Source organism: Cupriavidus sp. GW822-FHT03E04, from assembly GCF_058801495.1.
In genome coordinates, this window is record NZ_JBXANI010000009.1 from 1 (window position 1) to 55,113 (window position 55,113).

Sequence of the window (55,113 nt, forward strand, 5' to 3'; positions counted from 1 at the left end):
ATCCGGCGCGCCTTCTTTGCCTACTTTCTTGGCAAGACAAGAAAGTAGGTCGCCGCGCCGCAGGCGTGGTGAAACTGCCTTTGACTTTAAGCTCTTGACGTTGAAGTTAAGCAGCTGCAGCTGGGACCATCAACCCACCTCCAACCTCAAATCACCAACTCAATAACAAACGGCCCCCGCCGAGCATTAGCCATACCAAACAACTCAGCAAACCGCTCCATATCCTCAGCCCGCGCAGCCTCCACCCCCATCCCATTGGCCAACTGCACCCAGTTGAGATCCGGATTGCCGATATCCAGCATATCAAGCGCAGTCTTGCCCGGATTGGCCCCAACCCCAGCCAGCTCACCCAGCAAAATCGCGTACTTGCGATTGGCCAGAATCACCACGGTAACGTCGAGCTTCTCGCGCGCCATCGTCCACAGCGATTGCAGCGTGTACATCCCCGAGCCATCGGCCTGCAACGCGACCACCCGGCGCCCCGGCGCGGCGACCGCGGCGCCAGTCGCCAGCGGCAGCCCATCGCCGATAGCGCCACCAGTCAGTTGCAGCCAGTCATGCGGCGCGGCATGCACGGTCCCCGGATAAAACGCACGCCCAAAGCTCACGCTCTCTTCCACCACGATGGCCTGCTCCGGCAGCAGTGCGGTCAGCGTTTGCGCGACCGCCTCGGAGGTTACCGCGCCCTTGGCGATCCCACGCGGCGCGACCGAAGCCGGCACCGACACCGAGGGGGCGCCAAGCTCGTCGGCAAGACGCGCCAGGGCTTCGGCCAGATCTTGTTCCGGACGTGCCAGCACATGGATCTCAGCGTCTTCCGGATATGGGCGCGGCGACTTGCCCGGATAGGCGAAGAACGTCACCGGCGGCGGCGCGCCCACCAGGATGACGTTGCGGATGCCCGCCAGCTTGTCACGCGCCACGTCGCCGGAATAGGGCACCCGATCCACGTTGAAACGGCCACGGCCGCGCGACACGCGGGCGTTGGACATCGGCGTGATCAGGCGCGCATCGGTGGCAGCGGCGATGCGGTGCGCATCGGCCAGCGGCGCCTCGCGCAGCGCGGTGCCGGCCAGCACGATCAGCGTGGGCAGGCCCGAGCGCAGCAGGCGTGCAGCTTGCTGGACGGCGTCGGGCGAGACCTTGGGCACCGGCAGCGGCGCCAGCGGCGCGCCTACCTTGCCGCCGGCATCCCAGCAGACATCCGAGGGCAGGATCAGGCTGGCGACCCCACCGGGGGCGGCGCACGCGGCCTGCACGGCCGTGGCGGCATCGGCGCCGACCGATGCGGCATCCGTGGCGGTGCGGGTCCAGACCGAGACGGGACGCGCCCAGCCTTCGGTATCGGCCGTCAGCGGTGCGTCGAACGGACGGTGATAGGTAGCCTGGTCGCCCACGATGTTGATCACCGGCGTCTGCGCGCGGCGCGCGTTATGCAGGTTGGCCAGGCCGTTGGCCAGGCCCGGGCCGCAGTGCAGCAGCGTGGCTGCCGGCTTGTCAGCCATGCGCGCGTAGCCATCGGCCGCGCCGGTCACCACGCCCTCAAACAGGCCGAGCACGCAACGCATGCCGGGAATGCGGTCGAGCGCGGCCACGAAGTGCATCTCGCTGGTGCCGGGGTTGGCAAAGCAGGTGTCCACGCCGCAAGCCAGCAGCGTCTTGACCAGGCTCTCGGCGCCGTTCATCTCGCCCCGCCCGTTGTCTCCATGGCTGGCGGGGGTTCCTGGGTTGCGATCGGTATTCGGCATCTTGTTCTTTTCCATTTGGCGCGTTGGGGGATGAGTTCGGGGATGGGTTCGGGGATAGGCTAGTCAGGACTGCGTGAGCGGCGTGCCGGCGTGGCGCCCGCGCCGTGCGCGAGCAGGTCGAAATCCAGGCAGACGAACTCGCTCGGGAATTCGATGCGCGCGTAATAGACGATCACGCCGTCTACGCACGCATAGCGCCGCAACTCGGCCACCGGCGCGCCAACGGGCAAGGCCAGCCGGGCGGCCGATTCCGCGCCCGCCGCAATGATCGACAGGCGCTGCCTGGCAGCGGTGACCTTCAGCTGGGGGAAACGGTCGAGCACCGGCACCGAAGCCCCGTGGCGGAACGCTTCCGGCTCCCGGGCAAACACGCTGGCCTCGATAAAGACCTCGCCCAGCGCGAACGGGCGCTGCTCGATCGTGTGCAGACGGCGCAGGAAGTGATAGCCCGGCGCGCGCGCGGCGGCGCAAGGCATGCCCAGTTCGTCCGGCAAGGTGACGGTGCCGTCGGACTCGGACAGCGCCTCGGTGTCGAGCTGCTCGCCGACGGCCACCACCTGGTCCCAGCTCACCGGCAGCCTCATGGCGCGGCGCTCGCGGCAGCTTGCCTTGACGAACGTGCCGCGCCCGCGCTCGCGGGTCAGCAGGCCTTCTTCGTCAAGCAGGGAGAGCGCGTGATGCATGGTCATGCGCGCCACGCCGAACTCGCGGCAAAGCTGCTCGAGCGACGGAATGCGCTCGCCTTGGCGCCACTCGCCACTCTCGATATGGCGGCGGAAGATCGTGGCGAGCTGGAGGTAGACCGGCTGGCGGCTGCGGGACAAGAGGTCGCTGGAAGCGGGCAAGGCGGTGAAAGCTGGATTCGACATCGATGGCGGAAGCAACGCAGCAACTGCGAAAGCCGGGGGCGCCAGCGTGTTATCGCCGGCTGGAAGTGGCTTACGGAAGTGGCTTACAGAAGTGGCTTACAGAAGTGGCCTACTTTAATAAGGTCTATAAACCTAGACTACTAGGGTTTACTGCAGCCCCGTCACTGGCGCAAAAAAAAAAGCGCAGGCCGAAGCCCGCGCTTTTCTTTGTGTGTCCGTCGCGGCTTGTCGCCGCCCTGCCTCACGCTGCAAGCGGCTCCGCGCTGCCCGGCGCAATGACCTGCGTCAGGGTGGGCGCCGGGGTGGTTGCCTGCGGCACGGCGGGCGCCGCGAACCAGCCGTGCACGGCCGCGTGGATGGCCTCTACCTGGGCCAGCTTGCGCCGGTACGCGGAGCGCTTCTTGGACGGCAGCGCCATCACATCGCGGCGCGGCTGGTTGACCGGCACCTCGACATTGCCGCAAGGCATTGGCTGGCCCGCGGACTCCATCCAGAAGCCCTCGTAGTCGCAGCGGATCTCGCGCGGGGTATGGCGTTGGCGGCCCACGTGATTTTTCTTGCTGACGCCTACGATGCGTTGCACCCCAAGTAAGGCGGCAAAGCCGAGCAGCGCTTCCATGACCGCGTCCTTGGGACGCAGGCCTTCGCATGCCTTGGTGGCTTCGCGGATCAGGTCGCGGCTGCTCTCGCCCATGGGGCCTTGCAGGCCCCCGACGAAGATCTCCGTGCCGCCCTTGCGTTGCGCCAAGTAGAAGCTGAGCTGGCTCAGGCACACGCCGCTGGCCGTGTCCAGCCAATAAAAGGCCAGTTCGCCTTCCTTGGGATTCGGCCCCGAATCCGCCAGGCGCAGCCTATAGCGGCCATCGCCCGTCGCCCATTCGAGCCCGCCGCCCACGTAGACGCGTTCGCTCAGCGCCAGCGGCACCAGCGTGCTCATCGCACGGTAGTGATCCAGCACCGTACGCATGCGCTCGCGAAAGCTCAGCCCAAATGCGCCAAGCGGGCGATACGGGCGTTCGAGCAGCGAAGGCTTGGCCATGGCCACGCACCGCATCAGCGCGCAGGAGTCGACCGCCTGCAACCAGCTGCGCACCGCGGCAAAGCGGAATGCGGACCGGCAGATCAGCTTGAAACGCTTGAAAACCCACTTCTTGCCGCCCGGCGGGTGGCAAAACGCCGACAACGCAGTGAGCGCCGCCAGATAGCGAAAATAGAAAAAAGGCCCGAGATCGTGAAAAAATCCCCTGGCATTCAGCCCCGACAGCCATTGAAGGCTCGAGATTGGTCCTTGCACCACTTGACGCTCCCCTGTTCCCAATGCAGCAAAGCCGGTATCCGGTCTTGTGGTGCTGCGCTTACGATTCAAAATCGCCGCGCCCGCCACGACGGCGACGGGGCAGGCGGCCAGGCGTAGCCTGGATCACGGGGCAAGGCTGGCAGCGTGGGGGGCCACCGGGCCAAGTGTTTCAGCCCCGTAATATTTCGTAACGAATAGTAATACGTCCGGTTGACAGGAAATGCAGTCATTTCCCTTGGACCGAAAAAAAATTTCGGCGGGGCGCCCGGGAACATCGATAGATCAGGTCGCTGCCTGGATCAAGCGCGCAGGACGCGCGCCTTGGCCCCGGCGATCCGGGATCAGCGCGGCGGCGCGCTTGCGAGTCGTGGCTCCGTCGCGAAGTACAGGCCCGCCATGGCCGGCAGGCCGAAGCCGATCCAGCTGGTGAGCGTCCAGCCGCCTTGGGCAAAGGCCCATGCCCCGACGGCCGATGCCACGGCGCCGCCGGTGAAGAAAATCGCCATGAAGAGCCCGTTCAGGCGGCTGCGATAGGCAGCGCCCAGCGCAAAGATGGCGCGCTGGCCGACGACCAGGCTGGCCGCCACGCCAAAATCCAGCACGATGGCGGCAATCGTCAGCGCCGCCAGGGCCAAGGGCGAGCCGGGCATGCCAGCCTGGCCCAGCACAAAGGCGCCGGCCGCGAGCAACATGGCGAGCAGGGTCATGCCCCGGCCACGGCCGCGATCGGCCTGGCGCCCTGCGATGGGCGCGGCCACCGCTCCCGCCACGCCAGCCAGCGCGAACAGGGCGATGCCCTTCTGGCTCAGGCCGAACTCGGGGCCGGCGAGCCACAGGGGCACGGTAGTCCAGAACAGGCTGAACGCCCCAAACATGCATGCCTGGTAGACCGCACGCCGGCGCAGTACGGGCTGCGAGCGCAGCAACTGCCACATGGACACCAGCAACACGCCATATCGCACCGCGGGCGCCGGGCGGCGATCCGGGAGCAGCCGCATGAGCACAGCGGCGAGCAAGGCCATGCCCACGGCCGAGCCCGCGAAGATGGCATGCCAGCCCCACAGGTCGGTGACCAGGCTGGCGGCCGGGCGGGCCAGCATGATGCCCAGCATCAGGCCACTCATGACATTGCCGACGACACGGCCGCGCGCGTGCTCAGGCGCCAGGTGCGCGGCAAACGGCACCAGGACCTGCGCCGCCACGGAGCTCAGCCCGATGCAGACGGCCGCCAGCAGAAACACCCCGGCATGGCCGGCCAGCGCCGCGCCGGCCAGTGCCAGGGCGCTCGCGGCCAGCAGGCTGCAGATCAGCCGGCGGTTCTCGATGATGTCGCCCAGCGGCACGATCAGCAGCAGGCCCGCGCCGTAACCGGCCTGGATCAGGGTCACGATCAGGCCCGCCGCCTGCGGCGACAGCCCCAGCGCGTGGCCGATCGGGCCGATCAACGGCTGCGCGTAATACAGGTTGGCCACGATCAGGCCGCAGGCGGTGGCCAGCAGCAGGGTCATCCAGCTTGCGCCGCCCACGGGGCCGGCTTGCGCTTGCGGCGCGCAGTGCGCTCTTGTCGTCATGGTTGCCTTCTACAGTGGAGCTCGGCTTACCCGCATGCCAGCCCACCCGGGGCTGGGGTTAACCAGAAGTCGAAGGCCGAGATCATGCCTCAGTTAGCGCAAGCTTGCTGACAGCGCGCTCAAGGCAGGTAGCCCAGCAAACGCCACCAGAAGTAATCCAGCGGCAGCAGCACCAGCAAGGTCAGCGCGGCCAGCGCCAGGCACATGCGGGTTCCGTCGCGCAGCCCCACGCCACCGAGCTGCATGGCGATCACGATGGGTGGCGACTGGTAAGGGAAGAACACCGTGGAGAACACGGGAACCTGCAGCATCAGCACGGCTTCCAGCGACAAACCCGTGGCCTGCGCCAGCTGTTTGGCCAGCGGCGTCAGCACGGCCGGCAGTCCGGGCAGCGTCGTCATGAGCCCCAGGCTCGCCCCGACCGCGCCAAGCGCGGCCACATTGGCGGCGGTGTGCCCCGGCGAAAGGGGCAGCCAGCGCAGCAGTGCCGTGGTGATGGCGGTCCCCAGCCCGGTGGATTCCACCACGGCGCCCAGGCCGAGAAAGCCGGCCACATAGATCAGGGGCGTGAGGTGCACCTGCTCGGCCAGCATGCGCGAGGAAACCAGGCCCACGCCCGGCAGCAGGCAGACGATGCATGCCGCCAGCGAGATCCAGGCCGGCGAGATGCCGTGCAGCGCGTCGGTGGCAAAACCGGCCACGGCCAGCACCAGGATCACCGCCAGCAACTTCTCCTGCCGGCTCGGCGCGCTCGCTTGCTCGCGCGGGAGTGCCGCGATCGGCCCGCGCTCGGGGAACAGCCGGCATACCAGCCAGACCAGCGTCACGGTCTTGAGCAGGCCGAGGATGGGGAAATGCAGCAGGAGATAGCTGCCATAGCTCAGGTTGACGCCGTACAGGGAGCTAGCCGCGCCGAGCAACACGCTGTTGGGGATATTGGCTGGCAGGATGGTGGTGGGCGGCATGTAGCTGGCGGCGGCCACCGTCAGCACCATGCCGATGCGGCCGTTGGAGCCCGGCGCGAAACCTAGCCGGTCGGCCAGCGCCAGCACGATCGGCATCAGCAGCAGCACGCGCCCGGTGGTCGACGGCATCAGGAACGCCAGCCCCACGGCGCTCACCGCCACGGTGCCGATCACCTGGCGGTAGCTGCCCACCCGGCCACGGAAGATGATGGCCGCCAGGCGCTGCGCCAGCCCGGTCTGGCGCAAGGCCACGCCGGTTACCGCGCCGCCGAACATGAGCCACCACGCGGTAGAGGCAAAGCCCGAGAACACCACGGGGGCCGGCGCCACGTGCAGCACGACGGCGCACAGGAAGAACAGCAACGTCGTAGCCGGCTCGGGCAGCACGCCCAGCGCCCAGCAGCACACGGTGGACGCCACCAGCGCCCCCGCCAGCACCAGGCCGCCGGGTGCGCCGGTGGCGCGCCCCACCAGCCATACCGCCGCCACGCACAGGGCGATGACGATGGCGGCACGCGCGCTGTCCGACAGCTTGCCCGCGGGCGCGGGGCCTGCGGCGGGTGGCGCCTTGGAAGCGGCGGGATTGCCGGGAAGGCTGGCCGGGGGCGGCAAGCCGGGCTGACTGGTATTGCTCATGCGAGGGAACTCCGTGGTGCCATGCGATGAGCGCCATCGTAGGACGCGCCAATCTGGCCGGGTTACACTTCTCGGGCAATTTCTTACGAATGCCAGCCACACCCAAAAACCTGCGCCAAAGCCGCGCCGAGCCAGATGCCACGCACCACCTACCAGCCCGTCCCGCTGACCCAGCCCACCGCCGAGCAACCGGTCATCGTGCATCTGCGCCTGCCGCCGCCCAACGCCATCATTCGCCGCCACCGGCATGCTTGGGGGCAGATCTCGTGCCCCCTGCGCGGCAGCATGCGGGTGACCGCGGCAGGCACCACCTGGGTGGTGCCGACCATGCGCGCGGTGTGGATTCCGCCGGATGTGGAACACGAGGTGGTCACGCTGGGCGACGCAGCGCTGCACGCCTGCTATGTGCTGCCGCAAGCGGCACCGCTGTCGCTCACCGCCTGCGCGGTCGTGGAAGTGTCGGCGTTGATGCGCAACCTGATGGTGGCGCTGACCGACGCCGCCAGCCTGTCCGCGCCACGGCGCCAGCTAAGCGCGGCCCTGCTGCTCGAGGAGTTGCGCACCGCGCCCACGCTTTGGCCTGGGCTGGCCTTGCCCACCGACCGCCGCCTTAAAGCGTTGTGCAACGCCTTGATGGAGCAGCCAGGGTCGGCGCTGAGCCTGGCGCAATGGGCCGAGCTGACGGGCGCCAGTGAGCGCACCCTGGCGCGGCTGTTCCGCACCGAGCTGCGCACCAGCTTTGCCGCCTGGCGCCAGCAATTGCGGCTGGCGCACGCCGTGGACCTGATGAGCCGCGGCAAGCCGCTCGCGCACGTGGCGGCCGAAACCGGCTATGCCAATGCCGGCGCCTTCTCCACCATGTTCCGGCGCGCGCTGGGACAGGCGCCGCGCGATTTTCTGGCGGCGGAGTCCCGCAATCACGGGAGGGGACATTGAGCGCAAAGACCCATCTTGCCAAAGCCATCCACTGGCCCGCCGGCGCGCAGGTGCATCCTCGCGAGATGCTCGCGGCAGCCCTGGGCATGGGCATGCCGCTGCTGCTTGCCGGCGCCACGGGGCAGATCGCACTTGGCCAGGCCGCCGCGCTAGGCAGCCTGGCGATCGGCGCCGGGGCGGTCGCCGGTTCGGGCATCGACGCGCGCGACCCATCCCGCATCGGGCCGCTGGCGGCCCTGCTTGCACCGGTTGCGGCTGCCGTGGCCATCGCGGCAGCCCTGGCGGGCCACGGCGCCCTGACCGATGTCATCGTCCTCTTGCTGGCCGGTGCGGCGGCCTGCATCGGCGGCTACAGCCGCCCGCTCGCGATCGCGGCCACGCGCTTCATCCTGTTCCTGATCATTGCCACAGGTGCGGCAAGCGCTGCGCCGCATCGGGCAGCCTTTCTCCTGCTCACGCTGGCCGGCGCGCTCTGGACCTGCCTGCTGTGCCTGTGCCTCGCGCCGAGGGCCCGAGCGCTGCCGCAACCCGGCGCGCCCTTGCCGTTGCCCACCACGGCGCAGCGCCTGCGGCGATGGCGGCGCACGCTGTCGCAGCGGGCCGGATGGCAGTACACGCTGCGGCTGGTGCTCGGCCTGGGCTGCGCCTGTAGCCTGCGCTGGCTGCTCCCGGGCCATCACTTCGAATGGATCACGCTGACCGTGGCGATCCTGCTGCAGCGGCAGCCAGAGGGCTTCGCCGTCAAGGCCACGCAGCGGGTGGCCGGCACCCTCGTCGGCGTGCTTGGCGCGAGCTTGCTGCTGGGCCACCAGCTCCCGTACTGGCTGGTGGCATTCAACGCAGGATGGCTGGCCGGCACCCGGCCACTGCTGCGCCTGCGCAACTACCTGGCCTACTCGGCGATCATGACCCCGCTGATGGTGATGATCATGGGCGCCAGCCGGCCGGCCGACGGCGGCATGCTGATGGACCGCGCGGCGGCGACGGTGATCGGGGCCGTCATCGTGTTGCTGGTCGACGGGATTGCCTTGAAGGCAGCTGGCGGCGCGCTTGCCAACTAGTTAGGCGGCATATAATATGGCGCCACTATGCAAGCACTCGAACAGAAGTACCTCGCCCTGCTCAACGAAGCCGAACGACGCCAGCTGCCCGACCTGGACAGCATCCAGCTGTGCTTCCGGGCACTGTCGCTGGCGTCCGCAATCGACCGCGACTGCGGTGCGCTGCTGGCTCCGCATGGCCTGTCCGAAGGCCGTTTCGTGCTGTTGTTCCTGCTGAACGCGGCCAAGGACGGGCTGGCGCCCAATACGCTCGCGGAGCAAGCCGGCGTCACGCGCGCCACCATCACCGGCCTGCTGGACGGGCTGGAGCGCGAGGCGCTGATCGAGCGCCATGCCGACACCACAGACCGGCGTGCCCTGACCATCCGGCTCACCCGCAAGGGCAAGCAGGTCGCCAAAAAGGTGTTTGACGAGCATGGCCGCTGGATCGCAAGCCTGTTCCGTGACTTATCCGCACAGGAGCGCGCCTTGCTCGACGGCCTGCTAAGCAAGGTTTCCGCGGGCATGGCCAAGCGCAATGGCGTGCCGGGGGATTCGGCATGAACCAGTCAGCGGCCCAGCCGGCAACACGCAAAGGCGCGAGCCGGGCGGCGGACATTCCCGCCGACATCCTCGCCGCGCTGGAGCGTGGCGAGCTGCAAAGCGCCACGCTCACCGAATGCCTGGCGTTGAACCAAGTCACGCTGCTGCGCGCCGTGTTTCCCAAACTCCCGCCAGCCGCCATGCAGCAAGCCGAAGCCGCCAGCCAGCTTGGCATCCTCAAGCGCATGGCCAGCATCGGCGCCATCCTCATCGAGCATCTTGGCGCCGCGGGCATCGCACGTTGCCAGGCGCATCCATCGGATACCGTGCGCGGCTGGGCCTGCTTCACGGTCGGCATGCGGCCGGGCCTGGACCTGAGCCAGCGCCTCGCGGCCATCCGGGCGCTGGCCGACGACCCGCATTTCGGCGTGCGCGAATGGGCCTGGATGGCAGTGCGGCCGCATCTCGCGGCGGACCTGGACACCTGCATCGCGCTGCTTGCCGCCTGGACGGCGTCGCCATCCGAGCGGCTGCGCCGCTTTGCCACCGAGGCACTGCGCCCGCGTGGAGTATGGTGCGCGCATATCGCCGCGCTGAAGAAGCAGCCCGCGCAAGCCCTGCCGCTGCTGGACGCGCTGAAGGCCGACCCCTCGGCCTATGTGCAGGACTCGGTGGCCAACTGGCTCAACGATGCGGCCAAGGACAGTCCCGACTGGGTGCGCAGCCTGTGCGAACGCTGGCAGCGAGGCGACCCGCCCGCCGCCACCCGCCGCATCTGCGCCCGTGCGCTGCGCAACCTCCGATGAAAAAAAGCCCGCCACCAAGGTGACGGGCTTTCGAGGCAGGCGACTACGGGAAGATCAGGCCGGCAGCGAATCCGACAAGCGGTTCTCCTTGCCATTGCCGTTGCCGTTGCCGTTCTCTTCGTCCGGCCAGTTGCGGCCGACCATCCACTCATACAGCGTGGGCAGCACGATCAGCGTGAGCATGGTGGCGGTGATCAGGCCGCCGATGATAACGATGGCCAGCGGACGCTGCGTCTCCGAGCCGATGGCGCGCGAGATGGCCATCGGGAACAGGCCCAGCATGGCCAGCAGCGCGGTCATCAGCACCGTGCGCAGGCGGTCCATCGAGCCGGTCAGCACGGCCTGGCGCACCGGCATGCCTTCGTCGCGCAGCTGGTTGAAGTAGGTCACCATCACCACGCCGTTGAGCACGGCCTGGCCGAACAGCGCGATAAAGCCGATCGCAGCCGACACCGACAGCGGAATGCCGGTGATGAACAGCGCGAACACGCCGCCGATCAGCGCGAACGGAATGTTCGAGATGATCAGGGTCGCGCTCTTGAACGACTTGAAGGCATTGAACAGCAGCAGGAAGATCACCAGCACCGACAGCGGCACCACGATCGACAGCCGCGCCATGGCGCGCTCCTGGTTCTCGAACTCGCCCGACCAGCTGATCTTGACGTCATCGGCCTTGACGTTCTTGGCGACCAGTTCCTGCATGTCCTTCACCACGCTGCCCATGTCGCGGTCATGGATGAAGATGCCGATGGACGTGGTGCGCTGGCCGTTCTCGCGGCTGATGTTCATCGCGCCGGAAGCCGCGCGGAAGTGCACCAGTTGCGACAGCGGCACCTGCGCGCCGTCCGCCGTTTGCAGGAAGATATTCGGCAGGTTTGGCAGCTGGCGCTCGTTAGGCTTGAGGCGCACCGCCACGCTGAAGTGCTTCTCGCCCTCCCACAGCTCGGTGGCTGCCTTGCCGGCAAGCGCGGTCTCCATCAGGTCCTGCACGTCTCCCACGTTGATGCCGTAGCGGGCGGCCTGGGCGCGGTCGAAGTCCAGCACGTACTGCGGCAGCTCGCCGTCGCGGTCGATAAAGGCGCGCATCACGCCCTGTACCGATTGCACGTTGGCGAGGATCTGGTCGGCCACGCGCTTGTTCTGCTGCAAGCTGTCGCTCTGCACCTTGATCACGATCTGGCCCTTGATCTGGGAGATGCTCTCAAGAATGTTGTCGCGCACCGGCTGCGAGAAATTCGGCTCGATGCCGGGTAGCTGGCGCAGGTTGGCGTTGATCTCGTTGATGATCTTGCGCTTGTCGTAGCCCGCGCGCCATTGCTTGTCGTTCTTCAGGTCGACCAGGATTTCGACGGTGTTGATCAGCTTTGGATCGGTGCCGTCGTCCGGGCGGCCCACCTTGGAGATGGTGGTATTGACCTCGGGCGTCTTGCGAATCACGCCACGCAGGCGGCGGGCCTGGTCGCGCGCTTCGTCGATGGACACCGACGCCGGCAGGTCGAAGCTGACCCACATCGAGCCTTCATCCAGCTCCGGCAGGAACTCGCTGCCGAGGAATTTGCCCACGCCAACCGTTGCCACCAGCAGGCCAACGGCGATGCCCACCACGGTGCGCTTGTGGTCCAGCGCCCAGGCCAGCATCGGCTCGTAGAGGCGCTTGCTATGGCGCACCATGAAGTTGTCTTCATGCGCGATGTTCTTGGTCAGCAGCAGGTGGCACAGCAGCGGCACCAGCGTCAGCGAGATGATCAGCGAGCCGACCAGCGCACCCGTCACGGTGTAGGCCATGGGCGCGAAGATCTTGCCCTCGTGGCGCTGCAGCGTAAAGATCGGGATGTGCGCGGCGATGATGATGATCATCGAGAACACGGTCGGGCGGCCCACTTCGGTGGTGGCCTGCAGGATGGCGTGCATGCGCGCGCGGCTGTCCTTGATCTGGGCTTCCTTCAGCTCGCCCAGCCGCTTGAAGATGTTCTCCACCACGATCACCGCGCCGTCCACGATGATGCCGAAGTCCATCGCGCCCAGCGACAGCAGGTTGGCGGGAATGCCCACCCAGGTCAGGCCGATGAACGTGGACAGCAGCGCCAGCGGAATCACGATTGCCACGATGGCCGCGGCCCGCACATTGGCCAGGAACAGGTACAGTACGGCCATCACCAGCAGCGCGCCCTCGACCAGGTTGCCGAACACCGTGTGCAGGGTCTTGTCGATCAGCGTGGAGCGGTCGTAGTAGGGCACGATCTTCACGCCCTTGGGCAGGATCGAGTTGTCCAGCAGGTCGATCCTCTTCTTGAGCGCTTCGAGCACCAGCGAGGGGTTCTCGCCCTTGCGCATCACCACGATGCCCGAGACGATATCGTCCTCGTCGTCCTGGCCCATCAGGCCCTGGGGCGGCGCGGAACCGGTCCTGATCTCGGCGATGTCCTTGACCAGGATTGGCGTGCCATTGACTTCCGACACCACCACATCGGCGATATCGGCCGAGGTACGGAAGCTGCCCAGCGAGCGCAGCAGGAATTGCTGGCGCCCGTTGGCCACGGCGCCGCCGCCGGCGTTGGAGTTGGCGCGTTGCAGGGCGGTAAAGAGTTGCGAGAGCGAGATCTTGGCGTCGCGCATCTTCGCCAGGTTGGGGTTCACCTCGTACTGCTTGATGGTGCCGCCAATGGTGACAAGGTCGGCCACGCCCGGGACCTGGCGCAGGTTCTTCTCCACCACCCAGTCCTGCAGCGTGCGCAGTTCCTGCGCGCTGTAGCCCTTGCCGGTCAGGCGAAAGCGGAAGATCTCGCCGATGGCGGTGGACAGCGGCGCCAGCTCCGGCTGCACGCCGTCGGGCAGGTCCACCCCGCGCAGGCGCTCGATCACCTGCTGGCGGGCCACCACGTCGGTGGCCTTGTCATTGAAGGTGACCATCAGGAAGGACAGGCCGAACTGGGTGTGCGAGAACACCCGCACGGAGTTCGGCGTGCCGGCCAGCGCGGTTTCGATCGGGATCGTGACCTGGCGCTCGACTTCCTCGGCGGCGCGGCCCGGGTACAGCGTAATGACGTTGACCTGGATGTCGGAGACATCCGGGAAGGCTTCGATCGGCAGGTTCTTGAAGGCCGCAAGGCCACCCCCGATGAAGATGGCAAGGCCGAGCCAGACGAACAGCTTCTGGTGCAGGGCAAAATGGACGATGCGCGAAATCATGTGGCGGTCTTCCTCACTGCTTCGCGCTGGCGCTGCTGGCTTCGCTGGCGCGCGCCGCGTTGACCGCGGTGGCGTCTCGCAGGATGTCCTGCAGGTACAGGTTGCCGTCGGTCACCACCACGTCGCCATCCTTGAGCCCTTCGACCGCCTCGGTCATGCCGGGCAACGACACGCCCAGCTTGATCTGCTTGCGCTCAAAGCGGTTCTGGGCCGTGCGCACAAACACAAAGTGGTGGTTCTCGGCCAGGAACACCGCCTTGGACGGCACCGCGATCCCCTGGAAGGAGGCGGCCTGCAGCTTGGCGGTGACGAACATCTCGGCCTTCAGGCGACGGTCCGGGTTGGGCACCGACAAGCGCACCTTGATGCTGCGCGCCGCAGGATCCACGTAATCGGCCACCTTGACCACCTTGCCGGCGAAGGTCTCGCCGGGATAGGCGGCCGACACCAGTTGCACGGTCACGCCGGGCTTGAACAGGGCGATATCGGCCTCGGCCGCGTCGACCTGCGCCCACAGTTCGCCGGGATCGGTCACCAGGAACAGCGGCGCGGTGGGCGGCTGGTCGGGGCGCAGTTCCATGCCGTTATTGATATTGCGCTCCACCACCAGGCCATCGATCGGCGTACGCAAGGCAAAGCGGTTGCTCGCGCCCTCGCCCTGCGCGCCGGCGCCGTACTGGCGCAAGGCAGCCTGGGTGCGCTGCAGGTCGGCATTGGCCCGGGCGGCATCGGCCTGGGTCTGCTCCAGGTCCTTTTGCGCCACGACGCCAGCACCGTACAACTCGCGCTGGCGGGCCAGCGCCTTGCCGGCATAGGCGGCGTCGGCCGCGGCCTTGCGGGCGTCGGCCTGGGCCACGCCGAAATCGGTCGAGGTCAGCATGGCCAGCGCCTGCCCCGCCTTGACGTTGGTCCCCGGCTGCACCAACACCTCGGTCACGCGCCCGGCAAACGGCGTCGTCACGCGCACGGTACGGTCTTCATTCCAGACCAGGCGGCCTGGCAGGCTCAGCATGCGCTCGCCGCCGCTCTTGACGGTCTCGCCCACGATGCCAGGCAGCGTCCTGACCGTGGCCGGAAACTCAACGGTGTTACCGCTGACCTTGGGTTCGTCGCTGGGGGGCGGGGCTTCCTTCTTGCCGCAGGCGGCGAGCGCCAGCGCGACCAGCGAAAACGCGACCAGCCGGGCGGCGACGCCATGGCGGGCCGCGGCACGTACGGGGGACATCGAAGCAGGCTTAGCAGTCATCGGGACGGACATCGGAGCAGACACGGAATTAAGGACGCGGTACATCGGGGCGAGCCTGGGAATTGGGTGAGGACTGCAGGGCGGCGCGGTAAGCCGACAGGGATTTGGCGAAATCGCCTTGCGCGTTGACAGCGTCCAGGCGCGTCTGGCGCAAGGCCCGGCGCGCATCGAGCAGGTCCAGCACGCTGCTGGCGCCCTTGGCATAGGCAAACTCGGCGCTGCCGGCGACGCTCTCGGCGGTCGGCACCACGCCTTCGACCATCTGCTTGAGCGACAGGCGCGCGGCTTCAAGCTGGTTGCGCGAGCGCTCCAGCTCGTTCTGCGCCTCGAGCAGCACGCGGTTGCGATCATCCAGCGCGGCGTAGTAATCCACCTCGGCGCGGCGGGCTTCGCCGCCAAAGCTGTGGCGCACGTAGAGCGGGATCGACACGAACACGCCGAAGCTGTTGCCGCTGCCGGTCTGGTTGGCGGCCGAGACAGGGTAGTGCTCCGCCTGCGCGCCCACGGTGACATCCGGAACGCGCCCCGCGCGGGCCAGGTCGCGCGCGCTGGCGGCCGCAGCCAGGCGGGCTTGCGCCGCCGCCACGTCCGCGCGGCGCTGCACGGTGTCGGCGTCGGGCTGGGGCACCGGCACGTCCAGGGCGGGCCAGTCGGGCGTCAGGCGATTGTCGGCCAGCGTGCCGGGCACGCCGATGGCTTGCGCCAGCGCGGCCTTGTCGCTGGCATGGTCGGCCATGGCGCTGCGCAGGTCGGCTTGCGCGCGCAGCACATCGAGCTGCAGCTTGGCCACATCGGCGCGCGACACATCGCCAGCCTTCAGGCGAGCCTCGTTGGCCTGCTGGGTGCGACCGTAGAGCGCCAGCGTCTCGTTGAGCACGGCAACCCGCTCCTGACTCACGAGTGCCTCATAGAACGCCTGGTCCACCAGGCTCGCCTGCTGGGTAATCACCGCCTGCAGCACTTCGCCGGCGGCGCGGCTGGAGGCTTGCGCGGTATCCACCCGCAAGCCTGCCTTGTTGGCGGTCTCGATCACCTGGTCCACACGCAGGGTGGAATCCACCGTCTTGCTGCGCGGGCCGCCCGAGTTGAAGCCGGCATGCGGGTTGATATTGGCCACGCCCAGGCTGAGCACGGGGTTGGGCCGTTGCGACGCAATCTGGATATCGGCCTGGCTGGCCTCCACATTGCGCCGCGCCGCGATGATGTCACGGTTGCAGCGCACGGCATCGACGCGCACCTGGGCGAGGGTCAGGGTAGCCTTGGACGGCGGCGCCACACAGGGGCCATCCATCGGCAAGGGTGCGCTTTGCGGCACATTCGAGCCGGCCGCGGCAGCGCCCGCAACGGCGCCGAGAAGGCTTAGCAGCAGGAAACGAGGAATGGAAAAAGACACGATCAATCTGGCTCGGTTCGACTTAAGTGTGCGGTAAACGACCATACCCGCCCATCGGTGCACCGAGTTAGCGAATATTCACGCATCTCCGTGGAACCCGACGTGTTCTTGCCGGTATCCGGCAACGGCGAACGATCTCCCGAGCGCATTCAAACCGAACTGCATTACAAACGCCTTTCACACTGCCAACAAATGTGGGAAATACCCCTCGAACACCCCAGTTTCGAGGGAAAACCCTGACAAATACGCTGCTTTCATGACAAAACGAAGTGGCCAGCAGGCGGGTCGCCAAAGCCGCGTATCATTACGCGCTTCGCGCCTTTTGCCCCCTCCGGAACGCCGGCCCGGGGCGTTATCACTCACCTCGCAGTGCACGTTGTTGCCACGCCATCGCCACGCTGTTGCCGTTAGAGCCGCCTCCCGTATTCCATGCTTGACCATTCCCTGCTGCCGTCCTTGCTGTCCGCCCTGTTGATCTTTGGCCTGGGCAGCGCGCTGGGCGCCGTGGGCGGGCTGTTCGGCATCGGCGGCGGGCTGATTGCCATTCCCGCGCTGGGCCTGCTCTATGGCATGGACCAGCAACTGGCGCAGGGCACCGCGCTGGTGATGATTGCGCCCAATGTGCTGATCGGCTTCTGGCAATACCGCCGGCGCGCCGACATCGCGCTGCGCACGGCGGTCGTGCTCGGGCTGTCAGCGGTGCTGGCGACTTATGCCTCGGCACGCCTCGCCACCGCCATCGACGCCGTGTTGCTGCGCCGCATCTTTGCCTGCTTCATGATCGGCCTGGCGCTCTATTTCCTCTGGCGGCTGCTGCCAGGGCGCGCCGCCACGGCGCAGCAGGCGCGCCTGTCATCGCGCTGGATTCCGGCGCTGGGCGTGGTCGGCGGCGCGTTCTCGGGCTTTTTCAGCGTAGGCGGCGGCGTGGTGGCGGCGCCGGCCTTGGTCGGGCTGTTCGGGTTCCGGCAGGCGGCGGCGCAAGGCCTGGCGCTGGCGCTGGTCACGCCCGGCGCGGTGGTGGCGCTGGCCACCTATGCCCATGCCGGCCATGTCGACTGGGCCAGCGGCATCCCGCTGTCACTCGGCGGCATGCTGACCATCTCGTGGGGCGTGGCGCTCGCCCACCGCATGCCGGAGCGGCGGCTGCGCGCCGCGTTTGCCCTGTGCCTGATCGCCACCGCGGGGATCATGCTGGCGCGCGGCTAACCTTGCAGGCCGCGGCGCCTGTGCCACTCGGCAAGCGACTCGGAGGGCCAGGTGCCGCAGTGCACATGGCCCCGCCCCTTGGGCACATCAACCCAGAGCGCGGCGAAATCCAGCGCGGCCTCCACCACCTCCGGCGGCTTGGGCAGCGGCGTATCGATCGCGGACGCCTGCGGATGCACCAACTCCGGCCAGCGCGGATCCCAGAGCCATAACGCGCTGCCGCATTTCAGGCAGAAATGCCGCTCCGCCGGCGAGCGGCCCGCGCGCTTGCCCGGCTCCCGCATCACCGCGTGATAGATGCCGACATGCCTTTTGCCGCGAACCTTCAGCGTGGCGGCGTCACCGCCGAGGTTGATGGCATAGCCACCGCCGCCTGCCGTCTTGCGGCAGATCGAGCAGTAGCAATGCATGAACGGATAAGGCGAGCCGGACTCCAGGCTGAAGCTGACCGCGCCGCAATGGCAGGAACCTTCGAGATGCATGGGATCTCCCTTGAGGACGGGACTCTAGTGTCCCGTTCCGCTGATTCGTTCGCAAAGTCTGTTGTGCTTGGAGAAGGAATTGTAGGTCGGCGTAAAGTGCATATGCCAGCGCGGACGGGCCGTGCGGGGTTGGGTATGTATGCACGTGTGCGATTTGTGTTGCTTGTAGCCCGCTGACGCGGGGGGCTCTCGTGGGCGGGATTTTCATGCTTCTAGCTGCTGGCGCGGCTGTGCGGTGTTGGCCGTTTTGGAACGTGTGAGATGTCACTTCTCTTTACTCGTAAAGAAAAGTAACACCTCCATGTGCGTAAACGGCCAACCCCGTACAGCCGCGCCAGCAGCTAGCAGCATAAAAACCCCACATCAAAACGCACCCCCCGCGTCAGCGCAGCCATCGTTGGCGCCTGTTATGCGCTAGCCGCTGGCTCCTCCCAATCAAAACGCCAGATCGCCAGCAGCGCGAACAGCGCGGCAAAGGCGAGCAACACACCGATCGGCGCCAGCGCGGCCTGCAGCGGCAGCCCGCGCCAGGTCATCGCGTCCAGCCCGTCCACGGCCCAGCGCGTGGGCAACGCCAGCGACACCGATTGCAGCCAGGACGGGAACAGGAAGGCCGGCACCCAGGCGCCGCCCAGCATCACCATCAGCAAGGTGGCGAAGATCGCCAGCCCGCGCGTGGCCGCCGGCGTGCGCCCGAGCGCTGCCACCAGCAGGCCGAAGCTGGCCGTGGTCAGGGCAAATGCCATCACCACCCCGGCAAAGCCGGCCACGCTGCCGTCGATGCGCACACCAAAGAACGCAATGGCGGCGCTGAAGATCAACGCCATCAGGATCACGGCCGTGAGCGCGCCGCTGACGATGCGGCTGCCCAGCAGCGCAGCACGCGACACCGGCGCGGCACGCAGGCGCTGCCACAGGCCAAGGCGGCGCATCAGCAGCAGCCCCACGCCAAACTCGATGCCCATGAAGAGGATGAACTGCACGCCCATGCCGGCGAAGGCATGCGCGTAGCTGTTGTAGGGACGGCCGCCCTGCGCGCTGGCCGGCTGCTCGCGCGCCTCGAACGGCAGCCCCATCCGCATGCTGGGCATGGCTGCCGCATCCGGCCCACTCGCGGCGCGCGCCGCCTGCGCCCGCTGCACGCGCTCGATGCTATCGGCCATCGCCAGCACATCCTGGCGGTACGCGGCCGGGAGATCCGGATTCGCTGCCATTGCGCCACGCAGCGCGCCGAGCGGCCGGGCCGCATCCGGCCCGCCGCCCATGGCTGCCTGCGATACGCTTTCCATCACGTGCTGGGTCAGCACGCCACGCACCACTGCCAGCGCAAGCGCCTGCGAGGGGTCGTAGCGCAACGTCAGCACCGGCTTTGGCCGCGCGCCGAACAGCGCGCGCGGCGCCGCCTCGCCGAAGCCTCCCGGCAAGGTCACAGCCACCTGCACCTTGCCTTGCCGCACCGCATCGTCGGCGGCCTGGGCCGGCAGCTCGCGCAACTGCAATGCGGGATCCTGCCGCAGCGCCGCGACGATCTTCTGCGACAAGGGACTGTCATCGAGGTCGCTGAGCGCCACCGGGATGCGCGATGGCTTCTGCGTGGCGGGGTTGAACAGGTAGCCGAAGAACGCCGCGATGGCAATCGGCGCGGCCACGCCCATGACGAGCGCCCTGCGATCCGAGAAATACAGCCGCAAGTCCGCGCGAACCAGTGCGAACAAGGCACGCAGTGCATTCAACGCGCTCATGCTCCGTCCCTCAGTTGCCGCCCGGTCAGGGCCAGGAACACATCCTCCAGCGTGGCCCGGCCCGACGCCAGGTGATGCACCGCGTGGCCATGGGCAGCCAGCCAGGCCATCACCGCGGGCACGGCGCGCGCGAGATCGTCTACGCCAATGGTCAGCACGTCTGCGCTTTGCTGCGCGTGACGAACGTGGTGCGCGGCGCAGTCATGCGCCAGTTGCGCGGCATCGACCACGCCGTCGACCGTGACCTGCAGCGTCTCGGCCACCGGCAACCGGCCGTAGAGCCCGGCCAGCGTACCGCTGGCCACCACCTGCCCGTGGTCCATGATCACGATGCGGTCGCACAGGCGCTCGGCCTCTTCCATGTAGTGCGTGGTGTAGAGCAGCGCCTTGCCGCGCTCGCGCAGCGCTTCGAGGCTGTCGAAGATGGCGTTGCGGCTTTGCGGGTCGACCCCGGTGGTGGGTTCGTCGAAGATCAGGATGTCGGGATCGTGGACCAGCGCGCAGGCAATGTTCAGGCGGCGCTTCATGCCGCCGCTGAAATGCGCAGGCTTGTCCCGCGCGCGCGCGCACAAACCCACCAGCGCAAGTGCCTGGGCCGTGCGCTCACGCAGCAAGGCACCCGACAAGCCATAGAGCGCGCCGAACAATTCCAGGTTGGCGCGCGCCGGCAGTTCCTCGTAGAGCGACAGCTCCTGGGGCACCAGCCCGATGCGGCGCTTGAGCAGGCCCACCGCGCGCGCGTCGGCATCCTGCAGCGCGCTGCCACCGATAAGGACGCGCCCGGCATCGGGGGCCACCAGGCCGCACAGCATCGCTACCGTGGTGCTCTTGCCGGCCCCGTTGGGCCCCAGCAGGCCCGTGATCTCGCCGCCAGCGACGGTGAAGGCAACGTCCTTCACCACCGCCCGCGTGCCATACGATTTGCCCAGGCCGATGGCTTCGAGCATGTGGCGCCCCCTCTCGTGAAGACACACGATTCTAGCCGAGGTGCCCGGCCAGGATGCCCCCCCTCGCGTCCGCCCGCGAGGGGGCTGGCTGGACAATCCCTGCCCGATATGGCATAAGGGTATGTGCTGCCTTAAAAAACGGCAGCATTAAAAAACGGCAGCACGCTTGCCAGGATTTTCCACCTTTCATTCGAGACCCCATGCTCCTCGCCTCGCACCGCAACGCAGTCCGCCGCCATGCCATGCATGCGGTGGCAACGCGTGCGTGCGCGGCCAAGGGCGGCGTGCGCTCGCTCCGCGCCACAACGGCCGCGGTCAACACCTATGGTTTCGCCGCCGTGCTTTTCCAGGCCGTGCGGGGAAACCAGGACACACCAGCCAGGTCCTGACTTTCCCCGCACGGCACTTTGCCTGAGGGCGCGCATCGCGCCCCTTGTCCAATGTGCAACCTGGGAGAAAAGCCATGTCTTCGTCTTCGATCTATCACAAGACCCTCTGTGCGATCGGCACCGTCGCCGTCGTCTACTTTCTCATCAATCTCTGATTGAGCACGGGGCCACGGCTTAGCCGTCGCCCCGTCATGGCCCTGCACGCCTTTTTCCTGCCGCGGCGCGTTCGCGGCATTCACTTCGCACGCCTTCATCGCCATGGAGCTCACCAAGAATTTTGTCAAAGCCAAGCGCCCCTGCGCCGATGGCTACCGCTGGTTCGTCCGCAATCGCCAGGGCGGCAGCGACTACCAGCACCTGCTCGACGCCCTCGTCGATGACGGCCGCGTTGACGACGCCTGCTGGCTGCTCACACAGTTCGGCCCCACCGATGCCGTACTCGCCGTGGACAGCATCGACGCCGATGCCGTGGTCTTTGCCGGCTCGCTGGTGGTGCGCGGCTGCATCGACGTCGGGACCACGCTGCGCGCCGGGGGCAGCATCCAGGCCGGCGGCGGCATACGCGCGGGCCGGGCCATCGTGGCCGGTGACAGTCTCGCGGCGGCCGGCGGCATCCATAGTGGCGGCGTGCTCGAAGCGGGCGGCGATATCAAGGCCGCATGGGGCATCGACGTGCAGGACGCGATCACCGGCGGCGGCAACCTCAAGGCCGGCTGGGATGTGCTGTGCGGCGGCAAGATCGCGCTCGCCGGCAGCGCGGTGGCCGGGCAGGACCTGATCGGGCAAGCGGCCATTCACTGCGGCAAGAGCATCCGCGCCGGCGGTGTCATCGATGCGCGCCACACCGTGCGCGCCGGCCACGGCATCGAGTGCGGCGCTTCCATTCGCTGCGGCATGCATCTGGAGGCCGGCTGGGGCATCAAGGCGCTCGAGGCCATCGTTGCCGAATGCGCCATCAAGGCGGGCGAAGGCTTGCAGGCGGGCGACGAGATCCGCGCGGGCATTGGCTATGGCGTGTACGCCGGCCTGGATGTCAGGGTCGATGCGTGGCCGGCTTGCGCGAAGGTGCTGGCGGTGCGCAAGCCCGAAGGCCTGGTGAGCGGGTGGTGGGAGGAACCTGCCATGTGCTGATATGCCACCGCACGCCTTGCCCTTGTTCCTTCACCGTTCTCGCGTTCTCATCATTCTCACCCTTCACTTGGGAGATAAGCAATGTTCTACAAAGTCTTGCTGGTCCTGGCCTTCTTCATGGTCGTGGTGTTTGCCCTGGCACGGGGCTTCCAGCACATGCCGGTCTAACCGCCGCGCCTCCAGGAGAAAGAACGACATGTCCATCATGGCGCCGGCCATGGCGCTTCCGTGGTTTGCGCGCAGGCTAGAGCTGCGCATCGATGTCAGCCACCGCCCCGCCGAGCTCGACCAGGAGTTCGGTTCCATCTACGGCCGCCTGCACCGGCCGGGCGACCGCCTCCACGGCATCCCGGCAATCGCCACCGACGCGCCGGAGCTGGTGATCCGCTACCGCGAGGCGGATGGCGAGTACTACGTCTATGTGGAGGACGTGGCGCGCAAGCGCCTGGCGGGCTACACGGTCTTCAACCGCTTGATCGAGGTGGGGCGGCGCGCCGACCTCTACCTGCGCGCGCCGCACTCCAAGTACGAGACGACCTACCAGCGCCGCGGGCTGGCCACTGCGATCTACCGCTGGGGCCTGGACGCCGGCCTGTGCCTGATAACGGGCGCGCGGCAGTCCGCCGGCGCCAATGCCTTGTGGCACTCGCTGTCGAAGGACCATGTGCTGGGTTATGTGGACCTGCGCTACAAGACGCTGACCTATCTCGGGCAGGAAGTCAGCCGCGAAGTGCATGACGACCTGCACACGCGCATGATCCTGCTGGGCAAAGGCTGGAGCATCGAGCGGCTGGCAGCCGTCACCGGTATGCTGTAGAGCCGCGCTGGCGCCGCTTGTCGGGTTGATGAAAACCGGAATCGCCCGGGCTAATTGTTTCGCGCCGAAACAACTAGCCCGGGCGAATCGCTGATTTTTACGAAGTCGCATCTCAAGTTACAAATATGTTGCAACTTAAGCACTTCTCGCCTCTCCAGATTTCCCCGGATGCGTCGTAATCTTCAAACGTGCCAACCGGCGCTGCAACCCAATAGGAAATCATGTCCGAACGCCTCATCATGCTTGACGTCCCCGGTGTCCTCTATTCGAGCCGCTCCGAGGCTCGGCTGGGCGGAATCCCCGATACCGGCACCTTGCGCGACGTCCGCTTCTTCGATCCCGTCGCGCTCGGATTCGTGCGGCGCCTGTTCGGCCTGGCCGGTGCGCGCGTGGTGGTATCCGAGGCATGGCGCCGCGGCGTGCCCGCCGCCATCCTGCAGCAGCTCGACCTGCAGGTCGAAGGCATGACCCCCGACATACCCGGCGGCCACGCAGCCCGTATCGCGGCCTATTTTGCGCACCGCCCGGCACCGCAGGCCTTTGCCATCCTGACCTGCGACACGGCATCGATGCAAGACCCGCAATACGCGCACCTGCTGCCGCACGTGGTCAGTGTGAATCCGGCCGAGGGCCTGACGCCCGCCAACTTCAAGCAAGCGCTGGATATGCTTGGCGTGGCGTGCCCGTCTACCCTGTGCCTCGACACGCAGCCCGACGCGCGCGTGGAAGCCCGGCTGGAGCGGCTGCGCCGCCTGGCCAAGGAAGCGCCCGCGCGTTTCGAGGTGGGCACCGTTGCCGCGCCCTTGCTGCAAGCCGTGCCAACGCTTGCGCTGCCGGCGCGGCGCACGGAAAAGCTGCTCGCACACGCCTGATACGCTGCACGCCGATGCAAGCCGGCCCCGGCCGCGGCGCGCCTCTTCGGCGCGTAGCGACCGGGGCCGGCTTGGCTATCAGGCGACCGGGCTACCCCGGGCTGTCCGCCTTCTGGCTGAACACCAGCACCAACCCAAGCACGATCGCCACCATGCCTGCCAAGCTCAGCGCGGCAAGGCGATTGCCCAGGAAGAGGTAATCCATCAGCGCGGTCACGGCCGGCACCAGGTAGAACAGGCTGGTGACGTTGACCAGGTTGCCCGCCTGGATCAGCCGGTAGAGCAGCAACGTGGCGCCCACCGAAATCACCAGCGCGAGCCAACCAAGCGACAGCGCGAAGCCCGCCGAGGGCACCACCGCCATCGGCTGGAACGGCACGAACAACAGGCACAGCGCCAGGCCCGCGCCGTATTGCAAGGGCATCACGTCGAGCGGTGCTTGCCGGATGCGCTTTTGCAGGATGGCGCCGATCGTCATGCACGCCAGCGCGCAGAGCGCAAAGCCCATGCCCGGCAGCGAGATCCGCGCCACCGCTATCCCCTGGTAGACCACCAGCACCAGCCCACCCAACGCCACCGCCAGGCCTGCCAGCCGGCGCGAGGAAAAGCGCCGCTCCACCAGCAGCAAGGTCAGGATCGGCTGCACGCCCAGCAGCGTGGCCAGCACGCCCGGCGTCATGCCGCGCGCCAGCGCCAGCAGGTAAAAGATCGAATACGCGCCGGTCAGCAGCAGCCCGGAGCAGACCACCTGCACGCGCGTGCCTGGCTGCGGCAACCAGCGCCGCCGCCAGGCCGCGAGCACCAGCAGCACGGCCAGCGCCAGCGCAAAGCGCGCGGCCAGCAAGGCAAAGGCAGAAGCGTATTCAAGCCCGAGGCGCGCAAAGATGGCGCCGCTGCTCCATAGCAGCACGAAGAGCGTGGTCGAGCCATGCGCGCTCAGTGCGTGTTTGTTCGAATCCATGGGTTTCACCTGTCACGGTAATCCGTAAAACTCCGGCGCGCCCCGGCACACTGACGCCGCGCGGACGCGAACGCGCCCTGGCGTCAGGCGGGAACCAGCCGAAGAAGGAAGAAGCCGAAAAAAGACGGGCTGACGATCAGCCCAGCACGGCTGGGGGCGGCGGCGCAAGGCCGGCCCGCGTGCGCGGCGCAGAAGTGACAGGTGGTGCGAGCGGTACGAACGGTACAAAGGCGGCGCACGGCCGCGCCGCGCCCGGACGGGTCGCGATGGCGGCAAAAGCGTTGTGCACAGCGTGATGCATGGGAATCCGCAAGTAGGCTGGGGCGGAGAAACAAACAAGCGCCCGGGTCCCGGAGGACCGCATAACGTTACACCACGTCAATTCGCATGGCAATGCTGTCCGGTCCGCGGGCGGTCTTGCAGGCCTAGGTGAGCGGCTCGCGATCCACCGCTAGCCGGCTAGCCACGGCAAACAGCCACATCGCCAGCAAGGCCAGCCCCCACAGCACCAGCACCCGGCCCGCCGCCAGTTGCTCGTCGACCAGGTAGGTGCTGCACAGTTGCGACTCCGCCTCCTGGTACAGCAACCCGGCGCTCAGCATCATCCAGGCGCCGTTGATGACAAAAAAGCCCTGCACCACGGGGCCGGCGGCCTGCCACGAGGCGCGCGCCAGCAGCCCCGCCAGCACCATGCTCGCCACCTTGGCCATGCCCATGGGGCTCGCCAGCGTGGCTTCGTCCAGCGCCACCGGCAGCATCCAGTAGCTGACGATGCACCACGCTGCCAGCAGGCCCGGCAGCCCCGCCGCGTTCCATGGCGCCAGCCAGGCCGCCAGCCGCGGCCCGGCACAGCGCGCCGCCCACCAGCCGGCAAGTGCCAGCAGCGGCAGTTCCAGGCCCATATGCCTGGCCATGGTCGCCTCCAGCCATGGGCGCAACAACGCGGCCACGGCCAGCATCAAGCCGGGCAAGCAGGCTTGCCAGCCAGGTGCAAGCAGCACCTTCACAGCCGGCTGCGCAGCACGTCGGCCAGCGCCAGGTCCGGCCGCTCCACGTCATAGGCGGCAGCCAGCCGGCCTTGCGCGTTGACCAGGAACAGCGCGGCATTATGCGAGTAGCCGCCCAGCCCATCGGGCAGCACGACGATGCCGAAGGCGTCGAGCAGGCCGCGCAAGCGCGCGGGCTCGGCCACCGTGGCGAAGGTCCAGATGGCAGGATCGGCGCGCAGCGTGCGTGCATAGGCCCGCAGCACGGCAGGCGTATCGCGTGCCGGGTCGAAGGAGAGCGTCAGCAGGCGCACGCGGTCCTGCAGGCCGCGCTCGCGCAATTGCTGCTGCAGCCAGGCCTGCCCCGACGCGCTGGTGCGGCAGATTGCCAGGCATCGGGTATAGACGAAAGTCACCAGCGTGACGGGCCTGTCGCGCTTGCCAGCGCCCTCGCCCTGCGGCATGGGGCCGCCAAAAGCGAGCTGCCGGCCCGCCTGGTCGAACAAGGCCAGCGCCGGCAGCACGCGCGGGGCGCGCGCCAGGTCCAGGCGCCGGGCGCCATCGGCGCTGACCGTGCGCAAGCCGCGCGTCGTGGCGAACACCGCCGCACCGGCCAACACCAGCACGAGCGCAACCATCGCCAGCGTCTTGCTCCACGCACGCGTCATGGCTTGGGGACACCTCCCGTGGCCATGAATGCCTGCAGCGCGTCGCCGCCGTGCCAGGGCGCCTTTTGCGCGACGGAAGCCGCGCGCGCCGCCGCGATCTGCGCGGCCTCGACCGGCGCAGCGCCATTGCCCCACTGGCTGCGGATATGCGTGGCCAGCGCCGCGATCTCCTGGTCGGAAAACTGCTCGCCAAAGGCCGGCATGGCGCCGTTGTAGGTGGTGCCGAGCACCTCCAGCGGGCCGGTCATGCCATGCAGCAGGATCTGCGCGAGGCGGTCCGGATCGTCGTTGACCCAGGGGGAGCCTGCCAGCGGCGGGAACACGGCGGGAATGCCTTGCCCGCTGGCCTGGTGGCAAGCCTGGCAATTGGCGGCGAACAATAGCTTGCCGTCGGCGACGCGGCCCTGCCCGGCCGGCGCTGCCAGCGCGGCCAGGTCGCGCCGGTCGCCCAGCGCGGCGCTGCCGTCGGCGCGCTCGATCAGGATGTAGCTGATGGCCCAGACCAGCAGGCCGCACACCAGCGCCAGCACGATCTTGGGCACCGGGTTGTGCTGCTCAACGGGATCGGCGTTCTCTGTCTTATGGGCTTGCGAGCGGGTCATCGTGGCTGGCTTGCGCACCGGGCGCGCGTGGCGCCGGCGGGCTGGAGGTGGATTGAGAAGAAGCGATCGCACCGAACGGGTTGGACGGCGCGCTCGAAACGGATGCCAGCGTGGCGCGCTGCGGCGGCTGGCTGGTTGCGCCCGCCGCTGCGGCCTGCTCCACCACCGGGTAGGTGTGGCGCAGGCCAATCAGGTAGGCGACCAGGTCCAGCGCCTGGGGCGTGGCCACCACCACCTTGCCCGGCGGCACCGTGCCGCCGGGCAGCGCGACCACCTTGTCGCTCTTGCCAACGGCGCCTTCCGGCTTGAGCTCGAACAGGAACGGATAGCCCGGCATGATGCTGTCCGCCACGTAGGCGCGCGGCTGGTAGAGATGGCCCAGGTGCCAGTCGGCGCTCGGCTGGCGCACGCCGATATTGAACAGGTCGGGGCCGGTGCGCATGGTGCCAAGCAAAGGCGGGCTGTCATAGTGGTAGTCCGCCGCCACGGACGGGCGGCCCCAGCCACGCGCGCCGTCGGCGCGGCCCGCGCCGGTGGAGCTGGGCTGCTGCGTATGGCAGGCGATGCAGCCGTTGGCGAGATAGACCTCGCGCCCGCGCAGCTGCTCGCTGGTGTAGGGAGCGAGCGCCGCCGGCGCGGGCACATCCTTGAGCTGCAGGAAGGGCACCACGATCATGGCCGAGGTGGCGAGCGAGAGCGTGACCATGGCCCCGCCCACAAGTTTGAGTTCGTTTTCCATGTTCAGGCAGCCGCTTGGGAAACCATGCGATCGGTCTGCGCCAGCGCCGAAGGACGCAAGACCATCAAAGCAAAGTGAAAGGCAAAGACCAGATGGCCGAGCGTCATCAGCGCGCCGCCCAGCGAGCGCCCCTGCAGCCAAGGCAGCGTGACCGTCACCGATTCCATGAAGGGACGTGCCGGGTCCAGCAGCGCCAGGCCCTGCAGCACGCCGCCGATGCTCAGCGTGATGAGGTAGGTGGAGAAGCCCGCCACCACCAGCCAGAAATGCAGCGAGATCAGCGCGGGCCGGGGCCACGGCGCGTCGACGATGCGCGGCAGCGCGAAGTAGATGCCGCCGAAGATCACCATCGACACGAAGCCGTACATGCCCAGGTGCGCGTGCGCCACCGTGAAATGCGTGAAGTGCGTCACCGCGTTGAGCGAGCGCAGCGCCTCGAACGAGCCCTGCACCGACGCCAGCGTGTACATGATGGCGCCGAACACGATGAAGCGCAGCGTGGCCGAGTGGCGCAGCGCGCCAAAATTGCCCTTGAGCGTCAGGTGCTGGTTCACCGAGAACGCGGTCACCGGGATGATCATCATCACGCTCTGCACGATCGACAGCGTGATCAGCCACGGCGGAATCGGGCCGCCGATCAGGTGGTGCGCGCCGACCTGGCCATAGAAGAACGCCAGCGTCCAGAAGCCCAGCAGCGACAGGTTATACGAGCGCACCGGCCGCCCGATCACCTTGGGCAGGAAGTAATAGACCGAGGCGAGCGACAGCGGCGTATAGAACAGGCCCAGCACGTTGTGCCCGAACCACCAGTTCATGGTGGCCTGCTCCACGCCGAAATGCACGCCCGGGATCTTGGCCACCACGTACAGCACCGGGAACCAGAACAGGGCCGCGCCGATGTACCAGACCGACACGTACAGATGATGCACACGGCGCTTTTGCAGCATGAACGCCAGCGGCAGGCCGATCATCATCCCGCCCAGCGCGAACAGCAGGCCCACCTGCCAGGGAATCTCCAGCCACTCCAGGCCGGCGTTGATGCCCACGGCAATGCTGCCGAGCCCCGCCACCAGCCCCGCATTCCAGACCAGCGCGCCGATCATGGCAAAGCGCCCGCCCAGCAGCGGCGTGCGCAGCAGGCGGGGCAGCATCCACAGCGTCAGCCCGAGCAGCCCCATCGGCGCCCAGCCGTACGCCACCGCGTTCAGGTGCAGCGTGCGCAAGCGGCCGAAGGAAAGCCACGCCTGCCCGGTCAGCAGGTCGGGCATATGCAGCTTGAGCGAACTAAGCAGGCCGGCGGCGGACGCCACCACCAGCCAGACCACGGCACAACTCAGCATCAGCAGGGCCGGCAGGGCGCTGGAGCGATCGGCCTCATGCCGCGCCGCCAGCTCCGCCTCGAGATCGGCGCGCGCGGCGGCGGTCGCGGCAGGCGCCTCCCGGCTGGACGCGGCGCCCACCCAGAGCGCCTGGCGCTGCGCCGCATCGCTCGACGGCTCCTCGGGCTGGCCGACCTCGCCGGGCGCAAAGATGGTGCGCGCACCGGCGGCTTCGAGATCGAACAAACCCTTGCGCAACGACCAGATGAAAGCAAACAGGCCACCAACCGACAGCAGGAAGGTAGCTAACAACAGACTCGTGGGATCCATGGATTTCCTTGCACTTCCCATGACGGCGCCGTGGCGGCCGCGGCTTAGAGGCCATTTCAAAACGATTCTGGCGTCGTTGCGCGGCCTTGCCGTACCGCTTGTACTGCCTGCGGCCGCGCGCCTAGCCAGAACCGCTTCGCTTCATTTTGAAACAGCCTCTTAAGGACAGCACTGAATGCTAAGGAGACAAGGCCGGCCCGAACAGGATCAGATCGGATCGATACAACCGGATCAGAGGGATTCCGGCGTGACATGTTGCCGCAGCAAATCTGCCACATTGGAATATCCCCATGCGCTGTGTCGTGCATCGCGCCGATACGATACAGTTGCCGGAAATCGGACATACGCCAAACAGTGGATCGCCAATGCCGCCCAGCAAGCCAGACACCCCCCAGCTAAAAGACGGGGAAGCCACGCCCGGCACGCTCTACGAAACGCTGGCCGACGATATCGCGCACTCGATCCAGGCCGGCACGCTGCGGCCCGGCGACCGCCTGCCCTCCGTGCGCCAGGCCAGCGCCAGCCGCGGGCTCAGCCCCTCCACGGTGTTCCAGGCTTACTACCTGCTGGAAGCGCGCGGGCTGATCATCGCGCGCCAGCGCTCGGGCTACTTCGTGGCCAGCACCAGCCGCGTGCTGCCGCCCGAGCCCGAGGCCGCGTCGCAACCGGCGGACGAATCCACCACGCTGAATGTCAGCGAACTGGTCTTCGACGTGCTGGCGTCGGCCAAGCAGCGGGAGCTGGTGCCACTCGGCTCCGCGTTTCCCAGTCCGCTGCTGTTTCCGCTACCGCGCCTCGCCAAGTCCATGGCGGCAGTCGTCCAGCAACTGGACCCTTGGAGTTCGGTGGACGACATGACGCCGGGCAACGCCGGCCTGCGCCGCCAGATTGCCCTGCGCTACCTGATCGACGGGCTTACCGTGCACACCGACGAGATCGTCATCACCAACGGCGCGCTGGAGGCGCTGAACCTGTGCCTGGCGGCCGTCACGCGCCCGGGTGACGCGGTCATCATCGAGTCGCCCACCTTCTACGGCGCGCTGCAGGCGCTGGAGCGCCACGGGCTGCGCGCCATCGAGGTGCCCACGCATCCGCGCGAAGGCATCGAGCTCGACGCCCTCGCCCGCGCGCTGGAACGCCACCGCCCGAGCGCGTGCTGGCTGATGACCAATTTCCAGAACCCGCTGGGCAGCCTGATGCCCGACGACAAGAAGCGCGAACTGGTGCGGTTGCTGGCGCGCTTCGAAGTGCCGCTGATCGAGGACGACGTCTACGGCGAGCTGTACTTCGGCAACAAGCGCCCCACCCCGGCCAAGGCGTTCGACACGCAGGGGCTGGTGATGCACTGCGGGTCCTTCTCCAAATGCCTGGCGCCGGGCTACCGGATCGGCTGGGCCGCGCCCGGACGCTTCGCGCGCGAAGTGGCGCGCGCCAAGCTCACCAGCACGCTGACAGTGGCGGCGCCAACGCAAGCCGCTATCCTTCACTACCTGGAGAAGGGCGGCTACGACCGGCACCTGCGGCAGTTGCGCCAGGCGCTGATGCAGCGGCAGGACGCCTTCGCGCAGGCCATCGCGCGGCACTTCCCGCCGGGCACGCGGGCCACGCGGCCGGCCGGCGGTTACTTCCTGTGGATCGAGATGCCGGCCGGCACCGACAGCCTTGCACTGCACCGCTATGCGCTCTCGCATGGCATCAGCATCGCGCCCGGCCCGATTTTTTCCGCGCATGGCGGCTTCCGGCATTGCTTGCGCATCAACTGCGGCCACGACTTCGACGACCGGACCGACGCCGCGCTCGCCACGCTAGGCCGGCTGGCCAGGCTGACTATGCAGTAAAGGCCGCGCCGCACCTGCCTTACAATGCGCGGCCCAATGGAGAACACAAAATGGAATCCCGCCTGACCGAACTAGAAATCAAGGTCGCCTTCCAGGACGACCTGCTCGACACGCTCAATCTCGCCGTGGCACGCCAGCAGCGGCAGATCGACCTGCTGCAGGAACAGCTCCAGGCGCTTTACCAGCAAATGCGCTCCAGCGGCACGGGCGGCGGCGAAAACGGCCCCCAGCACGAACTCCCGCCGCACTATTGATAGTGCGCATGGCCGGCGGCCAGACTGGACAATTGAACAAAGCCGGCGCAGGCGCGGTCAGAAGGGATAACGCGCAAGACGCCAACCTGGAGGCACCGCAGCATGCCGACGACGCAACGCCGCACCCGGCCCCGCAAATCCCTGACAACACGCAAAGCCGCCGCCGGCGCGCTTGCCATGCTGGTCGCCGCCAGCGCCTGGGCCGGCTATAACGTCTGGACCGGCGACTACACATTCTCCCGCCAGGAATTGCAGGACGCCGTCGACAAACGTTTCCCGGCAAGGCTGCGCTACGCCCAGGTGCTCGACGTCCAGCTGACGCATCCGCGCCTGCTGCTCGACGAAGCCAACAACCGCGTGACCACGCAGATGGATGCACAGGTCAGCAACACCTTGCTGCCCGCGCCACCGATCAACGGCACGCTTTCGCTGAGCAGCGGGCTCAGGTACGACCCGGCCAAACGCGCCGTGCTGCTCGACAATCCTTCCGTCGAACGCGTCCAGGTTGCCGGCATGCCGGCGCAATATGGCGAGCAACTGAACGCCATCGGCGCCGTCGTGGCGCAGCAACTGCTGCGCGATTACCCGCTCTACACGTTCAAGCCGGAAGAATTGCACGTTGCCGGCAAAGACGTCGAGCCGGGCGCCATTACCGTGCTGGCCGACGGCATCAAAGTCCAGGTCAATACGCGTTAAACGCAATACGTACCCCCTATTCGCATCCAATGGCGATGCCGTCGCCGTGCAAAACATGTTGTATCCGCGCACGCATTCATACCAGAAATTTGCGCAGTTAATTCACGCCGCGCGAGCAATGTCGCGCGACCGGTTATACTCCGCGCTCCACAACTAACGGGTAAATACAAATGGCCGTAGCAAAGAAAGTCGCAACCAGCGCAGCAGCAAAGACCAAGCCGGCAGCCGCCAAGAAGGCAGCAGTTCCCGCGAAGAAGGCCAGCGTGCTGGCTCGCGAACTGGCCGCTGCAAAGAAGGGCCTGCTGAAGCTGCGCGCTGATGCAAAGAAGGCGATCGAAACTGCTAAGCGCGAAATCAAGGTCGCAGCTGAAGCCGCCAAGAAGGCCGTGCTGGCTGAGAAGCAAGCCGCCAAGGAAAAGCTGGCTGCACAAAAGGCCAAGGCCAAGCCGGCTGCGAAGAAGCCGGTGGTGAAGGCTGCCGTGGCAAAGAAGGCCGCAAAGCCGGCCGCCGCCAAGAAGGCAGCAGCTCCCAAGGCAGCAGCACCGAAGGCCGCAGCCCCGAAGGCAGCTGCTCCGAAGGCAGCAGCACCGAAGAAGGCCGTCGTGAAGGCAGCCCGCAAGCCGGCAGCACCGAAGAAGGCCGTGGCCGTCAAGGTCGAGGCAGAAGCGCCTGTCGCCGCGAAGTAAATCGCGCAAGGGCCAGCGCGGCAGGCGGCCCGGACATGCGCGCGGTAATCCGCGCCGTGCTCCGGTCCCCGCCGCGCACCACTTTTGTGCGAACTGGCTGGCGCTCTGCAGGGCCAGCCAGACAGATCCAGACAATATCCCCGGTTATTCAAGACGCCCTGGCCGATCGGCATTTCCCGATTAGCGCCGCCCGGCTTCGCCTGTCATTTCCCACATTTTCCGCATTTCCACATTCCACGCATTGCCCGCCAGGACGTTCGCCGCGTCTTAAGCCAACGCTTAACGCTGCATGCGCAAAGACAATGCGGCGAAGACTTAGCCCCACTCCGCGCCAGCCCTCAATCGCGCTTTGTCGAATTTCGGCCACGCATTGCACGCGGCCCAATCCGCTTGCGTTCGGCGATGAAGTTCCTATTTTCGGAATACCAGGCTGAAATTATTGGCCGGCATCGGGATTGGCTCGTCCATGCGAAAGCCCTCGGCCTCGCCCAGCGCCGCCACATCTTCCATATTGCGCACGCCCCAATCGGCGTTCGCGCTGCGCAACTGCGCATCAAAGGCGGCATTGCTCGGCGCGGTATGTTCGCCGTTGCGCCGATACGGGCCATACAGGTAGAGCACGCCGCCGGCTGGCAGCAAACGCCCGGCCCCGGCGAACAGCGCCTCGGCCGCAGACCATGGCGCGATGTGGATCATGTTGATGCAGACCACCGCCTGCGCCGCCTCGATGCCCCAGGGCTGCTGGCGCACGTCCAGCACCAGCGGCGCGAGCACATTGGCCAGCCCGGCATGCTCGGCCCAGCCCGCGATCGACTCGCGCGCCGCAGCGTCGGGGTCGCTCGGCTGCCAGGTCAGCCCCGCCAGCGCGGCGGAGAAATATGCGGCGTGCTGACCGGTGCCACTGGCGATTTCCAGCACCAGGCCGCTCTGCGGCAAGACCCGCCGCAGCACGGCCAGGATGGCGTCGCGGTTGCGGTCGGTGGCCGGCGCCATGCGGCGCGCGTCGTGTTGGCCGTCTTGGTTCGGCATCTTTTTGCTCCTGTTGGGCTGTGGGTCTGGGCATGGGTCTGGGCCGCGGTGGCGCGTTGGCCCGGCGACCGCTCAATACCGCAAGCGTAGCAGGCATGACCGGTCCCGCGCCCATGTTGCCTCAGCCAATCCGCGCCGGTGGCCCGAAACGTTCCCGGTATTCGCCTGGGGTGACGCCGATGCGCTTGAGAAAGGCACGATGCAAAGCGTCCACACTACCAAAGCCCGCGCGCTCGGCGATACGCTCCAGCCGCCAATCCGAGCCCTCCAGCAGGGCTTTGGCACGCTCCACGCGCGCGCACTCGACGAAGCGGGCAGGCGGCTCGCCGGTCTCCCTGGCGAATGCACGCGCGAAGGTGCGCTCGCTCATGCCTGCGCGGGCGGCCAGCACCGGCCCTCTCAGGTCGCCCCTTGGGTCGTCGATAATGGCGGCCAGCAATGCGCGCAACCTGGGCGTGGCACTGCACTGCAGGCGCAGGCCGGTACTGAACTGCGACTGCCCGCCGGGGCGCCGCAGGAACAGCACCAGCTCGCGCGCGACCGCCAGCGCCACCTCGGGACCGCAATCGGCCTCGACCAGCGAGAGGCACAGGTCAATGCCGGTGGAAACGCCGGCCGATGTATAGAAGGGGGGATCGGCGACGAAGATCGCGTCCGGCTCCACCTGAATCGCGGGGCGCAATGTCTTCAGCAAGCCACAAGCGTTCCAGTGCGTGGTGGCACGGCGCCCGTCGAGCAAGCCGGCCGCGGCTAGAACAAACGCCCCCGTGCAAACGCTGGCGATTCGACGCGTACGCCGGGCGCGCGCCTGCAACCAGGCTAGCAGGTCCGGGTCTGTGGCGGCGCGGCGCAGGCTCTCCTCGCTGCCGCCACCGACCACCAGCGTGTCGATGCGCTCCGGCAAGTCGGCAAGCGCAACCGCGCCGGCCAGGCGCAGGCCGGCATGTGTCCCAAGCTCGCCACCGGCTTGCGTGGCGAGCCTGACCTCATAGGGCTTGCGGCGGCCCGCGGGGCTATGCAAGTTCGCCACCGCGAAGACCTCCATCGGCCCCACGACGTCGAGCGACTGCACGCCCTCGAAGCCGAGCACTACCACCTTTCGTGTTGTTTGCTGTAGATAAGCCATGGCAAAGAATGCGGTAATTCTGTCCTTTTTGCCAGTCCCGGCGGAGGGTAAATTCGATCCATGTGCATCTGGTACGAAACGCACCAACCGAGGACACCATGCAGTACGCCATCATGACCCGCCTTGCCGCGCTCGCGCTGTGCACTTGCTCGCTGTGCGGCTGCCTCAAGCCCGCCGCGCAAAACCCCGCTTCGACTGAACCCGAAGAAGCACGCCACGCCGCATCCGCGGCGTCTACCGGCGTGCCGGCGACGCTCACGCTGCCCGCGCCGAAGGCCGGCCACGCGCGACCGCTGGTAGCCATACTGGCCGACAACGCCGGCACCGAAGTCACCGATTTCGTGATTCCGTTTGGCGTGCTGCGAGAGGCAGGCGTGGCTGACGTGCATGCAGTATCGACCGGCCCCGGCACCGTCACCTTGATGCCGGCCCTGCGCGTGCGGGCCGACCTGACAGTGGCGGCCTTCGACGCCGCCTTTCCTGAAGGCGCCGATATCGTGATCGTGCCGGCGATGCATCATGAGGACACGCCGGCCACGCTAGCGTGGCTGCGCGCGCAGGCAGGACGGGGAGCGATCATCGTGGCGGTCTGCGAAGGCGCGCGCGTGGTCGCGAGCGCCGGACTGCTCGATGGCCGCTCGGCCACGACACATTGGTATGCGATGAGCCGTGTCGCCGCAAAATTTCCAGCCACCCACTGGGTGGGCAACAGGCGCTATCTGGCCGATGGCAACGTTGTCACCTCGAGCGGCGTGACTGCCTCGCTGCCGCTGTCGCTAGCGTTGGTCGAAGCGATTGCCGGCCAACAAGTGGCGGCGGCAACCGCAGCGCGCCTCGGCGTGACGGAGTGGAGCCCACGTCACGATTCGGCCCCCTTCAAGCTAGGCGCCGCGAGCATCGGCATCGCGCTCTCGAACCGCCTCGCCTGGTGGCGGCACGAGGCCATCGGTATCGCCGTGGCAGCGGGCTTTGACGAGATCGCGCTGGCGCTGCAGGCAGATGCCTGGTCACGGACCTATCGCTCCGCGGCGCTGACACTTGGCACGGCGGCAACGCTGCGCTCGCGCCACGGACTCTGGCTTGAGGCTGACACCATCACCACGCGCGCGGACGACAAGCCAACAACCAGCCGCCATGACTTGCCGCCATACGCTGGTTTGCCGGCGGCGGCGCTGGATGCTGCCTTGGCCGGAATCCAGGACCGCTACGGCCACGCCACCGCGCAATTCGTCGCCCTGCAACTGGAGTTGCCCCGCCCGCGCTAGCCAGCTCCCGCGCGAATGAAAAAAAAGGGCCCCCGATGACAAAGTCATCGGGGGCCCAACAAAGCGCCGGGGTAACAGCTGTCCCGCGCTTACGCCTTAGTGGTCTTGACGCTCGTGGTATCGGCCGTCAGGTACCCGACGGCGGCGCCAAAGCGGTCCTTGTAGTTGGCGCGCACCAGCGGATCCAGCGTAGCCTGGACCTTGGCGTGCAGGCCGCTCCAGTCGCCCGCGTGCTGGAAGTTGTTCATGATGTAGGTCCAGCCGTTGAGCTCGTCCACCGCATGCAGGCCGGTGGATTCCGCGCCAGCCGGGGTCGAGAGCACGCGCGACAGCCTCTTGGTGTCTACGTTGTAGGCCCACAGGAAGTTGTTGACGTGCTGGCCGCTGTCCTCGCCGATGAACAGGGTGCGCAGCTTTTCCGAGAACTTGAGGTTGTCCGGGTTGGCGATCTGGTCCGGATCGGCGGTGTTGCCGAGTGCGTCCGCGCTGATGTCCTTGCCCACGATCAGCGCCTTGGTATGCACCGGCACCCATTCGCTATTGATGGCGGCGCCGCCCAGATCCTTCTGGCCGCCGGCAAGATTGTGCTGCATCACGCCGCCGGCGTTGAGCGGCGCGGGGATCGTGATGTTGCTCTGTGCGTTCCAGCCCTTGGCGTTGTTGACGACCATCGAGTCGATCATGTTCTGCAGCGCGGAGTAGGCCACCTTGTCCTTGATATTGACGGTGGTGCCTTCCATCTTGGTGAAGCCCATGCTGCCGCCCTTGAGGTAGGCGTAGCGATGGGTTTCCAGGAAGGCCGCGGCCTTCTCCTTGCCCGGGTTGACCTTGATCCAGTTGGCGGTGCCGCCAACGAAGATCTTGGTGAAAGTGGGGTCCGAGGGGTCGACCGTGCGCACGTCCATGATGTCGGTGGGCAGGTTGGACTTGGCCATGGCCTCGACTTCGGCGCTGGTGGCGTGTCCCAGGTTGACCCACGTCAGGTCGGCACCGGGGGCGGCCGGGTCGATGGAGAAGCCCGCGCCCACCTTGGCCACGTACAGCGTGCCGGCGGACAGGTCCTTCTCCTTGTCGGCCACGAACATGAACAGGCCGCTGTTGGTGGCGTCGTCGCCCATCAGCACCGTGCGGTTGTCCGGCATCACATGCACCAGCTCGTGCGAGATGCGGCCCATGCAGAAGTGCTTCTTGATGCTGGCGGTGCCGTCGGCATTGACCGTGACTTCAGGCATGTGGCCATAGAAGTACGGGTTGGCCACGACGCTTGCGGTGCCGAGCAGGTTCTTGCTGAACGCCAGGAACTGCGCGTTGGTGCTGGCCGTGAAGGCGTCCGGCTCGTACTCCTCGCTCGACAGGTGGGTGTTCCACGGCGACAGGCTGGCGCCGCAGGTAATCCACAGGCCATTGACCGACGAAGTATCGACGTTGTGGTACTTGACCAGCGTCAGCTTGCCGGTGGCGGGGTCCTGGTCCAGCGTCAGCACGCCGATCGGGGACGGCAGGCGGCCGTAGGCGCTCGCGCCGGCCTGGTCACGCGTGGTGTACTCGAACTGGACCACGGCGAAGACCGTGTTGCCCTTCACGCCGGCCACCTTGGCGCCGTCGATCTTGAGCAGCGAGGTGCCGTCGGGCGAATCGGAGTAGAACTGGCGTTCCTTGCCGGCCACCGATTTGTCGATGATCGGCTGGTTGTTGATGTCGAAGTAGCCGCCGGCGAGGATGCTGCCGCCCTTGCCATCCGGGACCATGTCGCCGGTGATGAAGAAGGGCTGGTAGGCCAGCTTGTAGGTTTGGCTGCTGCCGTCGCTGAACGATACCTTCAGGCTGGAACCCACCGTGGTGGTAGCCATCGCGGCCGCGTTCGTCAGCGCGGGCGCGGCCATGCCGGTGAATTCGGCGGTCGTAAACGTAGCGCCGGCAGGCGTGACGGGCGTCGGCGCCGGAGCCGTTGCGGCTACTGCGTCGCCATCGCCACCGCAACCGACCAGAAAGGCGGTAGCGCCAAGGCCCAGCGGCAGCATGGGGGCGCCAGCCAGGAATTTAAGCGCCTTGCGGCGGGATGCGTCCGGTTTGTCGAGCATTCTTCTTTCCCGTTTCGTTATGTGAAGGATTAGGCGGCGCGCCATGCGCGCTGCCATGCAGCGCGCTCGTGGGGACAACCGCGCGGCGTTCAGGCCGATGCGTATCCTATGAATGATTTGTTACAGCTTGTTTAAACTGACTGAACTTGCAGACATCCAGGAGGCCTCTCGCACAATCCGGGCGGCCGGGCCGGCTGCGGTACACTGGCGCAGGCCCCAATCCGGTGCCCCGATTCCTTTAGCTTTCAGCCCGCCGGCGCCGCGCATCGCGCGCCGTGACGCGGCCCAACCCGTGCCGACCTACACCCTCGCTTCTCCCGTCCAGTCAGACCTGGAAATCCGCAAGAGCCGCTTCATCGGTTTTGCACTGCCCGTGCCCGACCGCGCCGCGGCCATGGCCGAAGTGGCGCGCCTGCGCGCCGACCACGCCACCGCCACCCATGTCTGCTGGGCGCTGCTCGCGGGGGGCCAGTCGGGCATGTCTGACGACGGCGAGCCATCCGGCACCGCCGGCCGGCCCATGCTGGAAGTGCTGCGCCACCATGAGCTGGAAGGCGTGCTGGCGGCCGTGGTGCGTTATTACGGCGGCGTCAAGCTGGGGGCGGGCGGGCTGGTACGCGCCTATACGGACGCGATTGCGGTGGCGCTCAAGGATGCGCAGCGCATCGAGCGCATCGCCTATGCGGAGCTGGTTGTGGAGGTGGACTACGCCGACGAAGCCCGCGTGCGCCGCTGGATCGAGCAGGAGAGCCACGAGCTGGCGCATGCCGAACACAGTGCTGCCGCCCGGCTGACCATTCGGCTGCCGGCCAGCCTGCTGGCACCGGCCCGGGCCGCGCTGCGCGACGCGACCCATGGCCGTGCGCGCTTTCCCGAAGCGGACGAGGGGCAAGCGCAGTCATGAGCCGCGACATCACCGCAGCCCCGGTGGTCCCGGCAGCGTTTGTCGCCCGCCTGGAGCCGCAGGGCAGCACCTTTCCCGCCCTGCCCACGCAGACGCTGCTCGAAGCCGCGTTGCAGGCCGGCCTGAAATTCCCCAGTTCCTGCCGCAACGGCACCTGCCGCACCTGCCTGTGCCGGCTGGCCGCCGGGCGGATCGGCTACCGCATCGAGTGGCCGGGCGTGAGCTACGACGAGCGCGACGAGGGGTTCATCCTGCCGTGCGTGGCGTATCCCGAGAGCGACGTGGTGATAGAAGCGCCGCAATTGCCCTAGCCAGGCACAGGCGTCAGGCGGCCACCTTGCGCACCCGCCTTGGCGCGGCACGCTGGCGCGCCGCCAGGCACTGCATGAAGAACTGCCACGCGATCCGCAGTGCATCCGGGCCGGACGGATCGGCAAAGGCCTGGCTGGACGGGCCGCCGCTCCACGCGTGCCCCAGCCCTTCTATGCGCACCAGCCGGATGTAGGGCTCGCCCTCGCTCGACCAGGGAAAGATGCTGTAGGCACGGCGCTGCCCACGCTGGACCCGGCGCGGCTTGGCCAGCACGGGCGGCTGCGGCAACAGTTGCTGCCAGAGGGCAGCGCTGGCCAGCGCGTTATCGAAGTGCACCACATGATCGGCATCGCCGTGCAGCAGCAACAACGGCGGCGGGCGGCGCCCCGCTAGTTGAAACCGCGCCGCGTCCACATCCGGCTGGCCCTTGCCGTGCATCACGCGCGCCGCCTGCGCGGCGTTGGACGCGCTGAGCGGCACCGCCCCGGAATGCGAGCCGACCGCGACAAAACGGTCCGGGTAGCGCAGCCCCAGTATCACCGCCATGGCCCCGCCCGCCGACAAGCCGAGCGCGAAGACGCGTTCGCGCCGAACCGGCTGCTGCTGGCAGACATGCTCGACGATTGACATCAACAGGCTGGCCTCTGCCACCACGCGCGCCGCGGAGCGGAACCAGTTCCAGCAGCGCTGGGCGTTGGCCTGCGACGATTGCTCCGGCATCAGCACCACGCAGCCCGCGCTGCGCGCCAGCGTAGCCGCGCGGGTGCAAGCGGCAAAGCTGGCCGTGTCCTGGCCACAGCCGTGCAGCAACACCAGCAAGGGCGCGGGACGCGACGCGCTCACGCCCGGTGGGATAAACAGCCGGTAACGGCGCTGCACGAGCGGCCCCAGCCCCCAGCTGCCTTCCTCCCAGCGTCCGCCGCCACGGCTGACCGGCGTTGGCACCGGCGAGGCAACGCCGGTCAGCACGCGCTGCGCCGCCTTGCTCATCGCCTCGCCCTGCCTGACCGCTGAACGGATCGCGGACTTCGTGACCGTGCGCTGCGCACGCCGGACATTGCGGGTGGCGATCTTGCTCAGGGTATTCCAGAGCTTGGTGCCGCTGCGATTGCGTCGTGTCATCGGCGATATGCCATTGGCGGCATCTCCAGCGCGGGGTTGCGGGAATGCGCGGCCTGCGGTGCGCATCCGGCTTGGATGCGCGGTGTTTCGCCGCGGCGCAGCAGCCAGTATGCCGCGCGCAAGGACGTGCTGTCAGCCCGATTGCGTGCAAACCGCGCCACGTGGGCGCATTCCTACAGCACGACGCGGCACGCATCCGGCAGCGGCACCGGCGCGTCGCGCGCAACCCCGAGAGAATGCGCCTTCGCCTCCATCCCGATCAGAACAACCCGCGCAGCGCCAGCTCGGCCCCGAGCAGCAGCAGCCCGCAAAAAAACAGCTTGCGAAAACGCGCCGCGCTGATGCGATGGCGCAGCCACTGGCCGATGAACATGCCGGCCAGCGCCGGCACCAGCGCCAGCAGCGACGCCCCCAGCACCGGCGTGTGCAACAGCGCGCCATGCATCGCCAGGCTCACCGCGAGCGCGATGGTGGACACCGTGAACGACAAGCCAAGCGCCTGCACCAGCGTCTCGCGTTCCAGGCCCAGCCCCTGGATATACGGCACCGCCGGAATCACGAACACGCCCGTGACCGCCGTGATCGCACCGGTGACCACACCGATCAGCGGCGCCAGCCAGCCCTCGGCGGCCGGCGGCACCTTGGGGTGGAAAGCCACCAGCCCCAGCACCGCGTACAGCACCAGCGCCGCGCCCAGCCATGCGGTGGCATGCACCATCAGGCTGGGCGGCAGCAGCGCGGCGGCCAGCCACGTGCCCACGCAGATCGCGGCCAGCAAGGGCCACATCCGCCGCGCCAGCTCTCCAAGCCGCGGCCCGGTGTAGAGCTGAACGACGTTGGTTACCATGGAAGGCGCGACCAGCAGCGCGGCGGCCTGCGCAGGCGGCATCGCCAGGCCCAACAGCCCTACCGCCACGGTAGGCAGCCCAAGCCCCACCACGCCCTTGACCAGGCCGGCAAGCAAGAAGGTAAAGCCGATCAGCGTGGCCTGCCCATTCAGGAAAGTCGACTCCATGCCGCCCTCACCGGGCCGGCGACGCGGGCGCCGCAATGGGTGCGTGCACGGCGCGGCTGTCCGCCGGCGCCTCGTCGCGTTCTTTCAGGCCGTAGTCGCGCAGCACATGCGCCACGCGCAGCCGATAGCCCGCGAACACGCCGCCCCGCCCGGCCGACTGCGCCAGCCGGTGCTCCTCGGTATTGCGCCACGCCATGACCGCGGCCTCGTCGCGGAAGAAAGACAGCGACAGCAGCTTGCCCGGATTGGTCAGGCTCTGGAAGCGCTCCACCGAGATAAAGCCGTCGATGGCCTCCAGCGTGGGCCGCAGTTGCGCGGCGATCTGCATGTACGTGTCCTTGCGGCCCTCGGCCGGTTCGACTTCGAAGATGACTGCGATCATGGTGGGGTCCTATTGATTTGACTTGCTTCACAGAAAATGCGGAATGCGCGCGTTGACCGAGGGCCGATAGCGGAATGCGCGCGCCAGCGGCGCCGGATCCGCACCGCGCGCCAGCAGCGCGGCCACCACGGCCTGCGCCACCGTGGACGCCAGCGCGTCGCCGGGGCAGGCGTGGTGGCCGCGCCCGAAGGTCCAGGGCGCAGGCGTCGTCGCCTCACTCTGTTCGAGCGAGGCGGCCGCCAGCACGACCAGCACCGTATCGCCCGCCATCAGTTGCGCACCGCACAGGCGGACATCGGCGGCCAGGAAGCGCCGGGTGTTCTGCACCGGCGGATCCTCCCGCAGCACGCGTGCGGCCACGCAGTCCAACGCGGGCAGCTCTCGCCCATGGGACGTATCCCGGCCCAGGCGCAGCAGCATGTTGCCGACCAGGCCGGCGGTGGCCTCGCATGCCTGGATCAGCAGGCCGATCGCATTGGTTGCGATGATCTCCCGCGCCACGCCGGCGGCAAGCGCTTCCTGCACCAGTGCGTCCAGCGGCGGCGCGGATGACAGGCTCGTGCGCATCCAGGCCTGGAGCCATGTGGCGGCCTCGCTCCCCGCGGCAATCTCCTGCGCTGTCGCCAGCGGCGACATGGCCCGCGCGAAGGCTGCCACCTGGCCCGCTACGCCGGGCTTGCCGGCCACCGGCAGTCCAAGTGCATCAGCCACCGTCAGCACCGGCAAGGTGAACATCCAGTGGTTCACGGCGGCACCGGGCCGGACGGCGTCGAACGGCAGATCCCGCGCCAGCGCCAATACCCGCGCGCCCATGCCGGCAAACGCCAGGCACGCCATGCGTTTGCGCAGCACGCCCTTGAGTGGCGCATGCCAGTCCCCATCGTTCATGCGGATCAGCCCGCCGAACAGTGCGCCGGCCGGGCTGCCCGCGAGCGCCGGCGGCACGGCTTGCGCGGGCGGCCGCACGCGGCAAGCGGGATGGGTCAGCACGGCCTGCACCTCGGCCGCGCCGGCGGCAACCCATAGCCCGAGCGTTTCATCGCGATAGAACGGCCGCTGCGCGGCAAGGGTGCGGTAATACGGCGCCGGATCGGGGTGCGTCACGGCGCAAAGCGGGTCGGACGGCATCGGCATGGCGGTCGGCAAGGGCATGGGGAGGCGGATCGAGAGCACACAAGCAGTATGCCGTCGCGCGCCGCGCGACGTTTCATGACGATGTGAAATGTGGAATGCGGACAGGGGCAGCAAAGGCGGGGGATGTCACGTCCACCATGCCCGCCATGCGCCCGCGCCAAGCGGTACGGGCGTTTGACAATTCACCCCATCATCGTAAACTGGTTGTCAATTACGAGGACCTTCATGCGAATTCAGAAGAGCGAACAATTGACCAGCATCGTCCTGTCGGTGTTTCAGCTCAACGGCAGGCTCCTGGCCTGGGGCGACAGCTTCGTGGCCCCACTGGGATTGACTAGCGCGCGCTGGCAAATGCTCGGCGCGCTTGCGCTTGCCGGCAAATCACTGACCGCGCCGCAGATCGCGGCCAAGATGGGCGTGACCCGGCAAGGCGCCCTGAAGCAGCTCAATCTGCTTGCCGATGAGGGCTTCATCGAAGCGCGTCCCAACCCCCTGCACAAGCGCTCGCCACTATACGTGCTCACCGAGCGCGGCCAACGCACCTACCGCACGGTGGACCAGCAGTGGCGGGAGCACGCGGCCAAGCTTGCCACCGCGTTCAGCGCGGCCGATCTGGAGGCCGCCGCCAGGGTGGTCGAGGGGCTTGCTGCGATGCATGCCGAGGTCGACGCCGAAGTGGACGCCGGCGCATAGCGCACACGCGCCTGGGAAAGCACGATCATAGGGGGGCGACAGCAGCAGGCGCCTGGCATGCTGGTGGCGTCGCGCCTCCTTGCATTCTTCTGCCGAACCCTATATTGACAACTAGTTTCCATTTATGGAAACTAGTTGTCAATACTTGAAAGCAGAAGGAGGAGATCCATGAAACCGATCGTGCATGGCATCGCCGGCAGCGTGGCAATGCTGACCGTAGCCACCTTCTGGATGTCGACGGTCATCTCCGAGGCGTTCTTCGACCACGCTGCCGTGGCGCTGGTCAAGCAATGTGTGGTGTACGGGCTGGTGCTGCTGATTACGGCCATGGCCGCCACCGGCGCGTCCGGCTTTGCCCTCTCCCGGCACAGGCGGGGCCGCATCGTGCACGCCAAGAAGAAACGCATGCCCCTGATCGCCGCGAACGGCCTGCTGATCCTGTTGCCCTGCGCGCTCTTCCTGAGCGCCAAGGCGCAGGCCGGCGAGTTCGACACGTTGTTCTACGTCGTCCAGGCCATCGAACTGGCAATGGGTGCCTTGCAGCTGACCCTGCTCGGCATGAGCTTTCGTGACGGTATGCGGCTGGCGGGCAAGATGAAGCTGAAGGCGCGATGAACCTGCGTTAGCCGCGCCATCTCTCTTGCGTCCTTGCATGAAGACAGGCTAAGGCCTGAGGCCGCCGTTTAGCGAGGAATACCGGAGATCACCTTTCTTTCCACGCACGCGGCTGTGCGATGGCCATTGCGATTCAAAACCCTGGCACGGCCAAAGGCGTCGTCTTTCTGACCCTGGAAGATGAGACCGAACCCATTGATGTCATCGCTTGGCCATCGGTCCTCGAGAGGCAACGCCGTGAAGTACTGACCGCCACGCTCGTCGGCGCATATGGCAAATGGCAAATGGCAGTGTGACGGAGAGGTTCGACATCTCATTGCGCAGCACCTCGTCGACCTATCACCCATGCTGGGCAGTCTGGCTACATGAAGCCGGAATTTCTGCTGAGTTCCTAAGTCAAGGGCACAACGGAGCTATTGCGACCTATGCTCCCATAACTGGCGACACGCGCAGGCCGATGCCGTTCTATCGAATGCCGAGGATGAATGGCTAGAGTTTCGGTTGCAACGAAAGCGTCAAATTCCGCGTTAGTCGTGTCCATGGTATCCGTGGTGCCCGTGGCCCCAATACCCGTATCCACCATAGTACCCGCCATCGTATGGCACCACGACGCAACCACCGAGCAGTGTGGATGCGACAATTAGTAATGCGAGAAAGGCTTTCATGACGCTTCCCTCATCTTGAACAAGCGCGGAGAGGCCAGGCTGGGCCTTCCAGCAAACTGGCGCTCTCCAAAAAGCTCCTGCACTCGAGCTTCGTCGCGCTGGCCTTTGCCTTGGCGACGTACCCCCGTCCGCTCGATGGGAGCAGCTTACTGCTTCTTCGTCTTGTCTACGTTGGCGCTGGTTGCAGCCTTCGCTGCGTCGGCCTGCGCCTCCGGCTTCGGAATATCTACCTTGGCCTTCGCCTTGTCGACATCATTCTTTACTTCAACCTTCGCCTTACCACCCTCGGTATTGGCGGCCCCCATCTTGCTCGCCTTGTGGTGGGTGCCCTTGGCGGCGGACTTATTGGCGTCAGCTTTTACATCAGCCTTCTCCTTGCCGGCGCTGGCCTGGGCCTTTGCTACATCGCCCTGCGCGCTGACACCCTTCTTGTCCTTGTCGGCATTTGCCTGCGTGGCGCTCTTTTCCTTGACGACCTTTACCTGGTCTTTCATCGCCCTTGCTTGCGGCTGAGTCGCGGAAGCTGGCACACCAGCCTGAGCGAAAACGGTACCGACGAGGGCTGCAGAGGCGAGAGCAGCGAACAGCTTCTTCATGACGTGAACTCCTGAGGATTTTTGAGCGGCTCGGCAATGCGCCGTGCTTACCGGTAGAAACGGTACTGTCCCGACCCGAGTTGACTCAAAACTCGTGACAATCCGTAAGTTCTGAAACAGGTAAGCCGAAGTCGCGAGCGTGGACGGAAGCGCCTCCACAGCCCAATGGGCACTACAGCCTGTTCGAGAATCACGTTGACCGGAAGCCAGTGCTGAGAGGTAGCCGCTACGCTCCGGCACCTGTCTGCGCCCCATCGTTGGGCGTCATAGTCCCCCCGTTCCTGCGTTGGTTGCATACCCCGGCGAACGGTGGGGCGAGTTCGGCGAGAACACGATTGTCATCAGCAGGTAGCCGGAGCTTGCGTGGAAAAAACCGCACCGCGAGTAGCCTCACAATCGCTTACAAGTCGATTGCATGTTCGATGCTAGGTTTAGCACCATGACTGTCGACGGTGGCGCATGACCATCGCGCTGTTAGCGCCGTTAGCGCTGTTAGGTGACAAAGAAAACAAACATATGCCTTTAGTAATACGCGAGCGTGCCGCAGGCTTGTCCTAGCCTAAGGAAACGCAAATTGGAGTCACTTCATCATGTTGACCGACGTTCACCTACGCTCGGCCTCTCACTCGGACTTGCAGCAAATCGTTGCATTGCTTGAGCGCTGCAGGCTACCTGCCGCAGATGTTGTCGAAATTATCGAGAACTTCCACGTCGCCCTGTGTGATGGCCGCGTCGTTGGCTGCGCAGCGACAGAGCCCCATGGACAGGCCATCCTCTTCCGCTCCGTAGCAGTTGAACCCGCATATCGCGAAAGAGGCATCGCCAGCCGATTGGTTGAGGCGCTCTTGATACGTGCACGCGGCAATGAAGTACGAGACGCCTATCTCCTCTCCACTGCGGCCCCAGCCTATTTCGCGCGTTGGGGATTCTCCCTTATCCCTGCCGAAGAAGCGCCACCGGAAGTCACGGCCTCAAGAGCATTTCGACGTGCTATTCAAACGTCCGCACTCTGCATGCGGTGCGAATTGCGCTAGCGCGGAGACGGCCAGATTGACGGCCCCGTTACCTCATCCTGCACGATGGCGGCGTGTGTAGCTGCGGCCTCATCGACTTCCGGCACCCCAGCCTTGTTACAGGTCGTAACCCCTGTATTAGTTCACAAGTACCCTCGCGCCCAGTGGCGGTATAGAGTGCCGGTAGAAACGTAAGGAGCATTATCATGCAAAAGGCCTTGGCCATCTGCTTGCTGGCTGCAGGTGCCGCCCTTACCTCCGGCGTCGCTGAGGCGCGTGTGGATGTGGGCATTGGGATTGGCCTTCCCGGGCCAGCGTACGTGGTTCCGCCGCCTCCCGTTTATTACCCGCCGCCTCCCGTCTACTATGAGCCGGCCCCCGTTTATGTTGAACCGCAGCCGATTATTGTTGCACCCGGCTATTACGGCGATTGGCGCGCTCGTGCGTGGCAAGAGCGGCAGTGGCGAGAAAGGCGTTGGCGCGAGCGTGAGTGGCGCATTCACCATCGGGAGTGGCGTCGCTGGCATGATGGGGAGGAGGATTGAGCCACGCCCAAATGCTCGCCTCGAAAGAGCGAGTTAGCAATCGTCATCCAAGGGACGAGGTTGCATCCGTAGAATGGCGACCGCGAAAAGCCAGGAGAAATCGGGAATGAAGCGCCGTGCAATCGGTAGGGCCATTGTCGGTACGCTGTTCGTCGTCGTCTCGTCGGCCTTTGCCGCAGCGAATGTCGACATTGGCGTTGACGTTCCTGGTGTTGCACATGCGGAACCCACCCCAGTTTATGTTGCGCCCCGGCCTGTCTATGTTGTTGTTCCAAGCTCGCGATACTCACCCTATAGGGGTGAAAGCGAACAACGGGAGGAATACTGGAGTGAACGGAGGTGGCGCGAACAGGAAGAGCATAGCGACCAAGGCCATCGCAGCCGTGAGGAACGCAGCCAACACGAAAACGAAAGCTGACACTGCTCACCAGACCGAAAAAAGCCCGCGGGGTATTAGCCAGGCAGGCATAAGAGGTAGTCTATTTATTTCTTGAAGGACGAACTTGTGCCCGAGATGAACTTGTTGCACTTCTTGTGAATCGAGTTGATTTCCGCCTTTGTGCTCTGGTTCAGCACGACGGCCTTCAAATCCGCTTCCGTTCTGCCGCCGCTAATTTCGTGTTGCGGTCTGGTTCTCGCCCTTCTTGGCTAGCGTCGCACTGTCCACTACCGCCTTCGCCCCCTCGGACTGACACGCTCAAACACAACGGGCTCCATTCCCGTCAAATCTTGGTACAGCTTGAGGCTGACCGAAAGCCGCGTTACATTGCGACTACGCGGTTGCGGCCTCCAGCCTTCGCGCGATAGAGACGCTCGTCAGCGGCGCGCAGAATCGCGTCGATTGTGCTACCGTCGCGCCCGAACTGGGAAACACCGATGCTGACAGTGAGCGTGACCCCGACCTTGCGCCCAATCGCGCTTTCGAACACGGCGCATTCTATGGCTGACCTAATGCGCTCGCCAATCGAACAAGCGAACCCCAGGGCAACTTGAGGTAGCAACACCATGAATTCCTCTCCGCCCACACGGGCTACGCCGTCATACGGCTGGATTGCATCGAGGCATTGCTGCACGAACCCCTGCAGGACTTTGTCGCCGACCTGATGTCCATAGTAGTCGTTTATCTGCTTGAAATTATCCAGGTCGAGCGCGAGGAGAGAAAACGGTGCCCCCTCTCGCTTGGCACGCGCAATTTCGGCGTCGACACGCTCGATGAACGAGCGGCGGTTCGCCGCTCCGGTGAGTGGCAATAAGGTAAGCTGGGAGCAGTGCAAAGCCGACAACCAAAAAATGTGAATACGCTTTGGTCACGAGATGGATTGCTGGCGCCGGCTCTTCAATGATTGTGCTTGCGCTCATGTGCTTTCTCCCGGTTGCCTCTCTGGAATCACGTACTTTCGCTGGTACCGCTTCCTCCCAGGGGCCCTCGGTGTCTCTTCTACGTCCAGCCTGGTCTCCTTTTGCTCCGCATCCAAGAATTCTGCAATTCGCTACCTTCTATCCGGCTTCGTCTCAACCGGGGGCTCTAGTATGCAGGCTGGCAATGCTGGTGAGGCAGGCACGATGTAGGTGCGAGAAAGAACCCCATCGGCCGGGAGTGAGGGGAGGTCCCCAATCGCAAAGATAGTCCAGCGATTGGCTCTCACGGCTTCCTTGTTTGCAGTTCTGATTGAAACTCCATCGAACTCTATGGCAGAGTGCGCCGCCGGGTCGGCCCTCGTCGTTGCCGTAACATTTCTGCCATCTTTTGAATTTCGAGTGGGTGGCGTGAGACATCAAGGGCGCGCGCGAGCTCGGCGGAGCTAACCCTATATAGCGACCCTAGGCGAGCGGTCGTGGAGTCGTCGTGACCGTCACAAAATGTCACGAATAAAGCACTTTGTCTTCGATGGAACCTGTACAAAAGACATTCCGGAAGTTCTTTGATGTTTCTGCAAGCGCTTTAATGTCGCTGGAAGGGTTTTAATGTCTTGCAAGCACATTGAAGTCCAAGGTCCACCCGTCGCCCACCGACAGTCTATACTGCATTCGTTGCTTCACTGCGGAATGAACTATGGAATACGCTCCCAGCATCAGCCAGATGGCCGGCCTGCTTGCCGACCCGGGACGCGCCGCCATGTTGTGGGCGCTGATGGACGGCAGCGCCCGCCCGGCCGGCGAGCTTGCGGCCATCGCCGGCTTGTCGGCATCGTCCACCAGCGGCCACCTGGCGCGGCTCAGTGAAGGCGGCCTGCTCGCCGTGCAGACGCGCGGGCGCAATCGATACTACCGGCTCGCCACGCCGGAGATCGGCGTCGCCATCGAGGCGCTCGCCAGTGCATCGCTGGCCAGCCAGCCGCCGCGCGTGCGCGCGGTGCCCGCGTCGCGTACCGCGCCGGCGGCCTTGCGCCAGGCGCGCACCTGCTACGACCACCTGGCGGGCGAGCTTGCGGTTTCCCTGTTCGAGCGCATGTCGCATGCCAACTGGATCGTGGTGGACGGCACGTCTGTGGACCTCACCGACGGCGGCAGTGCGGGCATGGTGCAGCTTGGCGTGGACCTGGATCTCGCGCGCCGCAAGCGGCGGCAGTTTGCCTGCACTTGCCCTGACTGGAGCGAGCGCAAGCCGCACCTTGGCGGCGCGCTTGGCGCGGCGCTGCTCGATAGCATGATGGCCAACAGCTGGATCGAGCCCACGACCACATCGCGCGCGCTGCGCGTGACGCCGCGCGGGCAACGCGAGATCCTGCGCATTGCCGGCTGAGCGCAGGCTCATCCGTGGACAACACCATTTCCGATTTCAATGCGCCGAGCCGGCGCCGCACTGATGGAGGACTGATGCAATGAGCGACGAACTGAGTAACGAGGCGCGCGAGGCGCTCTGGCGCCTGATTGAGCTGATCGACTTCGACGACGCAGCCATGGTGGAGAAGCACCAGATGCTGTTCGACGAAGCCCTCGCCAACTCGGACGACGCGGATGTGGTCGAAGGCCAGGAACTGCTCTGGATCCTGAAAGACGTGATCGACTGGGAAGCGGGCTTCTACGTGGACTGGAAAGACGCCTCATCCTTCATCAGTTGCATGGACGAGCTGTGCGCCAGGGTCGATATCGAGCTGGACTGGGGGGTGGAGGATCCGGAGGATGAGGAGTTCCTGGAGAAAGCCAGCGTGCCGGAGCTGATGGAACTGGCTCATGAGCAGTTGCGGCTGGCGGGCATCACGCTCTGGAACTGGAACACCGATGGCGATGCCTATGCGGGCTGGATCGCCCGCGGCGAGGATGATGAAGAAATGACCACCCTGGCCGAAACGCTGGGGCTGGAGATCAGGACCGGCGACCAGGCATATTGAGGCTGCCGAGCTGGCCCGGGTCGCGCCGCGGCCTCAGCCAGTGATCCCCACGCCAACCGCGCCCTGCCGATCCGTGGCACCCAAGGTGCGCTCCAGCACATCGAGAAATGCCCTGACGCTGGCCGGCATCAGCTTGCGCGCGGGCATCAGCACAAACACCTTCAGCGGCGACGACGTATACGCCGGCAGCACCCGCACAAGGCGCCCCTGATCCAGCTCATCCTGCGCGTAGCGTGGCGAGAGCCGGGCCACGCCAAGGCCGTCGGTGGCGGCTTTCAGGCGGATCTCCGCGCTCTGCGTGCGCATGCGCGGCTCCACCGCCATGCTGGCCACCTCCACGCCATCGCGCTGGAACTCCCAGCGCCGGTCCTCGGCGTCGCCCAGCATGGGCCAGCCGGCCAGCTCCTGTGGCGTGCGCGGCAAGCCTCGCGCGCGGATCAGCGATGGCGCGGCAAAAAAGGCACGCTCGATGCGCACCACCCGCTTGCTGGCAAAAGAACTGTCGTGCAGGCCGGTAGTCGTCATCACAAAGGCCAGGTCGTATCCTTGCTCGACCAGGTCGGGCTGCTCCCAGCTCACGTCGACCTGCACGCGCAGCTCGGGATGCAGCCGCAGCAACTGCGTGAGGATGGGCGAGATGTGCAGGGAGCCGACCTCGTAGGGCGTGGAAATGCGCAGCGTTCCACTGACTTGCTCACTGACCGACACCGCCTCGGCGCTGATTTCGCGCAGCTCGTTAAAGAGGGGCGCGACCCGGTCGTAGAGTTGCTGGCCCCGCTCGGTCACCCGCACGCGGCGCGTGGTGCGCTCGAACAGGCGCACGCCCAGCTGCACTTCCAGCCGCGACACCGCCGCGCTGGCGGATGACTTCGGCACGTCGGCCAGATCCGCCCCCTTGGTGAAACTGGCGCCCTCCACCACCCGGCAGAAAATCTCCCAGTCCTTCCATTCGATCGTCTTCATTCGCCATCCCCGTGCCACGTGGCGCGCCTCGTGAGTCGTGCGCGTCAATGTTGGGGATTGTCCCATGCGGCGAACAATGACGCGCGGGCGACTAGCGGGCAGAGTTGCCTTCAATTCTTTCCTTGACTATTTACATCGTAAATCTACACTGTAAATTATCGTTGCCGAAGCAGCATCGCGGCAGAAGGCGACATGCTTCAATCAGCACACACACTGATCGCCTCACCCCACCAGACATGGCAAGAAACCTCACCCAGGAAGAGATCGACGCGTTCAAGGCCCGCCTGTGCGCGGTAGCGGAGCGGCGCTTCGCAGAAGGCGGCGTAGCCAGCGTGAGCATGCGCCAGCTCGCCGAGGAACTGGGCTGCAGCCCGATGACGCCCTACCGTTACTTCAAGGACAAGGACGACATCCTGGCCACGGTGCGCACCGCCGCGTTCGACCGTTTCGCCGCCACCCTTGAAGCCGCCGGCGCCAGCGTTGCCGAGCCGCGCGAACGCGCGCGCGCGGTGGGCGAGGCCTATCTCGCCTTTGCCTTTGCCGAGCCCAATGCTTACCGGCTGATGTTCGACATGACCCAGCCGGACGACGACCGCTACCCCGACCTGGAGCGCGCCGGCTCGCGTGCGCGCCGCACGATGAGCGCGCATCTGGAGACCATGGCGCAGCGCGGCCTGATCCATGGCGACCCGCAGGTGCTGAGCTATGTGATCTGGGCCTCGATCCACGGGCTGGTGATGCTGCGCCTGGCCGGCAAGCTGCCCGGCGACCCCGATTTCCGCGTCATCCACGCCGAGATGTTGCGGCTGCTGGCTGCGGGCATGCGCGCGCCCATGCCCGAGGCCAGGTTCGATGCGGATCACGAAGCAGGTCACGAAGCCGATAACGAACCTGTTAACGAACCCGCCCCCCCAGCTACGCCAAAGCCAATCCGGCAGCAGCGCAAAAGGAGCTCCCAATGAGCCAGCCGTTCCCGTCCACGCCCTATCTCAGCGGCAACTTCGCCCCCATCCTGATGGAGTGCGATGCGCCCGACCTGCCGGTGCTTGGCGAGCTGCCGCGCGCGCTGCGCGGCACGCTCTACCGCAACGGGCCAAACCCGCAGTACGCCCCGCGCGATGCGCATTACCACTGGTTCATCGGCGACGGCATGGTGCACGCCTTCCACATTGAAGACGGCCGCGTGCGCTACCGCAACCGCTGGGTACGCACCAACAAGTTCCAGCGCGAGCAGGCCGCGGGGCAGGCGCTGTTCGGCAGCTGGGGCAACCCGGCCACCACCGATCCGTCAGTGCTCGGGCAGAACGACGGCGTGGCCAACACTAATATCCTCAGCCACGCCGGCCGCCTGCTGGCGCTGGAAGAAGCCGACCTGCCGGTGGAGCTGGACGCCCAGACCCTGGCCACGCGCGGCGATGTCGACTACGGCGGCAAGCTCACCGGCGCGATGACTGCGCACCCCAAGGTGGACCCGGTGACCGGCGAGATGGTGTTCTTCGCGTACTCGGCCGATGGCCCCTTCACCCCCGGCATGCGCTACGGCGTAGTGGATCGCAACGGGCAGCTGCAGCGCCTCGAACACTTCGAAGCGCCGTTTCCCGGCATGGTCCACGATTTCATGGTCACGCAGAAGCATGTGCTGTTTCCCATCCTGCCGCTGGCCGGCAGCATGGAGCGCGCCATGCGCGGCGAGCCGGCCTACGCGTGGGAGCCGCAAAAGGGCTCGCACATCGGCATCATGCCGCGCAATGGCGGCACCGTGCAGATGCGCTGGTTCCGCGGCGAGGCCTGCTACGTGTTTCACGTGATGAATGCCTGGGACGCCGGCAACAAGGTCATCGCTGACGTGATGCAGTATGAATCCTCCCCCATCTTCAATCCCGACGGCAGCGGCAGCGGCGCTCGGCTGTGCCGCTGGACCTTCGACATGGCCGGCAAGTCAGACACGTTCACGCGCGAATACCTGGATGACACGACGGGCGAGTTCCCGCGCTTCGACGAGCGCTTCTCCACGCTGCCTTATCACCATGGCTACTACGCGTTCCGCCAGTACGAGAGCAGCGAGCGTGGCAGCTACGACAGCCTGGCCCACCTGGACCTGCGCAGCGGCAAGCGCGCCACCTGCCAGTTGCCCGAGGGCGATGCCTTCTCCGAGCCGGTGTTTGTGCCGCGCGCAGCCGACAGCGCCGAAGGCGATGGCTGGCTGCTGGCCACCGTCTACCGGGGCGCGCAAGCGCGCAGCGACCTGGTCGTGCTGGATGCCGGCGCGGTTGCCGATGGGCCGGTTGCCACGGTACAGCTTTCGCACCGCGTGCCGTTCGGCTTTCATGGCAACTGGTGCGGCGCGGACTGATCCCGCAACAAGACACGCATCGACATCCACTGCCTGGCGACCGGGCTTGGTCCGGGCCGCAACCAACCCAAGGAGAGCAGCATGGGAATACTGATTGGCTTTGCCCCGTTCGTCGCCTTTTTTATCGCCATGCGGTGCATCTCGCCGCTGGCCGGCCTGGCCGCGGCCTTCGTGGTCTCGCTGTTGCTGTGCCTGCGCATGTGGCGGCGCGGCGAATCGCTCAAGGTGCTGGAGCTGGGCAGCCTGGCCCTGTTCGCGCTGCTGTTGCTCTATACGGTCAGCGCCGCGCCGCAATGGACGGTGGCCACGGTGCGGCTCGCGGTGGATGCAGGCCTGCTGGCGATCGTGCTGGTCTCGCTGGCGATCGGACGCCCGTTCACGCTGCAATATGCCCGCGAACAGGTGCCCAAGGAATACTGGGAATCGCCGCGCTTCCTGGCGGTGAACCGACATATCACGCTGGCGTGGGCCGCCGCGCTGGCGGTGATGGTAGCCGCCGACGCGGCGGCGGAATATGTCAGCACCATCCCGTTGTGGGTCGACGTGGCGGCGACGGTGGCTGCGTTCGCCGGCGCCGTCATCTTCACGGTGCGCTACCCGGAAGCTGTGCGGCGGGCGGCCGAGGCAGCGGCGTCGGCCACGCCGGGCCGGCCGCTGGCATAGCCGGATAGCCACCCGGCCCCACAGGCTTCTGGTGCGTTTGTCCCCGATCTGTGGCGAATTTCCCGCACGGAGAGCGGGAGGAGCTTTTGCCATGAAGCCAAGCACCAGTGCCGGCCTGTTGCGAGCGCGCGCCGGCGTGGCGGGGAAAACGGCGGCCCAGGCCGCCGCAGGGCTTCAGTGCTCGAACATGATCACGGAGCGCGCCAGTTCACCGCGGCGCAGTTCGTCAAAGGCCTCGTTGATGTTCTCCAGCGGCATGCGGCGCGAGATCAGCTCGTCCAGCTTGAGCTTGCCCGACAGGTAGAAATCGACCAGCCGCGGCATGTCCACCGGGAAGCGGTTGGAGCCCATCATTGAGCCTTGGATGCGCTTCTCGGCCAGGAAGTCCGTGCCCTTGATCT

52 protein-coding genes and 3 pseudogenes (1 of these 55 only partly in view) are annotated in these 55,113 nt (G+C 66.6%); 27 read left to right on the forward strand and 28 right to left on the reverse strand.

Features of this window, described 5'->3' with window-relative positions:
- Positions 1-146: 146 nt before the first annotated feature.
- The 5 genes from AC1RQC_RS14005 to AC1RQC_RS14025 form a co-directional block, all read right to left on the reverse strand.
- Positions 147-1,685 (reverse strand): acetolactate synthase large subunit, encoded by a 1,539-nt coding sequence (locus AC1RQC_RS14005; RefSeq protein ID WP_492883858.1) that lies wholly within the window; start codon positions 1,683-1,685, stop codon positions 147-149.
- Positions 1,686-1,807: 122 nt separating this feature from the next.
- Positions 1,808-2,617 (reverse strand): GntR family transcriptional regulator, encoded by an 810-nt coding sequence (locus tag AC1RQC_RS14010; RefSeq protein ID WP_492883719.1) that lies wholly within the window; start codon positions 2,615-2,617, stop codon positions 1,808-1,810.
- Positions 2,618-2,858: 241 nt separating this feature from the next.
- The gene (locus AC1RQC_RS14015) at positions 2,859-3,911 is read right to left on the reverse strand and encodes a DUF535 family protein (protein ID WP_492374508.1); all 1,053 of its coding nucleotides are present in this window, start codon (positions 3,909-3,911) and stop codon (positions 2,859-2,861) included.
- 344 nt (positions 3,912-4,255) lie between these two features.
- A complete protein-coding gene (locus tag AC1RQC_RS14020) occupies positions 4,256-5,485 on the reverse strand; it encodes an MFS transporter (protein ID WP_492883721.1) in 1,230 nt (409 codons plus the stop codon).
- A 119-nt stretch (positions 5,486-5,604) separates the two neighbouring features.
- On the reverse strand, positions 5,605-7,086 hold the full coding sequence (locus AC1RQC_RS14025) for an SLC13 family permease (RefSeq protein ID WP_492883723.1): 1,482 nt from the start codon (positions 7,084-7,086) through the stop codon (positions 5,605-5,607).
- A 135-nt stretch (positions 7,087-7,221) separates the two neighbouring features.
- On the opposite strand from AC1RQC_RS14025, the gene AC1RQC_RS14030 reads away from it, so the two are divergent.
- Genes AC1RQC_RS14030 through AC1RQC_RS14045 form a run of 4 tightly spaced genes read left to right on the forward strand, consistent with a single transcriptional unit; the run spans position 7,222 to position 10,411 of the window.
- Positions 7,222-8,022 (forward strand): AraC family transcriptional regulator, encoded by an 801-nt coding sequence (locus AC1RQC_RS14030; protein WP_492883725.1) that lies wholly within the window; start codon positions 7,222-7,224, stop codon positions 8,020-8,022.
- Positions 8,019-9,083 (forward strand): FUSC family protein, encoded by a 1,065-nt coding sequence (locus tag AC1RQC_RS14035; RefSeq protein ID WP_492883727.1) that lies wholly within the window; start codon positions 8,019-8,021, stop codon positions 9,081-9,083. The genes AC1RQC_RS14030 and AC1RQC_RS14035 overlap by 4 nt, the downstream gene beginning before the upstream one ends.
- 27 nt (positions 9,084-9,110) lie before the next feature.
- The gene (locus tag AC1RQC_RS14040; protein ID WP_492883729.1) at positions 9,111-9,626 is read left to right on the forward strand and encodes a MarR family winged helix-turn-helix transcriptional regulator; all 516 of its coding nucleotides are present in this window, start codon (positions 9,111-9,113) and stop codon (positions 9,624-9,626) included.
- Entirely contained in the window at positions 9,623-10,411 is a 789-nt protein-coding gene (locus tag AC1RQC_RS14045; protein WP_492883731.1) for a DNA alkylation repair protein, read from the forward strand. Before AC1RQC_RS14040 ends, AC1RQC_RS14045 begins: the two co-directional genes overlap by 4 nt.
- Before the next feature lie 54 nt (positions 10,412-10,465).
- Here AC1RQC_RS14045 and AC1RQC_RS14050 read toward each other — a convergent pair whose 3' ends face one another.
- Genes AC1RQC_RS14050 through AC1RQC_RS14060 form a run of 3 tightly spaced genes read right to left on the reverse strand, consistent with a single transcriptional unit; the run spans position 10,466 to position 16,137 of the window.
- Entirely contained in the window at positions 10,466-13,600 is a 3,135-nt protein-coding gene (locus AC1RQC_RS14050) for an efflux RND transporter permease subunit (protein WP_492883733.1), read from the reverse strand.
- Between the two features lie 13 nt (positions 13,601-13,613).
- Entirely contained in the window at positions 13,614-14,825 is a 1,212-nt protein-coding gene (locus tag AC1RQC_RS14055; protein WP_492374501.1) for an efflux RND transporter periplasmic adaptor subunit, read from the reverse strand.
- A 49-nt stretch (positions 14,826-14,874) separates the two neighbouring features.
- Positions 14,875-16,137, reverse strand: coding sequence for a TolC family protein (locus AC1RQC_RS14060; RefSeq protein WP_492374510.1), 1,263 nt, complete (start codon positions 16,135-16,137; stop codon positions 14,875-14,877).
- A gap of 531 nt (positions 16,138-16,668) precedes the next feature.
- Here AC1RQC_RS14060 and AC1RQC_RS14065 point away from each other — a divergent pair.
- A complete protein-coding gene (locus tag AC1RQC_RS14065) occupies positions 16,669-17,445 on the forward strand; it encodes a sulfite exporter TauE/SafE family protein (protein WP_492374500.1) in 777 nt (258 codons plus the stop codon).
- Here AC1RQC_RS14065 and AC1RQC_RS14070 read toward each other — a convergent pair.
- The 3 genes from AC1RQC_RS14070 to AC1RQC_RS14080 form a co-directional block, all read right to left on the reverse strand.
- Positions 17,442-17,927, reverse strand: a complete 486-nt coding sequence (locus AC1RQC_RS14070) for a GFA family protein (RefSeq protein WP_492883735.1) — start codon at positions 17,925-17,927, stop codon at positions 17,442-17,444. The genes AC1RQC_RS14065 and AC1RQC_RS14070 overlap by 4 nt on opposite strands.
- Positions 17,928-18,334: 407 nt before the next feature.
- The gene (locus tag AC1RQC_RS14075) at positions 18,335-19,669 is read right to left on the reverse strand and encodes an ABC transporter permease (protein ID WP_492883737.1); all 1,335 of its coding nucleotides are present in this window, start codon (positions 19,667-19,669) and stop codon (positions 18,335-18,337) included.
- Positions 19,666-20,616 carry an ABC transporter ATP-binding protein gene (locus tag AC1RQC_RS14080; RefSeq protein ID WP_492883739.1) on the reverse strand — a complete coding sequence of 317 codons (951 nt, stop codon included), beginning with the start codon at positions 20,614-20,616 and terminating at the stop codon, positions 19,666-19,668. Before AC1RQC_RS14080 ends, AC1RQC_RS14075 begins: the two co-directional genes overlap by 4 nt.
- Positions 20,617-20,816: 200 nt before the next feature.
- Here AC1RQC_RS14080 and AC1RQC_RS14085 point away from each other — a divergent pair, with 200 nt between their 5' ends.
- The 4 genes from AC1RQC_RS14085 (at position 20,817) to AC1RQC_RS14100 (ending at position 23,825) form a co-directional block, all read left to right on the forward strand.
- A complete protein-coding gene (locus AC1RQC_RS14085; protein WP_492374496.1) occupies positions 20,817-21,005 on the forward strand; it encodes a hypothetical protein in 189 nt (62 codons plus the stop codon).
- A 258-nt stretch (positions 21,006-21,263) separates the two neighbouring features.
- On the forward strand, positions 21,264-22,136 hold the full coding sequence (locus AC1RQC_RS14090) for a hypothetical protein (protein WP_492374495.1): 873 nt from the start codon (positions 21,264-21,266) through the stop codon (positions 22,134-22,136).
- A gap of 196 nt (positions 22,137-22,332) precedes the next feature.
- Positions 22,333-22,953, forward strand: coding sequence for an N-acetyltransferase (locus tag AC1RQC_RS14095; protein ID WP_492374494.1), 621 nt, complete (start codon positions 22,333-22,335; stop codon positions 22,951-22,953).
- Positions 22,954-23,174: 221 nt separating this feature from the next.
- On the forward strand, positions 23,175-23,825 hold the full coding sequence (locus AC1RQC_RS14100; protein WP_492374493.1) for an HAD domain-containing protein: 651 nt from the start codon (positions 23,175-23,177) through the stop codon (positions 23,823-23,825).
- 91 nt (positions 23,826-23,916) lie between these two features.
- Here the strand turns inward: AC1RQC_RS14100 and AC1RQC_RS14105 are convergent, their stop codons facing one another.
- From AC1RQC_RS14105 to AC1RQC_RS14130, 6 genes and pseudogenes are all read right to left on the reverse strand, one after another.
- Positions 23,917-24,786, reverse strand: coding sequence for a DMT family transporter (locus AC1RQC_RS14105; protein WP_492374492.1), 870 nt, complete (start codon positions 24,784-24,786; stop codon positions 23,917-23,919).
- Positions 24,787-25,211: 425 nt separating this feature from the next.
- Positions 25,212-25,793, reverse strand: a complete 582-nt coding sequence (locus tag AC1RQC_RS14110) for a hypothetical protein (RefSeq protein WP_492883741.1) — start codon at positions 25,791-25,793, stop codon at positions 25,212-25,214.
- A complete protein-coding gene (locus AC1RQC_RS14115; RefSeq protein WP_492374490.1) occupies positions 25,790-26,440 on the reverse strand; it encodes an SCO family protein in 651 nt (216 codons plus the stop codon). Before AC1RQC_RS14115 ends, AC1RQC_RS14110 begins: the two co-directional genes overlap by 4 nt.
- Positions 26,437-27,042 (reverse strand): c-type cytochrome, encoded by a 606-nt coding sequence (locus AC1RQC_RS14120; RefSeq protein WP_492811016.1) that lies wholly within the window; start codon positions 27,040-27,042, stop codon positions 26,437-26,439. The genes AC1RQC_RS14115 and AC1RQC_RS14120 overlap by 4 nt, the downstream gene beginning before the upstream one ends.
- Before the next feature lie 136 nt (positions 27,043-27,178).
- A pseudogene (locus AC1RQC_RS14125) lies at positions 27,179-27,781 on the reverse strand (cbb3-type cytochrome c oxidase subunit II); the annotation flags it as partial.
- A 2-nt stretch (positions 27,782-27,783) separates the two neighbouring features.
- Positions 27,784-29,430, reverse strand: coding sequence for a cbb3-type cytochrome c oxidase subunit I (locus tag AC1RQC_RS14130; RefSeq protein WP_150985172.1), 1,647 nt, complete (start codon positions 29,428-29,430; stop codon positions 27,784-27,786).
- Between the two features lie 365 nt (positions 29,431-29,795).
- Between AC1RQC_RS14130 and AC1RQC_RS14135 the strand changes: the two genes are divergently transcribed.
- The 4 genes from AC1RQC_RS14135 to AC1RQC_RS14150 all read left to right on the forward strand — a co-directional run bounded on the left by AC1RQC_RS14135 (position 29,796) and on the right by AC1RQC_RS14150 (position 32,904).
- The gene (locus AC1RQC_RS14135) at positions 29,796-31,268 is read left to right on the forward strand and encodes an aminotransferase-like domain-containing protein (protein WP_193692215.1); all 1,473 of its coding nucleotides are present in this window, start codon (positions 29,796-29,798) and stop codon (positions 31,266-31,268) included.
- 50 nt (positions 31,269-31,318) lie between these two features.
- Positions 31,319-31,522: a SlyX family protein gene (locus tag AC1RQC_RS14140; protein WP_043357297.1), complete on the forward strand. Its 204-nt coding sequence runs from the start codon at positions 31,319-31,321 to the stop codon at positions 31,520-31,522.
- Positions 31,523-31,699: 177 nt separating this feature from the next.
- Positions 31,700-32,218, forward strand: coding sequence for a DUF1439 domain-containing protein (locus tag AC1RQC_RS14145; RefSeq protein WP_254615466.1), 519 nt, complete (start codon positions 31,700-31,702; stop codon positions 32,216-32,218).
- A 263-nt stretch (positions 32,219-32,481) separates the two neighbouring features.
- Positions 32,482-32,904 carry a fumarate hydratase gene (locus AC1RQC_RS14150; protein ID WP_370563575.1) on the forward strand — a complete coding sequence of 141 codons (423 nt, stop codon included), beginning with the start codon at positions 32,482-32,484 and terminating at the stop codon, positions 32,902-32,904.
- 411 nt (positions 32,905-33,315) lie between these two features.
- Here the strand turns inward: AC1RQC_RS14150 and AC1RQC_RS14155 are convergent, their stop codons facing one another.
- Entirely contained in the window at positions 33,316-33,933 is a 618-nt protein-coding gene (locus tag AC1RQC_RS14155) for a DUF938 domain-containing protein (protein WP_309407482.1), read from the reverse strand.
- Positions 33,934-34,054: 121 nt separating this feature from the next.
- Complete coding sequence (locus AC1RQC_RS14160; RefSeq protein ID WP_492883745.1) at positions 34,055-35,059, reverse strand: GlxA family transcriptional regulator; 1,005 nt, start codon at positions 35,057-35,059, stop codon at positions 34,055-34,057.
- 98 nt (positions 35,060-35,157) lie between these two features.
- On the opposite strand from AC1RQC_RS14160, the gene AC1RQC_RS14165 reads away from it, so the two are divergent.
- On the forward strand, positions 35,158-36,324 hold the full coding sequence (locus tag AC1RQC_RS14165; protein ID WP_492883747.1) for a DJ-1/PfpI family protein: 1,167 nt from the start codon (positions 35,158-35,160) through the stop codon (positions 36,322-36,324).
- An 89-nt stretch (positions 36,325-36,413) separates the two neighbouring features.
- On the opposite strand, the gene AC1RQC_RS14170 is transcribed toward AC1RQC_RS14165, so the two are convergent.
- On the reverse strand, positions 36,414-38,405 hold the full coding sequence (locus AC1RQC_RS14170) for a PhoX family protein (RefSeq protein ID WP_492374485.1): 1,992 nt from the start codon (positions 38,403-38,405) through the stop codon (positions 36,414-36,416).
- A 292-nt stretch (positions 38,406-38,697) separates the two neighbouring features.
- Between AC1RQC_RS14170 and AC1RQC_RS14175 the strand changes: the two genes are divergently transcribed.
- Together AC1RQC_RS14175 and AC1RQC_RS14180 are read left to right on the forward strand one after the other, a co-directional pair.
- Positions 38,698-39,309, forward strand: coding sequence for an IMPACT family protein (locus AC1RQC_RS14175; protein ID WP_492374484.1), 612 nt, complete (start codon positions 38,698-38,700; stop codon positions 39,307-39,309).
- Positions 39,306-39,620, forward strand: a complete 315-nt coding sequence (locus tag AC1RQC_RS14180) for a 2Fe-2S iron-sulfur cluster-binding protein (RefSeq protein WP_492374483.1) — start codon at positions 39,306-39,308, stop codon at positions 39,618-39,620. Before AC1RQC_RS14175 ends, AC1RQC_RS14180 begins: the two co-directional genes overlap by 4 nt.
- A 13-nt stretch (positions 39,621-39,633) precedes the next feature.
- On the opposite strand, the gene AC1RQC_RS14185 is transcribed toward AC1RQC_RS14180, so the two are convergent.
- The 4 genes from AC1RQC_RS14185 to AC1RQC_RS14200 form a co-directional block, all read right to left on the reverse strand.
- Entirely contained in the window at positions 39,634-40,743 is a 1,110-nt protein-coding gene (locus tag AC1RQC_RS14185; protein ID WP_492374482.1) for an extracellular catalytic domain type 1 short-chain-length polyhydroxyalkanoate depolymerase, read from the reverse strand.
- A gap of 259 nt (positions 40,744-41,002) precedes the next feature.
- Complete coding sequence (locus AC1RQC_RS14190) at positions 41,003-41,758, reverse strand: sulfite exporter TauE/SafE family protein (RefSeq protein WP_492374481.1); 756 nt, start codon at positions 41,756-41,758, stop codon at positions 41,003-41,005.
- A 7-nt stretch (positions 41,759-41,765) separates the two neighbouring features.
- Complete coding sequence (locus tag AC1RQC_RS14195) at positions 41,766-42,140, reverse strand: antibiotic biosynthesis monooxygenase family protein (protein WP_492374480.1); 375 nt, start codon at positions 42,138-42,140, stop codon at positions 41,766-41,768.
- A gap of 27 nt (positions 42,141-42,167) precedes the next feature.
- The gene (locus tag AC1RQC_RS14200; RefSeq protein WP_492374479.1) at positions 42,168-43,292 is read right to left on the reverse strand and encodes a cytochrome P450; all 1,125 of its coding nucleotides are present in this window, start codon (positions 43,290-43,292) and stop codon (positions 42,168-42,170) included.
- Between the two features lie 231 nt (positions 43,293-43,523).
- On the opposite strand from AC1RQC_RS14200, the gene AC1RQC_RS14205 reads away from it, so the two are divergent.
- From AC1RQC_RS14205 to AC1RQC_RS14215, 3 genes and pseudogenes are all read left to right on the forward strand, one after another.
- Positions 43,524-43,967 (forward strand): MarR family winged helix-turn-helix transcriptional regulator, encoded by a 444-nt coding sequence (locus tag AC1RQC_RS14205; protein WP_492387235.1) that lies wholly within the window; start codon positions 43,524-43,526, stop codon positions 43,965-43,967.
- Between the two features lie 168 nt (positions 43,968-44,135).
- Positions 44,136-44,582, forward strand: coding sequence for a hypothetical protein (locus AC1RQC_RS14210; RefSeq protein ID WP_492827947.1), 447 nt, complete (start codon positions 44,136-44,138; stop codon positions 44,580-44,582).
- A gap of 104 nt (positions 44,583-44,686) precedes the next feature.
- Positions 44,687-44,951: pseudogene (locus tag AC1RQC_RS14215) on the forward strand (OB-fold nucleic acid binding domain-containing protein); the annotation flags it as partial.
- A gap of 442 nt (positions 44,952-45,393) precedes the next feature.
- Here AC1RQC_RS14215 and AC1RQC_RS14220 read toward each other — a convergent pair.
- The gene (locus AC1RQC_RS14220) at positions 45,394-45,843 is read right to left on the reverse strand and encodes a hypothetical protein (protein WP_492883749.1); all 450 of its coding nucleotides are present in this window, start codon (positions 45,841-45,843) and stop codon (positions 45,394-45,396) included.
- Positions 45,844-46,433: 590 nt separating this feature from the next.
- Between AC1RQC_RS14220 and AC1RQC_RS14225 the strand changes: the two genes are divergently transcribed.
- The 3 genes from AC1RQC_RS14225 to AC1RQC_RS14235 all read left to right on the forward strand — a co-directional run bounded on the left by AC1RQC_RS14225 (position 46,434) and on the right by AC1RQC_RS14235 (position 47,819).
- Complete coding sequence (locus AC1RQC_RS14225) at positions 46,434-46,877, forward strand: GNAT family N-acetyltransferase (protein WP_492374475.1); 444 nt, start codon at positions 46,434-46,436, stop codon at positions 46,875-46,877.
- 185 nt (positions 46,878-47,062) lie between these two features.
- The gene (locus tag AC1RQC_RS14230; protein ID WP_492374474.1) at positions 47,063-47,401 is read left to right on the forward strand and encodes a hypothetical protein; all 339 of its coding nucleotides are present in this window, start codon (positions 47,063-47,065) and stop codon (positions 47,399-47,401) included.
- Positions 47,402-47,507: 106 nt separating this feature from the next.
- Positions 47,508-47,819, forward strand: coding sequence for a PXPV repeat protein (locus tag AC1RQC_RS14235; protein ID WP_492374473.1), 312 nt, complete (start codon positions 47,508-47,510; stop codon positions 47,817-47,819).
- A gap of 343 nt (positions 47,820-48,162) precedes the next feature.
- Here the strand turns inward: AC1RQC_RS14235 and AC1RQC_RS14240 are convergent.
- Positions 48,163-48,648: pseudogene (locus AC1RQC_RS14240) on the reverse strand (GGDEF domain-containing protein); the annotation flags it as partial.
- Between the two features lie 806 nt (positions 48,649-49,454).
- On the opposite strand from AC1RQC_RS14240, the gene AC1RQC_RS14245 reads away from it, so the two are divergent.
- Both AC1RQC_RS14245 and AC1RQC_RS14250 read left to right on the forward strand, forming a co-directional pair.
- Positions 49,455-50,144, forward strand: coding sequence for an ArsR/SmtB family transcription factor (locus AC1RQC_RS14245; protein WP_492811040.1), 690 nt, complete (start codon positions 49,455-49,457; stop codon positions 50,142-50,144).
- Between the two features lie 79 nt (positions 50,145-50,223).
- On the forward strand, positions 50,224-50,733 hold the full coding sequence (locus AC1RQC_RS14250) for a DUF6630 family protein (protein ID WP_492883751.1): 510 nt from the start codon (positions 50,224-50,226) through the stop codon (positions 50,731-50,733).
- A 33-nt stretch (positions 50,734-50,766) separates the two neighbouring features.
- On the opposite strand, the gene AC1RQC_RS14255 is transcribed toward AC1RQC_RS14250, so the two are convergent.
- Entirely contained in the window at positions 50,767-51,696 is a 930-nt protein-coding gene (locus tag AC1RQC_RS14255) for a LysR family transcriptional regulator (protein ID WP_492827958.1), read from the reverse strand.
- A 236-nt stretch (positions 51,697-51,932) separates the two neighbouring features.
- On the opposite strand from AC1RQC_RS14255, the gene AC1RQC_RS14260 reads away from it, so the two are divergent.
- From AC1RQC_RS14260 to AC1RQC_RS14270, 3 genes are all read left to right on the forward strand, one after another.
- On the forward strand, positions 51,933-52,658 hold the full coding sequence (locus AC1RQC_RS14260) for a TetR/AcrR family transcriptional regulator (protein WP_492827960.1): 726 nt from the start codon (positions 51,933-51,935) through the stop codon (positions 52,656-52,658).
- Positions 52,655-54,049: a carotenoid oxygenase family protein gene (locus AC1RQC_RS14265; protein WP_492883753.1), complete on the forward strand. Its 1,395-nt coding sequence runs from the start codon at positions 52,655-52,657 to the stop codon at positions 54,047-54,049. Before AC1RQC_RS14260 ends, AC1RQC_RS14265 begins: the two co-directional genes overlap by 4 nt.
- An 81-nt stretch (positions 54,050-54,130) precedes the next feature.
- The gene (locus AC1RQC_RS14270) at positions 54,131-54,712 is read left to right on the forward strand and encodes a hypothetical protein (protein WP_492374468.1); all 582 of its coding nucleotides are present in this window, start codon (positions 54,131-54,133) and stop codon (positions 54,710-54,712) included.
- A gap of 174 nt (positions 54,713-54,886) precedes the next feature.
- Here the strand turns inward: AC1RQC_RS14270 and AC1RQC_RS14275 are convergent, their stop codons facing one another.
- On the reverse strand, positions 54,887-55,113 hold the end of the coding sequence (locus tag AC1RQC_RS14275; RefSeq protein ID WP_492883755.1) for a Zn-dependent alcohol dehydrogenase. It continues 862 nt past the right edge of the window; 227 of the gene's 1,089 nt are visible here — the last part of the coding sequence; its start codon lies beyond the right edge, outside the window; it ends in the stop codon at positions 54,887-54,889.

Excerpts from the sequence above, each read along its gene's own strand:
- AC1RQC_RS14005 (WP_492883858.1), bottom strand. The coding sequence starts at position 1,685 with ATGAACGGCGCCGAGAGCCTGGTCAAGACGCTGCTGGCTTGCGGCGTG.
- AC1RQC_RS14010 (WP_492883719.1), bottom strand. The coding sequence starts at position 2,617 with ATGTCGAATCCAGCTTTCACCGCCTTGCCCGCTTCCAGCGACCTCTTG.
- AC1RQC_RS14020 (WP_492883721.1), bottom strand. The coding sequence starts at position 5,485 with ATGACGACAAGAGCGCACTGCGCGCCGCAAGCGCAAGCCGGCCCCGTG.
- AC1RQC_RS14025 (WP_492883723.1), bottom strand. The coding sequence starts at position 7,086 with ATGAGCAATACCAGTCAGCCCGGCTTGCCGCCCCCGGCCAGCCTTCCC.
- AC1RQC_RS14030 (WP_492883725.1), top strand. The coding sequence starts at position 7,222 with ATGCCACGCACCACCTACCAGCCCGTCCCGCTGACCCAGCCCACCGCC.
- AC1RQC_RS14040 (WP_492883729.1), top strand. The coding sequence starts at position 9,111 with ATGCAAGCACTCGAACAGAAGTACCTCGCCCTGCTCAACGAAGCCGAA.
- AC1RQC_RS14045 (WP_492883731.1), top strand. The coding sequence starts at position 9,623 with ATGAACCAGTCAGCGGCCCAGCCGGCAACACGCAAAGGCGCGAGCCGG.
- AC1RQC_RS14050 (WP_492883733.1), bottom strand. The coding sequence starts at position 13,600 with ATGATTTCGCGCATCGTCCATTTTGCCCTGCACCAGAAGCTGTTCGTC.
- AC1RQC_RS14055 (WP_492374501.1), bottom strand. The coding sequence starts at position 14,825 with ATGTCCCCCGTACGTGCCGCGGCCCGCCATGGCGTCGCCGCCCGGCTG.
- AC1RQC_RS14060 (WP_492374510.1), bottom strand. The coding sequence starts at position 16,137 with ATGGATGGCCCCTGTGTGGCGCCGCCGTCCAAGGCTACCCTGACCCTC.
- AC1RQC_RS14065 (WP_492374500.1), top strand. The coding sequence starts at position 16,669 with ATGCTTGACCATTCCCTGCTGCCGTCCTTGCTGTCCGCCCTGTTGATC.
- AC1RQC_RS14070 (WP_492883735.1), bottom strand. The coding sequence starts at position 17,927 with ATGCATCTCGAAGGTTCCTGCCATTGCGGCGCGGTCAGCTTCAGCCTG.
- AC1RQC_RS14075 (WP_492883737.1), bottom strand. The coding sequence starts at position 19,669 with ATGAGCGCGTTGAATGCACTGCGTGCCTTGTTCGCACTGGTTCGCGCG.
- AC1RQC_RS14080 (WP_492883739.1), bottom strand. The coding sequence starts at position 20,616 with ATGCTCGAAGCCATCGGCCTGGGCAAATCGTATGGCACGCGGGCGGTG.
- AC1RQC_RS14085 (WP_492374496.1), top strand. The coding sequence starts at position 20,817 with ATGCTCCTCGCCTCGCACCGCAACGCAGTCCGCCGCCATGCCATGCAT.
- AC1RQC_RS14090 (WP_492374495.1), top strand. The coding sequence starts at position 21,264 with ATGGAGCTCACCAAGAATTTTGTCAAAGCCAAGCGCCCCTGCGCCGAT.
- AC1RQC_RS14095 (WP_492374494.1), top strand. The coding sequence starts at position 22,333 with ATGTCCATCATGGCGCCGGCCATGGCGCTTCCGTGGTTTGCGCGCAGG.
- AC1RQC_RS14100 (WP_492374493.1), top strand. The coding sequence starts at position 23,175 with ATGTCCGAACGCCTCATCATGCTTGACGTCCCCGGTGTCCTCTATTCG.
- AC1RQC_RS14105 (WP_492374492.1), bottom strand. The coding sequence starts at position 24,786 with ATGGATTCGAACAAACACGCACTGAGCGCGCATGGCTCGACCACGCTC.
- AC1RQC_RS14115 (WP_492374490.1), bottom strand. The coding sequence starts at position 26,440 with ATGACGCGTGCGTGGAGCAAGACGCTGGCGATGGTTGCGCTCGTGCTG.
- AC1RQC_RS14120 (WP_492811016.1), bottom strand. The coding sequence starts at position 27,042 with ATGACCCGCTCGCAAGCCCATAAGACAGAGAACGCCGATCCCGTTGAG.
- AC1RQC_RS14130 (WP_150985172.1), bottom strand. The coding sequence starts at position 29,430 with ATGGATCCCACGAGTCTGTTGTTAGCTACCTTCCTGCTGTCGGTTGGT.
- AC1RQC_RS14135 (WP_193692215.1), top strand. The coding sequence starts at position 29,796 with ATGCCGCCCAGCAAGCCAGACACCCCCCAGCTAAAAGACGGGGAAGCC.
- AC1RQC_RS14140 (WP_043357297.1), top strand. The coding sequence starts at position 31,319 with ATGGAATCCCGCCTGACCGAACTAGAAATCAAGGTCGCCTTCCAGGAC.
- AC1RQC_RS14145 (WP_254615466.1), top strand. The coding sequence starts at position 31,700 with ATGCTGGTCGCCGCCAGCGCCTGGGCCGGCTATAACGTCTGGACCGGC.
- AC1RQC_RS14155 (WP_309407482.1), bottom strand. The coding sequence starts at position 33,933 with ATGCCGAACCAAGACGGCCAACACGACGCGCGCCGCATGGCGCCGGCC.
- AC1RQC_RS14160 (WP_492883745.1), bottom strand. The coding sequence starts at position 35,059 with ATGGCTTATCTACAGCAAACAACACGAAAGGTGGTAGTGCTCGGCTTC.
- AC1RQC_RS14165 (WP_492883747.1), top strand. The coding sequence starts at position 35,158 with ATGCAGTACGCCATCATGACCCGCCTTGCCGCGCTCGCGCTGTGCACT.
- AC1RQC_RS14170 (WP_492374485.1), bottom strand. The coding sequence starts at position 38,405 with ATGCTCGACAAACCGGACGCATCCCGCCGCAAGGCGCTTAAATTCCTG.
- AC1RQC_RS14180 (WP_492374483.1), top strand. The coding sequence starts at position 39,306 with ATGAGCCGCGACATCACCGCAGCCCCGGTGGTCCCGGCAGCGTTTGTC.
- AC1RQC_RS14185 (WP_492374482.1), bottom strand. The coding sequence starts at position 40,743 with ATGACACGACGCAATCGCAGCGGCACCAAGCTCTGGAATACCCTGAGC.
- AC1RQC_RS14190 (WP_492374481.1), bottom strand. The coding sequence starts at position 41,758 with ATGGAGTCGACTTTCCTGAATGGGCAGGCCACGCTGATCGGCTTTACC.
- AC1RQC_RS14195 (WP_492374480.1), bottom strand. The coding sequence starts at position 42,140 with ATGATCGCAGTCATCTTCGAAGTCGAACCGGCCGAGGGCCGCAAGGAC.
- AC1RQC_RS14200 (WP_492374479.1), bottom strand. The coding sequence starts at position 43,292 with ATGCCCTTGCCGACCGCCATGCCGATGCCGTCCGACCCGCTTTGCGCC.
- AC1RQC_RS14210 (WP_492827947.1), top strand. The coding sequence starts at position 44,136 with ATGAAACCGATCGTGCATGGCATCGCCGGCAGCGTGGCAATGCTGACC.
- AC1RQC_RS14220 (WP_492883749.1), bottom strand. The coding sequence starts at position 45,843 with ATGAAGAAGCTGTTCGCTGCTCTCGCCTCTGCAGCCCTCGTCGGTACC.
- AC1RQC_RS14225 (WP_492374475.1), top strand. The coding sequence starts at position 46,434 with ATGTTGACCGACGTTCACCTACGCTCGGCCTCTCACTCGGACTTGCAG.
- AC1RQC_RS14230 (WP_492374474.1), top strand. The coding sequence starts at position 47,063 with ATGCAAAAGGCCTTGGCCATCTGCTTGCTGGCTGCAGGTGCCGCCCTT.
- AC1RQC_RS14235 (WP_492374473.1), top strand. The coding sequence starts at position 47,508 with ATGAAGCGCCGTGCAATCGGTAGGGCCATTGTCGGTACGCTGTTCGTC.
- AC1RQC_RS14245 (WP_492811040.1), top strand. The coding sequence starts at position 49,455 with ATGGAATACGCTCCCAGCATCAGCCAGATGGCCGGCCTGCTTGCCGAC.
- AC1RQC_RS14250 (WP_492883751.1), top strand. The coding sequence starts at position 50,224 with ATGAGCGACGAACTGAGTAACGAGGCGCGCGAGGCGCTCTGGCGCCTG.
- AC1RQC_RS14255 (WP_492827958.1), bottom strand. The coding sequence starts at position 51,696 with ATGAAGACGATCGAATGGAAGGACTGGGAGATTTTCTGCCGGGTGGTG.
- AC1RQC_RS14260 (WP_492827960.1), top strand. The coding sequence starts at position 51,933 with ATGGCAAGAAACCTCACCCAGGAAGAGATCGACGCGTTCAAGGCCCGC.
- AC1RQC_RS14265 (WP_492883753.1), top strand. The coding sequence starts at position 52,655 with ATGAGCCAGCCGTTCCCGTCCACGCCCTATCTCAGCGGCAACTTCGCC.
- AC1RQC_RS14270 (WP_492374468.1), top strand. The coding sequence starts at position 54,131 with ATGGGAATACTGATTGGCTTTGCCCCGTTCGTCGCCTTTTTTATCGCC.